Genomic DNA, 57,671 nt, shown 5'->3' with positions numbered 1-57,671 from the left:
GGTTGGCGGGCGTCGCCGGGGCCGGAACAGCATCCGCTCAGCAGCTTTCGCGCACATTCGGCTACACGTGCACGCCGTTCGCGGCCGGCACCCATTCCTTCACGGTGAAGATCACCACGGCCCTTCCGGACCAGGTGCTGGTCGGACGGCCGGGCAGGACCCTGACCGTCCAGGCGGTGGCGACGGCGGAGGCGAGCGTCACGAAGTGGCTGGCCGACCAAGGCATGTCGGCCGTCAGCGGCACAGTGGACGCATCAGCCCATGTGGACGCGCCGCAGCAGAAGTTGGACATCGCTGCCCCGTTCACCATGGCCAGGACCACCGCGCCGGCGTCCGGGTCCTTCAAGATCAAGGCAAGCGCGCAAGTGACCACGCCCACGTTCGACCACCCGGGCAGGGCGACGGTCACGACAGGCGACATCGCCCTCCGTATCCGCGCGGAGAACGCGACGGGCTCCGTGTGGCTCCAGGCAGACACGACGTGCGGCCTGAACCCGGGCCAGAGCAACATCGTGACGTCCTTCGACATCACGCAAGCGGGTTCGAAGCCCTCCCCCGCTCCGAAGCCCCCCGCCACCCCGAAGCCGCCGGCCGGACCGGTGGGCTCCACCACCCCGGTGCACACCGACGGACCGGCGGCGTCCACCGCCCCGAAGCACGACACCGGTACCGTCGCCCCCGCCGCTCCCGGCCGGGCGAAGGAGCCCGTGGCCGCCGGCGCCCCGAAACCGGCGGTGCCGAAAGGCGCCGGGCCCGCGACGGAACCCGTGACCGGGCCCGGGGCGCCGCGTGCCGAGTCGTCCGGCGCGGCCGAGGACAACCCGGCTCTCGCGAAGCCGGGTTCGGCCGAGCCGACGAGCGTCGGCGCCCCTCCGGCCGCCGGCCATGAGCGCAGGGACCTCCTCCTGCTGGGCGTGGGCGTACTCCTCGCGTGCGCAGCCGCCTTCCTCCTGGGTACGCGGCTGAAGAACCGCCGAGCCGACAGTGACGACGGAGGGAGGCAACAGCCCCTCGACCCGAAGCCGGGCCTGCCCGCCGAGGGCGTCCCGGGCGGAGGGCCCGGCATCGGCCACCGTATGAGGGCGAGTGTCGCCTCGCGTCGGCCTCGTGGGCATGTCCACGGGGAAACGCCACACGGCAGCGCGGGCAAGGGTGTCGCGGAGAACGGCAATCTCCTGCTGGGGCGCCATGCGGCGAAGCAGTCCGGCCACCGGGCGTCCGGCACACCGGCGGGCGACGTCGCGGAGCTGAGCAGCCGGCTCCCGGATCTGCTGGAGGCCGAGGAGGCAAACGTCACGGCCCCCGAGGAGTCCGGCGCCGCCCCCGCCCGACGGGCATAGCGAACGGGCACGGTCCGGACCGAGGGCTCGACAGGGAGGGCCCTGTTGTCCTCTCCACGGTCGGCGCAGGTCAGCCGGTGCCGGCCAGAACATGTCGATACAGACCGGCACAGACCGGAACAGGTGGCTGTCACACCCGAAGGGCGGTGTGGCAGCCGCTGTCGGTTCCGGGCACGCACATCCGTCCTGGCCCCGTTCGCCGCATGCCTCCCCGGGCGGGCATGCGCCCAGCCCGAGCGAGGTCCGACAGGGCCGAATGCCACAGAGAAACGTTTCTCCATCCCTCGTGCGGGCGACGCGTGGCCTACTCCGCAGAGGGCACGGGCAGCGTTGGCCCTGATCTCCGTACGCCGTGCACCCACGGATCTCCGTACGTCCACGAGAAGGTGAACACCCCCATGCGTCTCCGCTCCACCCTGGCCGCATCGGCCGGCGCCGCCGTACTGATCCTCGCCACGTCCGGCTCCGCCGTGGCCGCCAACGGCCAGTTCCGCTACACGTACCTGACCTCCGACGGCTACGAGGCCGTCGGCTTCATGAATGACCCCGAGAGCGGTCAGTGCATCAACATCCAGGGGCCGGGATCCGAGCCGGGTACCGCCGCCTACGCACCCAAGAACCGGACCGACGCGGCGGCGACGGTCTTCCTCGAAGCGGACTGCGAGGGCGGCGCCTACTACACCCTGCGTCCGGGAGGCGGCGCCTCGGACCGGCTGCTTGTGCGCTCGGTCGTCTTCTCCTGACCCGGCCACGGAACCACGTAACGCCCGGCATCGCAGCCGGCATCACACCCGACGGACGTAGCACCACCACTGGACGTATCCGCAGCTCAGGAGCCGTGGAGCGACCCACGTGAGGGAAAGCCCCCAGCCCCATGGCCGGGGGCTTTCCCTCTGCCTGGACCACGCCGGCGCGCAGCACCGCCACCGCACCGCTTCCGTACGTCGCCGGCCCGGAGTGAAACACTTCCCGGCGGTCACCGCATCTAGAAGGGTGTAAGTGAGAAGGAGTGGCGGTTGAAGCAGTCCAAGGAAGGTGCTTTCCGTGAGTTCGCGGAGGCCCGCATGGGCCATCTGTTCCGTTCGGCGTGTCTGCTGACCGGTGGGGACACGCATCTTGCCGAGGATCTCGTGCAGGAGACGCTCGGCAAGATGTACACGGTCTGGGGGCGCGTCTCACGGGTCGGAAACCCGGCGGCGTACGCGCAGACCGTGCTTGTCCGCTGCTATCTCGGGCACCGGCGGCGCAGATCGGCGGGAGAACGGCCGAGCGGCGAGCTGCCGGACCGGGCCGGGGAGTCGGCGGAGGACGCGTCGTTGAGGATGACGTTGCTCGACGCGTTGCGTGGCCTGCCGCCCAAGGACCGGGCGGTGATCGTGCTGCGTTACTGGGAGGACCGGTCGGTCACGGAGACCGCGGAAGCACTGCATGTCAGCTCGGCGGCGGTACGCACCCGGAGCACCCGGGCGCTCGCCCGGCTGCGTGAGCAACTCGGCGGCAGCATCGGCGAGCTGGCGGCGCACTGACCCCGGCCGCGCACTGAATTCTCTTCTTCTTTCTTCTCATTCTTTCCTCTTTCCACAGGTGTGGGGACGGTGGTGGTCGGCATGCACGAAAACGGTGCGCGGAAGGACCGGGAGTCCTTCGAGAGCGGGCTCGGCGCGGCGATGAAGCAGACGGGTGCGGAGTTCTCCGTCGTGGGACGGCCGCTCGTGGACGGCGGGATCGCGCGCGGCCGGCGCCGGACGGTGCTGCGCCGCAGTGCCGCGGTGAGCGGGAGCGTGGCGGCGCTGGCCGCGATAGGGCTCGGCGGGTCGTTCCTCACGGGGGGCTTCGCCAACTCGCAGCACGGCGGCAACGGGGCGGCGGTGGGCGCACAGTCCGCGGAGAAGACCCGCACCCCCGAACAGCAGGTGTTCAGGACCCTCTCGGACCTGCTGCCGGAGGGGCACATCAGTGAGCAGCAGGGCCATGGCTCCGGCGGCTCCGGGGCCGGTTCGCATCCGCCGGCTGCCTCCGTCGTGTACGACGACGGCCACGGCAAGGCCGCCGTCTCGGTGACCCTGAGCAGGCAGAACCCGGACTCGAAGCTGACGGAGGACGAGCTCTCCTGTCCGGACAGGGTTCTGAACGCGTACGAGGCCTGCTCCGCCAGGACGCTGAAGGACGGCTCGCGCCTCGTGCTCTTCAAGGGCTGGGAGTACGCGGACCGAAGAGAGGAAACCAAGTGGTGGTACGCGGATCTGCTCACGCCCGAGGGCTACCGGGTCTCGGTCTCCGAGTGGAACGCGCCCGAGGAGAAGGGCGCTCCGGTCAGCCGGCCGGCCCCGCCGCTGTCGCTGGACCGGATGGCGGCGCTGGCACGGGCCGAGGAGTGGCGCCCGATCGCCGCGTCCCTTCCCGAGCCTGCCGAGCAGACGCCCACGCAGCCGGCCCCGCAGACCCTGAGCGGTGACGTGATCCTGGCCGAGCTGACCAAGCAGCTCCCGGGCGGCCTGACGGTGAAGGCGTCCGGGAAGCAGGAGACGGAGTACGCGTACGTCGTCGTGGACGACGGCCGGGGCAGGAGTTTCGTACAGATCAACGTCCAGCCGGGCATGTCCGGTGTCGAGGGTGATCTCTTCGGCCTCGACGCGGAGGTCCTGCCGGACGGCACGAAGGTCGCCACCCGTCAGGGTCCGGGCGAGAAGGGTGGCAAGGGCGTGAAGATGTGGCAGGTGGACACGATCCGCCCCGACGGGCTGCGCGTGTTGATCTCTGCGTTCAACGCGGCGGGCCAGGGCGTGGCCGCCGGCCGCAAGGACCCCGCGCTCAGCCTCGACGAGCTGCGGAGGATCGCCACGAGCAAGGTGTGGCAGGGCTAAGGGCTGTCCGGCAGGCCAGGAACGGTCCGGCCGGGCCAGGATGTCCCGTTCGGGTCCGGCCGGACGGCTCCCGCCCGTCGGAAGAAGGGCGGCCCACCGGTCAGAAGCCGGTGGGCCGCCCTGCCCGCGTGCCCCGGTGCTGAGGCGCTCCCCCCATCAGGTGCTCAACCGCTCGGGCTCAAGCCGCTCAGGTGCTCACCCGCTCGGGTCAGCCCATCCAACGGTCGCAGCTGCTTCTTCTCGGTCTCCGCCGTGCAGCCTCCGAGCCGCTTGCTGATCTTTCCCGTGCCGCCCGGGGTGGAGATCTCGGCGGTGAGGACGGTGACGTCCCGGCCGCCGTCGAGCGCCTTGTCGTAGGCCTTGCGGCGTTGCGGGGAGAGGCCGGCGCGGTAGGTGCCGTTCGGATTCGCCCGCCTGGCTTCGTCGGCCTTCTGCTGGATACGGCTGCCGTAGCCGTGTTCAGCGGCCCATGAGACGTCGTCGTTGACGTAGCCGGGTGACCGGCTCTCCTCCAGGCTCAGCCGTAGACCGGTCCAGTACGAGAAGCCCGCCCGGTTCATGCACCGCTTGGTCAGCACTTCGGTGGCGTCGGAGATCCGCAGCCGCTCGGCCTGCGTCGATCCGGGCTCCTGACTGTTCCGGGCGGACGGGGTCGCATCCGCCGGCCCCCGCCCGGAGCTGTCCTGTGCGCACCCGGTCGCGGCGGCCGGGACGACCGCCGCGACCGCACACGCGGCCATGAAACTGCGCTTCATGCCACTGCCCCCCGTTGCTGTGCCACCCCCGGTGGCACAGCAACACCATCCCCCCGGTACCGGGGCGGGCGGTACCTCGTACGTCAGAGGGAGCAGGTCTTGGCCCAGGTGTGGGAGCGCACCAGGTCCGTCAGGGCGAGGTTGCGGTGCTGTCCACGTTCGACGCAGCCGAGGCGGTCGCTCAGCCCGGCCTTCGCGAAGTACGTGACGTGGTTGAAGCCCTTCGGATCGGCCACCCCGTTGTTGTAGACCGATTCCGCGCCGGTCGCGCCGGCCCAGGAGCAGTCGTTCTGGCCGTCGGACCAGTCGGCGTCGTCACCTTCCCAGGCGCACATATCGCCTCCGCCTTCGGTCTTCGAGAAGAAGCAGACGTTGCCCGGCCCGCAGCGGTCGTAGCCCGTCACGGTCGGCGTCGGCCCGGGGCTGCTGCCCGTACGCGTGTCCGCGACGGCATCGGCGGTCGTCCGGGCGGTCGGCTTCGTGGCCGGGTCGTCGTCCAGGAGGCCCCGTATCCCGAGAGCCGCCACCGCCAGGGCCAGCGCGCCGACCGCCGCCACGAGCAGGGGGCGGCGCACGCGTCTGCGGCGCGGCAGCAGGCCGGCCGCCGCCTCCGAGGTCCGCAGCAGCAGCGACGCCGCGTCGCACCGCGCCCGTTCCTCGTGCGTGCGGGCGAGGCAGTCCGTCACGATCTCCCGCCAGACCGACGGGAGTTCGGGAGCCAGCCGCAGGTCCTCCTCGCCCCGGGCGTAGCGCACCGCCGCGTCCCGCCGCGCCGTCGGTGTGCCGCCCGGCAAGGGGAAGGAGCCGGTCAGAACCAGGTGCGCCAGCACTCCGAACGCCCAGATGTCCGTGGTCGGCCGAATCTGCATGCCGCGCTCGCCGATCTCGGACCACAGCAGTTCGGGCGGGGTGTAGTCGGCCGTGGCGAAGGCGGGGGAGTACGCGTGCGTACCCTCCAGTTCGCCCGCCATGTTGAAGTCGCCGAGCCGGGCCGAACCATCCTTCATCAGCAGTACGTTGCCCGGCTTCAGGTCGCCGTGCACCCAGCCCGCGTCGTGCAGTTGCCGCAGCCCCTCGCAGACCTGCACGAGCAGGGCGGGTCCCTGGCGCGGCGGCCGGTCCCCGGACAGGAGGGCGTCGAGGGAGCCGTTTGCCTCCTCCAGCACGAGGACGGTGGCACCGTCGAGTTCCGGATGCGCCGGATCGTCCACCGTCAGCACGTCGTGCAGGCGGATCAGCCGGGGCGAACGGAGCCGGCTCAGCAGGTCCACCTCCCGCTCGGCCAGTTCCCGGAGATGGTGCAGCTGGCGCGGTGTCCGTGTGCCGGTCGGCAGGAACTTCAGGGCGGCACGGGCCGGTTCCGCACCGGCTTCCGCCTGCCGGGCCGCGTACACATGGCCGAACGCGCCCGCGCCGAGCGGCCGGTCGACGATCCACGCCCCCACGCGGTAGCCGGGCGGAACGGACGCGACGGCGTACGGCTGTCCGTCACTCACCGGGCAGCGCCGCTCGCGGTCAGGTCCTGCGCCGCCAGGTCGTCCTCACGCACCAGGTCGAAGCGGAGCGCGAGCGAGACGAGCATCTCCTTCTTGCCGTTGAGCCGGGGCCCGGACTCGCAGGACTCGGGACCGGGCTTGAGCCGCAGCTTCACGGCGAGATAGTCGATGTTCCACTGCACGGCCGCCCGGTTGGCAGCCGGCCACCGGGGGCGCAGCCGGTCGACGATCTGTTCCACGGTGGGCAGCGGGGCGTACGGCTCGCCGCGCAGGCGCGGCTCGCACAGGGCCGCCAGCACGGTGAAGTACCGCTTGGACCGGTCGAGAGGAAAGGCCAGCGCGGTGGACTCGCCGCCGCGGTGCTGAGCGGGCTCGCTCCGGTCCGCCGGGTCGGGCCCCTCCGCCGGGGCCGCGTAGTCGTGCCTCGGCGCCCATACGTCGAAGCTGAGCAGGTCGGTGCCGGCGGGCAGGACCACCCGGGAGAACTCGAACGCCACGGGTGCGCCCAGTCGCCGCGGCGCCACCTTGATGTGTTCCCCGGCGCCCTCCGGATTCTCGACGGCGTAGGTCGCCGTGCGGCTGAAGTTGCTGAGCGACCAGTACGTGTCGGTCGCGGTGATCTCGCCCGCGGAACGCGAGACGCCGTCGTGCGCGATGGTCAGCAGGGGTCGTGGGCCGGCGGACAACTCCCGGCCGAAGTGAAGCGTCTCTCCCGGCGCCAGCCGTAACTGCTCACAGGGGGCCATACCGGGCCCTGGAACCACGACAATGGTGTACATGGACTGATTCCCTCCCCCGAAGGTGTGCCGCGAGGGTAGGAAACGCCGATAAACATCTGAAAGACGCGCAGGCCGGAACGGCGTCACGCCCTCCTGCTCGCGCGGCGAGGACTGGGGCGGGGCCTGGCGCGGGGCCCTGCGCGAGGAACCGGGCCCTCGGAGCGTGCCGGGGCCGTTCAGGAACGGCCGAACGTGAAGCGCCGGGCCGCCTCGGAGGGCGTCACCCCCTGCCCCCGCCCGGGGACGTCGTACACGAGCGCCGCGCCCTCCGCACGCAGCCGGGCAGCGCCCGCCTCCCGCCGCATGACGGCGGCGTAGGCGCTGATGTCCTCGGCGGAGACGTCGTCCCTGAGCCGCTCCTCGTTCTGTCTGAGCAGATCCGCTTCGGCCTGGGGGAAACGGAGCACGGTCACGGGCACTCCGAAGCGTTCGGCGAGGGCCATGAGGCGGGCGCGCGCCCGCCGTGTCACGTTCGTCGATTCCGCCACCGCGATCAGTCCCCCGGCGAGCCTGCCGGTGATACGACGGTCACGCTCGTCGAAAACCTGCGCGTCGGCCGATTCGGAGGTGTCGTCCACCGCTCCTCCCCCGAAGAGCCGCGCACGGATCTCGTCACTGGAGACGACGGCCTCCGGGTCGAGCCTCCCCCGGGCGACCAGTTCCCGGACGAAGGCGGTCTTGCCCGAGGCCGGCGGCCCCACGAGGACGACGAGGCCGGCGGGGACCACCATCGGCTCGGCACTCACGACGACTGGCCTGACGTCGTCTCCAATGCAGTCCTTCCCCGGGGTGGGTGCTCCGGCGCCGGCCCTCGGGGCAGACCTTCAGGGCAGGTCCTTGCGCATCAGCGTGCACATGGTCTCGTACCGGCGCAGCGAACCGTCCGGCTCCTCCACGTCCCATGCGTCGGGCTCGCTGCCGTAGGCCACGTACCCCAGGCGTTCGTAGAGCGCGCGGGCACGCGGGTTGCTCTCCTCGACCCCGAGTTCCGCACGCCGCAGTCCGCGTGCCCGGATGCGGTCCTCCGCGGCGCGGATGAGCACGGTGCCCAGACCGCACGACTGGAGGGCCGGGAGCACGCCGAGCTGCCACAGATTGCCGGCTCCGGCCATGACCTGATAGTCGACGCCTCCGATCGCCACCGGAAGCCCCGCCGGGGTGCAGACAGCCAGGTAGTCCACCTCGCCCGCCGCCGCACGCTCCAGCTCATGGGCCACATGCACCAGATGCCGGGGCGAGCCGGACCAGCCGCAGGCCGGCAGATCGGCGGGCAGCAGGTCACGGACAAGGACGGGTACGGGGACGACGACCCCGTCCGCCCCGGCAGGAAGGAGACTCATGCCCCCATCCCATCAGTCCGGGCAAGATCGGCCCAGCGAATTACCCTTTCCGGGAAGGCACTTGATTGCTTCCCTGGACCAGGACCAGGACCCTGACCAGGACCAGGACCCTGACCAGAGCCCGGACCCGGATCCCTCGTTCCCGCCCGGCACTCCCGGCCGGGTGATGGGGCCCGAACCGTCCTACGTCCCGCTGGGGTTCGGCCGTCCGCCGGGCGACGGCCGTACCGTCGCCGCCGACGGCCCCTACGGCTTGCTCAACGGCCTGAGCGCCGAGTGCGCCCTGGCGGACGTGGTGTTGCTGCTGTCATCGGCGTTTCCGGACGTGTGCCGGGCGCGGGCTGCGCCGAGGCCGGGGCCGGCGGGCGAACCTCGAAGAACAGCGGGAAGAACCTTGGGAAGAACCTTGGGGCCAACCGCGGGAGGAAACGCGGAACCGTACCGTTCACCGCACGGGGAAACCGTAGGCGTACCCCTGCTCCCTCAGCCACGGCAGCACCTCGCGCAGAGCGGCCAGGGTCTGGGAGCGGTCGCCTCCCGCGTCGTGGAAGAGGACGGTCGGCCCGTTGGAGATCTCGCTCTTGACCGTGGCGACCATGGCGTCCACGCCGGGGCGTTCGAAGTCCTTGGTGTCGACGTTCCAGCCCAGCGGCCGCATCCCCCGCGATGCGGCGAGGTGTCGGCTGTACGGGGTGAAGGCACCGCCCGGAGCCCGGTAGTACTGCGGCCGGACGCCGCCGGACGCCTTGGTGATCATGCGCTCGGCGTCCAGGATCTCCTGGGCCTGGTAGGCCTCGGACTTGTGGTCCATGCCGGTGTCGTGCGAGACCGTGTGGTTGCAGAGCCGGTGTCCTTCGGCCACGACCCTCTTGACCAGGTTCGGGTAGGCCTGGGCCTGCGTGCCCACCATGCAGAACGTGGCCTTCACGCCACTGTCCTTGAGGAGTTGCAGCACCTGCGGTGTCCAGACCGGGTCCGGTCCGTCGTCGATGGTGATGTTGACACCCTTGGCACCCTTGTCCGAGGCGTGCGCGATGTCCACGGCAACCTTGGCAACCCGGTCCTTGGGCTTCGCCTCCGGCGTCGAGACGGCCGCCCGGGGGCCGCCCGCGGAGGTGCCGGCCTGTGCGGTCCACACCGAGGTGGCGGCGGCCAGCGCCGTCACCCCGAGCGCCGCCCCGAGAAGCCGGACATGCCATGCCCTTCCCTTGTGCTTAGCCATGTCCGACCCGCCCCTTTGTTGTCTCCGCCGATGCCGTGCACCCATGTAGACATACGAACGCCTGTGCAGGATCCCTCTGTTACCGATCGCGGACAAACCCGCAGGAGGGCGGCGACAAACGGCGGAGTTCCGCGACGGATGGGAGGTCCCCGCTGCTGGTGGGACCTCCCATCCGGACACGTTCACACGCGTCACGCGTCACGCGTCACGCGCGGGCGTCGGCCTTGCGGCGGCGGACGACGAACATCGCGCCCGCGCCGATCACCAGAGCCGCGCCGCTCGCGAGTGCGAGCCGCGACGGCTCGAACGAGGCGCCCGTGGCGGCGAGGCTGCCGTTCACGGGACCGGCCGGCGTGCCGCTCTGCGGCTTGGCGTCCGAGCCCTTCGGCTCGGTCCCGCCGGTCCCGCCGGTCCCGCCGGGCTTACCGGGCTCGCTGCCGGCGACGGCGATCACGAACCCGGGTCCTCGGGTGTCCGCGCTCTGGCCGCAGGCGCCGTCGCGGTTCCAGTAGTTGCCGGTGACGGTGGTGGTGCCGTTGGCCGCGGGTGCCGAGGCCTCGACGGTGAGGCGCATCCTGACGTCGACATGGGCGCCGGCCTTCAGCGAGCTGATCTTCTCCATGTGGTGCTCGGTGTCGACGGTCTTCCACTTCGAGGCCGAGGCGGACCACCGCCGCAGACTCATCAGGTGGTCGAGGTTCCTGTGCCCGCTCTGCGCGGTCGCACGGACGTAGACGGACGGAATCACCACCTCCATCGCTTTCTTGGTGCCATTGGTCAGCCGGAACCTGAACTCCGCCGGGCTGCCGGCGACGACCGTCGAAGGCAGGCCCGTGAGGACCGCGGTGAGCTCGGGCTCGGAGACGCAGGTGTCGTAGTAGTCGCCGCCGTCGAGTTCCTCCTTGGCCTTGGCCAGGGCCTCGTCGGCGGCGGCCTTGGCGTCGAGCGCCGCCTTGGTGGCCAGCCGCGTCATGGTCACGGCTCGGGCTGCGGCGACCCGGGCGACGTTGTAGGCGTCCTCGGCCTCCAGCAGCTTGGCATCGGCGGCGGCCTTGGCCTCGCCCGCGGCTACGGCGGCGGCCTCCGCCTTGGCGAGAGTCGTCGCCGCGGCAGCCCGCTCGGCGTCCGTCGCGGTCTCGGGGAGACCGTCGAGTGCCGCTTCGGCATCGACCGAGGCCTGATCGGCCTCGGTCTTCGCGGTGGCGGCGGCGACCGCCACCGCCTTGGCGGCCCTTTCGGCAATGGCCTGGGGCGCGGTCTCGGAGAAGGTCTTCAGCGCCGTGAAGGCGGCGTCCTCGGTCGCTACGGCGTCGTCGTACGCCTTCTTCGCCGCGGCGACGGCCTTTTCCAACTCCGCCACGGACGGCTTGTGCGGGGTCTGCGCCGCCGGCCTGTCATCGGCGAACGGCGAACGCGGGGGAGACCGAGAGCAGGAGAGCGGGCGTGGTCACTGCGGCAGCAACGGCTGTGGCAAGAATCCGACGAATCTTCACATGAGCCCTTCGGGGTCCGGAAGCGAGAAGAGAAGTCGCTGCGGAATGGCACACGCAGACGTGACTTGAGGCGATCGTAGAACCGGAACAGCGATTGGCCCGCACACCTTCTTCACCCACTCCGGGCCCGCGGCGGAGCACCAGGACGGACATAGAGGACCAAACATCTCAGTTGCTTTCACTACCGGAGCTTTCGGTGTGATGAATGCCACGCCTCATGCCCAAGTCCCGTCCCCCGCCGCCGCCGGATCAGCCGGACACCTTCCTACGGACGAAGTCGCATGGACGAGGAGCGCAAGGGCCTCGACCGGACACCGCACGCGGAGAGCGCCTGCGATCACGGCGCCCTGGGTCATGTGGACGCAGTCGGTCGAAACGGTGATGCGGGTCGGCACGGGCGGACGGGGGCCGGACGCGCCGCAGCCCGCGCGGCAGACACCCGTTCCCGGCCTTCAGCGCGGCAGACACCCGTTCCCGGCCTTCAGCGCAGCAGCGACAGCGGCACCGCCTCCGCCATCGCCTCGGCGCCCGCGTCGTTCGGGTGGAGGTGATCACCGCTGTCGTACCGGGCCAGAAGACGCCGCGGGTCGGACGGATCGCGCAGGGCCTTGTCGAAGTCGACGACTCCGTCGTATGTGCCGCTGGTCCTCAGCCAGTGGTTGAAGGTGGTGCGCGCGGCCTCGTTGGCCGGGGAGTAGAAGCCGAGCGTGTCTCCCTTGAACGGCAGGATCGTGCCGCCGTACGCCTTCAGGCCGCGGTCATGGGCGCGGGCCACGATCTGGCGGTGTGCGTCGATCAGGTCCGCGGCCGACACCCGTTCCGACTCCGGGGCCACCGTGCCCGGGTGGCCGAGGTCGTTCACACCCAGGAGCACGACGAGATGGGCCGCTCCCGGCTGGGCGGCCACGTCACGGTCGAAGCGGCGCAGCGCGCTCTGGCCGAAGTAGGCCGCGAAGTTCTCCGCGTCGGACCCGGCGGGCGGATTCGGGTCGTGCAGCAGCCTGTTGCCGCTGATCCCCTCGTTGAGCACGCCGCGCGCATACGGCCCGTAGGCGGTGCGGAGGCGCTGGGCCAGGAGGTCGGGCCAGCGGTGATCGGCACCCGGCTCGGTGTTCGCCCCGTCCGTGATCGAGTCGCCGAGGGTGACGACGGCCGACGGCCGGGCCGCTCCCGCCGCCCGGTCCGTGGTCACGCTCACACCGGTCAGGAAGTACCAGCGGTCGTTCGTGGACGTCGCCTCGATGTCGGTGTGCCCGGTGACGTTGCCGGACGCGACGTAGTTCTGCCGGAGGGCGAACGCGTGGAGCGTCGAGCCCGGTGTGCGCTCGGGCAGATGGATGCTCACCACGAGGTCGGATCCGGCGGGCACCCGCAGATCGACCGGATCGCTGAGCGCGGGCGCACCCGCCGGGACCGTCACCGAGGTGCGGCCGCCGAAGGTGAGCGAGCGGTCGGTGCGCGCGTCGACGCGTGAGTCCGGTCCGCCGTCGGCGGGGCGGGCGACCCGCGCCTCGTCGATGACCAGCGGCCGGTCGCCGAACTCGTTCGACAGCCGGATGCGCACCCGGTCGCCGCCGATGCTGACGCGCACCCTCTGCCGAAGTGTCTCGTCCCGGAACACGGTGGTGTCCGAAACCGGGGTCCCTGTGGGCGTCGTGGCCCATGTGCCGGTCCAGGCCGGGGAGTTCGTTCCGGCTCGGTCGGCGGCCCGGTACGCGGGCCGGCTCGCGGGAGCAGCGGTCGCGGGCCGGTTGCCGGCATCGGAGGCGGGCCTGACCGCGGCAGAGGCCGGCTGGACCGTGGCCAGCAGCAGGGCTCCGGCCAAGAGGGCCACGAACCGGGCGCCGGAGCGGTGCGCCCGAAGCCGTACGAGGTGCTTTCGCATGCGGGTCTCCTGAAGTGGGAGGGGAATGTGACTCCACAGCCCGCCGGACAGCGGCAGCGGCGCCATGCGACGGGCCGCACCCCGGGGGCGACGGCAGCGCCGCACGCCGCAGATGGCACCGCCGACTGCACCGGCACCGGTTGCGGTTGCGGTTGCGGAGGCGCTCTTCCTCGTGGTCAAAACCGATCCCCAATGGCCCATACCGACGGCCCGAGTTGACGGGCCACGGGCCCATACATCTCGTCCGTCGCGCCAAAACTTTCGGATGCGTGCGCGATCGGGCGGGGAGAACGTAGGGACAACCTCGGGCCCCCGTCAAGAGGGCCGGAACACCCGCCCCGGCCCCTGTTCGAGCAGGTCGGAGGCGGCTTTCACACGGTCGCCGAGCCCCGTACCGGCCGAAAAGGCGACGGAAAACGCCACCGTGTCGGAAATCGGTGCCGCTTCTCCCGACGTACGTCTGATGACCTGCGCGAACGCCTCGTGAGAGCGTCGCATCACCACCCCACCGGACTCGTCCGGCACCGGAGGAGAGACATGCGTTCACCGCACGCTTTCGATCCCGAACTCGCCGCCGCACTCGTGATGATGCCCGAGGTCGACCTCACCGACCTCGCCGCAGCCCGGACCTCCCAGGCCGGCCAGCTGGCGGCAGCTCTCGCCGCGTCGGACACCGCCGGAGTCGACGTGGGCGAACTCCTGGTCCACGGCCCGCACGGCGCCCCGGACGTGGCGCTGCGCGTCTACCGGCCGCAGCGCCCCGCCCGGAGGGCGGATCCGCTGCCGGTCGTCTACGGCATTCACGGCGGCGGCTTCGTCCTGGGGTCACCCGATGTCGACCACGACTGGAATCTGCGGCTCTGCCGGGAGCTGGAGGTGTTCGTGGCCTCCGTCGACTACCGGCTGGCTCCCGAACACCCCTTTCCCGCAGCCCTGGAGGACTGCTACGCGGGGCTGTGCGCGCTGGCCGAGAACGCCGATGCCCTCGGCATCCGGCCCGATCGCGTCGCCCTGTGGGGAGACAGCGCCGGCGCCGGTCTCGCCGCCGCGCTGACGCTGCTCAGCCGGGACCGGGGCGGACCCGCGATCTGTTTCCAGCACCTGTGCAGCCCCGCGCTCGACGACCGGCTGGAGACGCCGAGCGCCCGGCTGTTCACCGATACGCCGGTGTGGAACCGGCGCAACGCCCTCCTCAGCTGGGGCGCCTATCTGGGAGCGGGCGTACGGGCCACCCCTTCGGTCCCCGTGTACGCCGCCCCCGCACGCGCCGCGGCCGGCGCCCTGGCCGGGCTCCCGCCCGCGTATGTCTCGGTCATGGAGTTCGATCCGCTGCGGGACGAGGGCGTCGACTACGCGCACGCCCTGGCAGGCGCCTCCGTACCCACCCGGATCCGCATGCTTCCGGGGACCTTCCACGGAGCGTGGGCGGTGGAGCACGCGGCCGTCATACGGGACGCGGCGCACGAGGCGGTCGATGTGCTGGGCGCGGCGCTCGGGCGGCGGTGACGTGATGACGAGGAGCGCGTGGCCGACGGGGGACCGTCAGATCCCGGCGTTATCGGCCTCAGCCGGATTGCCGGCCAGCCGAAGTGCGTACAGAGCCAGTTGGGCACGGAACCGGTCCTGTGGATCGCGCAGGCTCCAGCCGGACTCCCGCTCCACACGTGCCAGCCGGGCGGCGACCGAGCTGTGGTGCAGATGGAGTTCGGCCGCCGCCTGCCGCAGGGTGCCGGTGCGGCAGAACGCGGCCAGGGCGGCCAGGAGGCCGCCGCTCTGCCCGGCCCGCTCGCCGCAGGCCAGCGCGGACAGCATCCGCACGTCCTCCTGGTCCCGCAGCCGCTGGGCCGGGATGTCCGCCAGAAGGGCGACGGGACCGAGTTCGCCGTGGTCGGCCACCGCGTCCTGCGGGGCGTCCGCCACCGCGAACCTCAGGGCGGCACGGGCCTGCGCCCAGGAAGTCCGCGCGTCCAGCGGGTCCGTACCGCCGCCGACGCCCACCCTGACCCCCTGCGCGGCCCGGCGCGACGCGCCCCGCTCCCGGTCCCGCGCCCTCAGCGCCTCCCGCAGCTCCCCCGCCACACCGCCCCCGCTCCAGCCCTCGCCGTCGCCGTCGCCGTCACGCTGCACCAGCACCGCCCCCAGCGCGCCGACCCGCGCCACCCGGACCGTTCCCCGCAGCGCCCCCCGCCCCAGCAACGCCACCGCCTCCACCCCGGCGTCCGCCCCGGGCCGCCCGGCCACCGCGGCCACCCGCAGCTCCGCCTCCGGAGCCAGGCCCAGCAGCCGCAGGGCGCGGATCCGGTCCGGGGTGTCCTCCCGCCCGGACAGCACCAGTTCGACCAGGGCGGGATCGGCGGCACGGAGCGCCCGGGGCTGCCACGGGCGGCCGGCCAGCACCCGGGCGGTGATGGCCATCCACTCCAGGACGAGTTCGTCGAACGGGCCCGACGTGCCCGGCCGCTCCAGCCAGACCGAACCGGACGGCTCCAGGGCCACCCGCCCCGACACCTGGACCGGCGCTCCGGCCGGCGCCGTCCCGTCGGGCCCGAACCGTGCCGTACGTCCGTCGGGGAGTTCGAGCCCCGCCGCGCACCCGGCAAGTCCCGCGGTGGACCGCGCCAGGGACACCGGGTCAGGACCGCTGCCGAGCAGCGCCTCGAAGTGGGCGATCACGCGCACGGCGGTGGCGGCGTCCGCGTCCAGCGCCGACAGCCGCAGCAGCAATCCCTTCACAGCAGGCAGTCTAGGAAGGACAGGGACATGACCAATAGATCCGGGACCGGATCCACCACCCCGCGCCCCACGCCCGCCCCCGCCGGCACGAAGCGCTCCCCCCGAGCCCCGCTGACCACCGCCCCGGCCGCCAGGAGCCGGTCACCACGAGCGCTGCTGACCGCTCTTCTGGGTTGTGTCCTGCCACTCGTCTCGGCGCTCCTCCTCGCCGTGGCACCTCCCGCGTCAGCCGCCGCGCTCACGGAGGTGACGGACTTCGGGTCCAACCCGAGCGGCCTCCGCATGCACCTGTACGTACCGGACAGTGTCGGGGCGCGCCCGGCGGTCCTGGTGGCGGTGCACTACTGCACGGGTTCGGGTCCGGCCTTCTACTCCGGTACGGAGTTCGCCTCGCTCGCCGACCGGTACGGCTTCATCGTCGTCTACCCCTCCGCGACCAGGAGCGGCAACTGCTTCGACGTGTCGTCCCCGCAGGCCCTCAGACGTGACGGCGGCAGCGACCCGGTGGGCATCAGGTCCATGGTGGGCTACGTCCAGCAGCGCTACGGCTCCGATCCCGGCCGGGTCTTCGTGACCGGCGCGTCGTCCGGCGCGATGATGACCAACGTCCTGCTGGGCAACTACCCGGATGTGTTCAAGGCGGGCGCCGCCTTCATGGGCGTACCGCACTCCTGCTTCGCCACCACCGACGGCTCGGGCTGGAACAGCGCCTGCGCCAACGGGACCATCGACCGTACGCCCCAGCAGTGGGGCGATCTGGTCCGTGCCGCCCACCCCGGCTACAGCGGTGCCAGGCCCCGGATGCAGGTCTGGCACGGCACCGAGGACGCGACGCTGCGCTACCCGAACCTCAACGAGGAGATCGACCAGTGGACCGACGTACTGGGCGTGAGCCGGACACCCGCGTCGACCGACAGCCCGCAGTCCGGCTGGACCCGTACCCGCTACGGAAGCAGCGGCGACCAGGCACCGGTGGAGGCGGTCAGCGTCCAGGGCGTCGGCCACAGCCTGCCGACCGCCGGGATGGCGGCCCGTGCCCTCACCTTCTTCGGCCTTGACTCCACGACACCGACGGACCCGGACCCCGGCACCGACCCCACGCCGGGAAGCTGCCGGGTCGGCTACACCACCAGCACCTGGAACACCGGGCTGACCGCGACGATCACCCTCACCAACACCGGCAGCACGCCCCTGACCGGCTGGTCGCTCGCCTTCACCCTGCCCGCCGGCCAGACCATCACCTCGGGCTGGGGCGCGGACTACAGCCCGGCCAGTGGCGCGGTGACCGCCACCGGTCTCGCCTACAACTCGACGCTCGCACCCGGTGCCGCCGTCCAGATCGGCTTCCAGGCGACACACACGGGGAACACGGGACAGCCCGCCGCGTTCACCGTCGCCGGGACCGCCTGCGGTACCGGCTGACCCGGGGACCTGTCCGAGGGGACGGACCGGGGCCGGCCGGTCCGTCCCAGCAGTCCGGGGCCCGCCGGTGTTCGGCCGGGGTCCGCCGGGGGCCGTCCCAGCAGTCCGGGTCCGCCGGTGGCTTCCGGTGTTCGGCCGGGGCAGGAACGACTCCCTAACTCCTCTTCAGCAGGCCCGCGTTCATCGCGACCACCACGGCGCGCGTGCGGTCGTTGACGTCGAGCTTCGCGAAGATGCGCAGCAGATGGGTCTTCACCGTGGCCTCCCCGATGAACAGCCGCCGGCCGATCTCCCCGTTCGACAGGCCGTCCGCGACCGCCCGCAGCACCTCCGACTCGCGGGCGGTCAGCGTGACGGGCACGGGCCGCCGCATCCTGGCCACCAGGCGCTGCGCCACCCTCGGGGCCAGGACCGTCTCGCCCCGAGACGCCGAGTGGATGGCGTCCACCAGCTGCTCGCGGGTGGCGTCCTTGAGCAGATAGCCGGTGGCACCCGCCTCGACGCCCCGCTCGATGTCCGAGTCGGTGTCGTACGTGGTCAGGATCAGCACCCGGGTCCCCGTCCCGCCCGCGACGATCTCCAGGGTGGCCCCCACTCCGTCCAGTACCGGCATCCGCAGGTCCAGGAGGGCGACATCGGGGCGGAGTTGCCCGACGAGGCGTACCGCCTCGCGGCCGTCGCCCGCCTCCCCCACGATCCGGACGGTGGGTTCCGAGGACAGCAGCGCGACAAGTCCGGCGCGCATCACCGTGTGGTCGTCGGCCAGGATGATCCGCAGCGGCGGGGGCGGGGTGGTGGTCGTGGTCGTCGTATCGGCTGTCATGTCACACCTGACCGTCAAGGGCGAGCGGGGTGGTGGCCGGGGCACCGTCGAGCGGGGTGGTGGCGGGGACCGGGGTGTCGTCGAGCGGGATGGTGGCGAGGATCCGGGTGCCGTCGCCGAGCGAGCTGGTGACGGTGAGACCGCCGCCGAACTCCGCGAGCCGTTTGCGCATGCCGTCCAGACCGAAGCCGCGGGAGTCCTCGACGGAGAACCCCCGGCCGTCGTCGGTGATCTCCAGCTCCACCGTGCCGGACCCATGCGTCAGGACCACGCCGACCGTCGTCGCCCCCGCGTGCTTACGGATGTTGGCCAGGGACTCCTGGGTGCAACGCAGCAGGGCGATCCGGGTCGGCTGGTCGCACACGATGTCGCTGAGGTCCGCCGTCACTTCCGGACCGGTGTCCTCGGTGAAGCGGTCCAGGGTGCGGCGCAGCGTCGCGGCGACCGATCCGGGGGCCACGCCGCTGCTGGGGGCCACGCCGCTGCTGGGGGCGGCGCCGACCAGGACCCGGGCCTCGGCGAGGTTCTCCCGGGCCGTCTGCTCGATGGACCGCAGCTGCTGGGCGCTGCGGTCGACGTCGACGTCGAGCTGGGACCTGGCCGCCTCGGCGAGCACGATGATGGAGGCGAAGCCCTGGGCGAGGGTGTCGTGGATCTCGCGGGCGAGGCGTTCGCGTTCCTCGGCCGCGCCCTGACGCTGGTAGACCTCCGCCAGTTCCCGCCGGGTGCTCTTCAACTCCGCGCGCAGAACGGCCCGTTCGTCGCGCTGGGCCAGCGCGCGGGGCGTGAGCAGCGCCATCAGGACGGCCACCGACCAGACACCGAGGGAGGAGAGGGTGTTGGTGAGGAACACCTCCCCCTGCCCGCCCTCGCGCACGCTGCCGCCGATCGTGATCGCGAGGGCGCCGAGGCCACTGGACAGGATCGCTCCCCGAGGGCTGTCCGCGCAGACGACGAACTGCGTGAGCGTCACGGCGTAGAAGACCCCTAACCCGTCGGCGAGGCCCGAGAGGAGCCCCAGCGCGACGACGAGGACGCAGAGATAGGCGTACCCCTCCCACGCCCCCGCACCGGGCCGCCTGCGCACCCACACGCGGCACAGGGCGAGAACGGCCGTCAGCGCGAGGATCCCGCTCTTGCGGTCCGCCGGGGTACCGCCCAGCATCGTGATCAGCGTGACCAGGGCGATCAGCCCCCGGGAGAGGGCCTCCCATCCGTGGAGCGCCCAGATCCAGACGGGATCGCCGCGCCTCGGACGTTGCAGCATGCCCGTCAGCCTACGTGGGGGACGGACGGGACGGACGGGGCGGCGGCGTACGGCGGGGCTCCGGCGTCCCCGCGGCGCCAGGCGCGCTCGCCGAGCAGGAGCAGCGCGGCGGGAAGGATCATCATCCGGATGACGACGGCGTCCAGCAGGACCGCGACCGCCAGACAGAAGCCCATCTGCTTCATCTCGGTGAGGTGCAGGAAGACGAAGGCCGCGAAGATCGTGACCATGACCAGCGCCGCGCTCGTCACCACCTTGGCCGAGCGGGCGATGCCGTCGACCACCGCCTCACGGGCCGTCATCCCGTGCTCCATGGCCTCCTTGATCCGGCTGACGACGAAGACCTGGTAGTCCATCGACAGGCCGAACAGCAGCACGAAGAGGAAGAGCGGGACCCTGGACGCGATGGCGCCGAGCGAGTCGAAGTCCAGCAGCCCCTCGGCCCAGGTGCCCTGGAAGACCAGGACGAGTGCGCCGAGCGCGGCGGCGGCGGAGAGCAGGTTCAGTACGACGCCGAGCAGGCCGATGACCACCGAGCGGAACACCACAGCGGTCGTCAGGAAGGTGAGCAGCAGCAGGAAGCCGATCACCAGCGGCAGCTTGCTCCGCTCGTGGTGCACATAGTCCTGACCGCGCGCCACATCACCGCTGACGCCGGTGTCCGTCCCCTTCAGCCCGCCGACCGTCGCGGGGACGTAGCGGTCCCGCAGGTGGTCGAGCGAGGCGATCGCCTCGTCGGAGGGGGCCGGGTGCGGAACGGCCAGTTCCAGCACGCTGATCCGGCCGTCGGCGGACGTCCGCACCACGGGGCCGGTGTTCCGGGCGAAGAGCGGGTCGGTCCGTGCCAGCCGGCCGAGCTCCGTGAGCGCCTGCCTGACCTCGGGGGCGCGGTCCGGGGTGGAGCGGGTGACGACCTCGTGCTTGACCAGGAGTTCGGGGAAGGCGGCGGTCAGCCGGTCGTGGACACGCATGGCCGGGATGGAGCGGGAGAAGGTGTCCTTGCCCGGGTCGATGAGCTTCAGCCCGAGGGCGGGGGCGGCGACGGCGAGCATGACCAGGACGGAGACGCACAGGGTGATCGCCGGGTGTCGCCGCGCGGGGCGCATGAGGGCGCCGAAGATCCGGCCGTTCTCGGGCTTCGCGCTCTTCGCGCGGGCCGGCGCACCGCGCCGGGCCCGGCGGGCGGCCTTCTTCGCGGCCCGCCGGTCGGCGCGGTGGCCGAGCTTCACGAGCAGCGCGGGCAGCACGGTGAGCGAGCTGAGCACGGCCACGGCGACGACGAGGATGGTGCCGGTCGCCAGTGAGGAGAAGATGACGTCGGTGGCCAGGTAGAGGGTGGCGGTGCAGACGATCACCGCGAGGCCCGAGACCACGACGGCGCGTCCCGCCGTCGCCGCGGCGAGCTCCACCAGCGCCTCGGGGCCGAGCCGACCGGCCGCCCGTGCGCGTTCCTCTCGTTCGCGCTTGAGGTAGAAGAGCGTGTAGTCGACGCCGACCGCGAGTCCCATGAGCAGGATCATGTTGGTGCCGACGCCCGGGTCGGGCATCAGGTGCGAGGCAAGCATGGCCAGGCCCATGGTCGCGGCGATCGAGGAGAGCGCCAGCAGCAGCGGAACTCCGGCCATGACCACCGAGCCGAACACGACGAGCAGGATGACGAGGGTCACCGGCAGCGACAGCCGCTCGGAGAGGGCGAGGTCGTCGCCGCGCTGGTCGTTGACTCCCTTGCTGATGGCGGGAGATCCGGTCTCCTCCACGACCAGGTCCGGGTGGGCCGCGGCGACCTGTGCGGTGCGGGCCAGGAGCGGGACGACGTTCTTCCTGCCGTCGAGTTCGGCGTCCTTCATGACCACGGTGACCCGCAGGGCCGTGCCGTCCTTCGAGCGGACGGGCGGTGCCACGTCGGCGACCTCGGGCAGCGCTTCCATCCGGGCGGTGAGGTCGCGGGCGGCGGAGGTGGCCCGCTCCGGGTCCAGGGGGCCGGACTCGGCGCGGATCAGGATGTGTTCGGTGGGCCGGCGCTGGAGGCCGCCCTCGGTGGCCATCGACTCGGCGTGCCCGGCCTCGCCGACCCAGAAGTCCTTGGTGGTGGCCGGGTTGTTGCCGGCGGCGATGCCCGCGCCGAGGCACAGGAGCACGAAGACGAACCATCCGATGATCGCGCGCCACGGATGCCGGGCGCTCCAACGGGCCATGTGTACGGGTCGCATTCTCATGCGTCCATGCTGTTTCGCGGGGCCCTTCGCCCGGCAGGCCCGGCCGGTGGAACCCGGTGTCCACCGACCGGTGGACACGGCCCCGGGGGCCTGCCCCCGTACCCACGCCGAAGGCGGGTACCGAACGGGTCAGGGGCGGGTCCGGGACGGGTCAGGGGGTTCGGAGTCAGGCTTCGACTCGGGCCTCCAAGCGGTCTCCCGTACCGGCTTCCACACGGGTCTCCACACGGGTCTCCAGACGGGCTTCCAGACGGGCCTTCGCCTCGGGCCATTCGTCGGCGAGCAGCGAGAAGTAGACCGTGTCGCGCCAGGTCCCGTCGGGACGCCGGCGGTGGCGGCGCAGCACCCCTTCGCGGCGGGCTCCGAGCCGGGCTATCGCCTCCTGTGAACGGAAGTTGAGGTGATCTGTCTTCAACTGCACCCGCCCCATGCCCAGTTCCTCGAAGGCATGGCCGATCAGGAGCAGCTTCGTGCTGGTGTTGACCGCTGAGCGCCAGTGGGCGCGGCCGTACCACGTCGAGCCGATCTCCAGGCGTTCGTGGGCCGCGTCGATGTCCATGTACGCGGTCCAGCCGATCGCCCGGCCGCTCGCGCGATGGATGACGGCGAAGGGGACGTACTCCCCGCGTCGCGCGGCGGCGAGCAGGTTCGCGAGCTTCTCGCCGAGCCCCTCCGGGGTGCGCGGGGTCGGGCCGCCCTGCCAGCGCCAGACCTCGTCGTCACCGCCACCGGCGGCGAAGAGGTCGTCGAGGTGGTCCGGGGACAGCGGCTCGACACGGACATGGCGCCCGGTCAGGGTCACGGGAAGCGGAGTCGTAGCAGACATGCCGGAATGCTATCCCACTTCGAACTATGCAAAACCAATCTATGCACTAATACATAACTCACGGAGAGTTCTCCGCGTCCGATGCGTCCGATGCGTCTGATGCGTCTGATGCGTCGGACGCGGCGGACGCGTCCGCCGTGCCCGTCCGTGCCTGACGCAGGGCCGCCGCCTCGGCCCGGATCGCGGGGAGTTCCGCGTACAGCGCCTCGCCGGGACAGTTGGTCTGATAGGCGTCGCGGTGGCCCGAGATCACGTGCAGTACGGCCGCCTTGCCCTTCGGGTACCTGCTGGCGTCGTTCGTCGAGACCAGCCGCACCGTGCCGCGCGGATCGGAACCGGGCCGCAGCTTCCACGCGGCGACCTGGGCGAGAGCCCGGACGATCGCCTTCGGCACCTCGGCCCCGCGTCCGTAGTTGCCCAGCACGGCTATGCCCACGCTGTCGGCGTTGAAGCCCGTGGTGTGGGCCCCCCGGACCTGCCGCGTGATTCCGCCGGCCCGGCCCTCGTAGATCGTCCCGCACCGGTCGACGAGGAAGTTGTAGCCGATGTCGTCCCAGCCGTTGCCCTTGATGTGGGACTCCTCGACCGCCCGCAGCATGCGGGGTACGTCCGCGCAGTCGTAGGTGTTCGACTCCCCCGTGTGATGGATGAAGACCGCCCGCACGGCGCCTGTATAGACCGCGTGCTCCCGCACCGCGCGCTCGTCCGCGTGCCAGCCCGCCCGGGTGACGATCCTCGGCTGCGGCACCCCGCGCGCCCGCTCGTGCGCCGGGGCGGCCGGCGGGGGCATCGCGAGACGCACCGGGGCGTCCCGCAGCATCAGAAGGGCGAGCGGGAGCACCGCGGCGGCCGGCCAGAATCGGTGACGGAGCCACATGGGACCACCCTGCGGCCTCTCCGCCCGGCGCGCAGGTACGGTGGCCGATCGGGTGAAAGCCCAGGTCCGCACCGCGCGCCGCGCAGGGCGGACCGACGTCGCCGCGCAGGGCGGACCAGCATCGCCACGGCGCCCGGAACCCCGGCCCGGCAACCGCCCCCCGGCAACCGCCGGAAACGCCCCCTCAGCAGCCCCCGGACACCCCACTCACACCGGAACCGCCCCCCTCAGCAGCCCCCGCCGCGCGACAGCCGGTACGCCGAGTCCAGCCGGTACGTCCCGCCCTTGGGCACGGTCAGCCGCGTCCACTCCCCGTCCTGCCGCAGACAGCCCCCCGTACCGCCGTCCACGCCGCGCACCCGGAGCCAGGGCGAATGGGCGAGCCGGACGGTCACCGACCCCGCCTCGGGCATCCGCACCACCAGCTCGGCGTCGTCGCCGCTCACGACCTGGGCGGGAGCCTCCACCAGCGGCCGCGCGCCCCGCACCCGGTAGATCGTCCACCCGGCGTCCTGCCACACCTGCTTCAGCCAGGGCTGCCCCGCCCTGATCAGCGCGGCCTCGGCCTCGGCGGGGCCGTCGGGCTGTCCGTGGTGCAGCACCACGTAGCCCACCGCCCACCGGTCCAGCCAGGCCCGGTACACGGCGGGGGACAGCGTCCCGTCGTAGAAGAGCCGCCCGCGTTCGACGTCGAGCTGACGGTTCCAGCCACGCGCCATGTTCACATGCGGGGCGAGTGCGGCCGCCTCACGGTGGTTCCGGGCCGGAACGACCTCCACGCGGCCGAGATCGGCGCCGAGCCGGTGGAGTTCACCGGCCACGCCCTCGGTACGGGACGCCCAGGACGGCACCTCGGTGGAGACCCGGAGGTCGTCCGCGGTCTTGTCGGCCAGCCAGTTGGCGGAGAGCACCAGAGCCACCGCCACCACGGCCGTCCGCACCCACGCCTTCTCCCGGAGCAGGGCGAGGACCGTCATGAACAGCACGGGCACGGCGACGAGACCGAGCAGCCGCTCCACGTTCGTCCCGATCGGGGAGGCGACGAGATAGGTGAGGAGCACGCCGACGGCGTACACCAGGGCGCCGTACCGCAGCAGCCGCCACTCCCGCCCCACCGGCGCCGCGACCGCGAGGACGGCGCAGACGACGACCGGCATCCACAGCCGGTTGGCGGCCATGGGCTGTTCGCCCTCGAACGGGAACAGCACCGTGGTCGCGCCCACGACGGCGAAGAACGGCACCATCAGCACCGCGCCCTTCCGCCACTGCCGGTCCAGCAGGTAGGCCGCCCCCGCCACCACGAGGAACAGTCCGGCGACCGGACTGGCCATCGTCGCCAGGGCCCCGGCCACGAGGGCCGTCACCGAGCGGTGGACGTACAGACAGGCGACCAGCCCGATGGCGACACCGAGCGCGAAGGTCGTACGCCCGGACGCGACGTTGCACCACAGGGCGAGCGCGGCGAGAAGGGCGGGAACGAGGGGGTGCGACGGGCCCCCGCGGACGAAGAGGAGGGCCATCAGCCAGGTGCCCGCGATCCCGGCGGCCACGGACACCGCCCGGACACCGAAGAAGGCCATCAAGTACGAGGAGAAGACGCTGTAGTTGGCGGTGTGCATCCCCCCGTACCAGGAGAGGTTGTAGGCCGCGCCCGGGTGGCGGGCGGAGAATCCCGACCAGGCGAACTGCGCGGCGAGATCACCGCCGCCGGTGGCCAGGAAGGCCGCCCACACCGCGTAGAGCGGCACGACGGCGCCCACGGCGACCAGCGGCACCAGGTGACGCCGCCACCACGGCTCGCGCGCTTCCGGCTCCCGGCTCCGCTGCCTGGGGACACGCGCCCGCTCGATGTCCCCGACCGCTGTCCGCAACTCCCCGTTCGCATACACCCGGGCAACCCTAGGACAACGTTCACCCGCCGCACACGGGCGATATCCTGAGAGGAGCGGGGACCGGTGACGGCCGCCGCGCGGCGGTGGGGCCCGCCGTACCCGAACCGCGGAAAGCCGCCAACGGTCCCTACTTGCTCACGTGTGAGCCCGCGTCCTGCGGGCGCCCCGGCAGGTAGGAGAAGTGTGTCCGCGAAGACCCCCCACCCGCAGACCGCCGTCGTCGCGGTGGTCGCGCTCGGCGGCGCGGTGGGCGCGTGCGCCCGCTACGGTGCCGCGCTCCTGTGGCCCTCCGCGCCGGGCGGATTCCCCTGGACGACCCTTGTGGTGAACATGGTCGGCTGCGCGGTGATCGGTGTGTTCATGGTGGTGATCAGCGAGGCGTGGACGGCCCACCGCCTGGTGCGCCCGTTCTTCGGCACCGGGGTGCTGGGCGGGTTCACCACCTTTTCGACGTACGCCGTGGACATCGAGCGCCTCGTCGACGCCGGCCGGGCCCGTGCCGGTCTGGTCTATCTGGCACTGACCCTGGTCGCGGCCCTCGTGGCGGTGTGCAGCGCGGTGTGGACGACCCGCCGCGTACTGGCCTGGAGGCAGACATGACGACTTCGCACACGACACCGGGCCTGCGGCTGACCGTGCTGGCCGGTGAGTCCGACACCTGGCACCACCGCCCGCTCTGCACGGAGATCGTCCACCGGGCGCACGCGGCGGGACTGGCGGGCGCCAGCGTGTTCCGCGGCATCGAGGGCTTCGGCGCCTCCTCGATGATCCACACCCAGCGGCTGCTGTCGCTCAGTGAGGACCTGCCGGTCGCGGTGGTGATCGTGGACACGGAGGAGCGGATCCGCGCCTTCCTGCCGCTGATCGCCGAACTGACCGAAGGCGGCCGGGTCACGCTGGACGCCTGCGAGATCGTCCGGCCGGAACGGGAGCAGGGGGAGCGCCGGTGAACTGGCTGCTGGTGATCATCGGCGCGGCGGTCGGTGCCCCGCTGCGGTATCTGACCGACCGGGCGGTGCAGGCCAGGCACGACACCGTCTTCCCGTGGGGGACCTTCACGGTGAACGTGAGCGGCTGTCTGGTGCTGGGCCTGCTGACCGGCGCGGTGGCGGCGGGCGCCGCCTCCTCGCCTCTCCAACTGCTGCTGGGGACCGGGCTCTGCGGGGCGCTGACCACGTACTCGACGTTCAGTTACGAGACGCTGCGGCTGGCCGAGGGCGGGGCCCGGTTCTACGCGGCGGCCAACGTGGTGGCGAGTGTCGTCGCGGGTCTGGGCGCGGCCTTCGCCGGTGTCGCGCTCGCCGAGGCGCTCTGGAGCTGACACCGCGCACACGCCCGAGGCCGGGCCTCCCCCGGTGGGGAGGCCCGGCCTCGGCGTCGAACGGGAACGCGGGGCGCCGGTCAGGCGGCGCGGTCACCGGGGGAGCGTCGCGGTGCCCCGCCGCCGCGCGAAGCGGAGGAGGACGAGGAGGACGACGACGAACGGCGGGCCTGGGCCGGGCGGATGCGCCGGCCCCGGGAGGACAAGCCGCCCCTGGGACGCTCGGACGGCGGCGAGGTGATGGTGACGGGCACGCCCGAGGGCGCCTGCGCACCGGTGATCCGGCTCAGCTCGGCCTCGCCTGAGCGGACCTCGGCGATCTGCGGGGTGATCCCGGCGTCGGACATCAGGCGCGTCATCTCGCGGCGCTGGTTGGGCAGCACCAGCGTGACGACGCTGCCGGACTCGCCGGCGCGGGCGGTACGGCCGCCGCGGTGCAGGTAGTCCTTGTGGTCACTCGGCGGGTCGACGTTCACGACCAGGTCGAGGTTGTCGATGTGGATGCCCCGGGCCGCGACGTTCGTGGCGACCAGCACCGTGACGTGCCCGGTCTTGAAGCGCGTCAGGGTCTTGGTGCGCTGCGGCTGGGACTTCCCGCCGTGCAGCGCCGCCGCCCGTACGCCGCTGCTGAGCAGGTGGTCGGTGAGCTTGTCCACGGCGTGCTTGGTGTCCAGGAACATGATCACCCGGCCGTCGCGGGCGGCGATCTCCGTCGTGGTGGCGTACTTGTCGGCGCCCCGGACGTAGAGCACATGGTGCTCCATCGTCGTCACCGCACCGGCGGCCGGGTCGACCGAGTGGACGACCGGGTCGTGCAGATAGCGGCGGACCAGCAGGTCGACGTTGCGGTCCAGGGTGGCCGAGAACAGCATCCGCTGGCCGTCCGGCCGCACCTGGTCGAGCAGCTCGGTGACCTGCGGCATGAAGCCCATGTCGGCCATCTGGTCGGCCTCGTCCAGGACGGTGATGGATACCTGGTCCAGGGCGCAGTCGCCGCGCTCGATCAGGTCCTTGAGCCGGCCCGGAGTCGCGACGACGACCTCGGAGCCGCCGCGCAGCGCCGCGGCCTGCCGGCCGATCGACATGCCGCCGACGACGGTGGCCAGCCGCAGCCTGAGCGAGCGGGCGTACGGGGTGAGCGCGTCGGTGACCTGCTGGGCCAGTTCCCGGGTGGGGACGAGGACCAGGGCCAGCGGGTGACGGGGCTCGGCGCGCTGTCCCGCGATACGGGCCAGCAGGGCCAGCCCGAAGGCGAGGGTCTTGCCCGATCCGGTGCGGCCCCGGCCGAGCACGTCACGGCCCGCGAGCGAGTTCGGCAGCGTGGCCGCCTGGATCGGGAACGGCACGGTGACGCCCTGGGCGGCGAGCGCCGACAGCAGCGGCGCGGGCATGTCGAGGTCCGCGAAGGCCTCGACGGCGGGCAGTCCCGGGGTGATGGTCTTCGGCAGGGCGAACTCGCCCTGCTTGGCGGCGGGGCGGCGGCCGTAGCCGCCACCGGAGCGCTGCCCCTGGGCGCCGAAACGTCCCTGTCCGCCGCCCTGCCGGCCCGGAGCCTGCGAGCGGAAACCGCCACCACCCGAACGGGAGCCGCCGGAACCGGTGGCTCCACCGCCGCGGGTGGTGCGGGAATAACGGTCATGGGAACGCGGGGTGCGATCGCGGTTCATACGGAACCTTTCCTCGATATGGCGCGTATCGAGGAATTCATTGCGGCGACGAGCGGCACAAGAATCGCAAGAACGGGCCGTTGGCAAACGTGAAACGAAGCCCGGCGGCCGGTCTTGAGCCGATACGGACCTGGCGGAACCGGGTCCGGCGCTTCGCGAATGACGGACGAGCGGGCCCGGTAAAGGGGCCTGCGGGTCCTGTCACGGGGCTCCGGCGGACCGGTGGTCCGGGAGCCATGGCGGATGGTCCGCCACTGGGTGAAGAGCATGGGTCCCGCGTTTGTTCCCCAGCGGCTCGTGACGGTGGTACCGGCACGGCGTGCACCAGGGGCAGGACCCGGGAAAAGCAACGAGCTGGGGCCCGCACCCAAGGTGCGGGCCCCAGCTCTGGATGCTCACTCAGCGCTTGAGCGCCGGTGTCATCGGGTTCACGCGGGGGTGATGTTCTCCGCCTGCGGGCCCTTCTGGCCCTGCGTGACGTCGAAGTTCACCTTCTGGCCTTCCTGCAGCTCACGGAAGCCGCTGGCGGCGATGTTCGAGTAGTGGGCGAAGACGTCAGCGCCGCCACCGTCCTGCTCGATGAAGCCGAAGCCCTTTTCCGCGTTGAACCACTTGACGGTGCCAGTAGCCATGTTTGTCTCCTTCTGGGGCAGAGCCCGGGGACTCGCACTGTGCCAGTCCCACGTCGCCGCGATGATTACCCCATCCGGATAATGAACCGGAAAATACAAAAGCGCACCCACCGGCCCATTTAGCCGAGGAGAGCACTTGGAGTCTTTGGGAACCACAACTGCAACTGCATCCACAGTAGCACAATGAATGCGGGCGGGCGCGGCAAGTAATTACACTCCACCCGGCACGCCATAAACCTTCACCGCGCATTGCATAAAATTCTGTGCTTGCGGCTATAGATATTCGCCACTCCGCGCCACAGCGCTTCACCCGGCCGGCACACCGCTCCCAGGCCCGGGAGGAGGGCGGACCGGCCGGACGCGCGCGAACCTCGGCACGCCCGGTTTCGGAGGCTGCCGGGCGGAGCCTGCGCGCCCGGATTCGGAGGGTGCGGGGCGGGCTGTCGCACGGAGCCGTCGCCGGCTCAGTCCGTGTCGCCGCCCGGCGCGGGCCGGCGCAGTTCCTCGTTGAGCCGGAGCGCCTCTTCGAGCTGGTCCTCAAGGATCACGATGCGGCAGGCGGCCTCGATCGGCGTTCCGCCGTCGACGAGCTCACGGGCGCGGGCCGCGATACGCAGCTGGTAGCGGGAGTAGCGGCGGTGGCCGCCCTCCGACCGCAAGGGGGTGATCAGCCGGGCCTCACCGATCGCACGGAGGAATCCGGGCGTCGCGCCGATCATCTCGGCGGCGCGGCCCATCGTGTAGGCGGGGTAGTCGTCGTCATCGAGGCGGTCAGTGGCATGCGGAGGGGTCTCAGGGGGCATGTGCACCTGCCGCGTATCGCTGACTTCGTTGACCGAAAGAGAAACTCTCATTGTGCGAGCCATCGTGTCTAGCATAGTCACGACAGATTTCCCTGGCCGGACGGGGGAAATAATCTGGCCCGGCCCTCGCCCCGCCGCCCGCCGCCGGACCCACCGCCCGGACCGCTCCGGGCACAACCTCGATGCGTCTGCCGCACGCCTCCGGAGCATCTTGCGCCGCCGCTGCCGCACGCTCCCGGAGGGCCGGCCGGGGGCTCGTCAAGAACACTGACCGGCGGGTCAGTTGATGACTGCCTGGCCAGGGGCCATAATGCATACGTAGCCCTTCACGCATCCCCCGTCGTGAAGGGCTACACCCATGTGCGTCCCGGCCTCTCGCACGCGAGACGGACGGGCGCTGACGTCTTCACGGGCAAGGGACTCCCCTCGTGGCCCCCTGCCCATGTTTTTTCGAGTTAACAGTGACGGAAAGTGTGAGCGCAAGCCCGTTCCGGACACCGGAGCAAGATGCTCCACTTCATCCCCTTACGGCGTCCCCCCAAGGGCTCCCGGGCGGTGGACGACCCGTCGGGGTTGGTTACAGTACGAGCCCGTTGACCGAATCGAGCACCGTGCGGAGCCGGACAGGAGCCCGCGCGGTGGACGTGAACGTGGGGGACGGATGGACGACGGCGAAGAACGCGCGCCGGAGCTGCGCACGCTGCGGCAGAAGGTCGAGTACATGGTCGAGAAGACCTTCCCCGGCCGCAAGATCTCGGGACGGGTCTTCGCGGACCTGGTCAAGGAGCGCGGCGGGTCCCTCTCCCACAGTTACTTCTCCAACATCCTCGCGGGCAAGGTGACCCAGCCGTCCGAGGACATCCTCAAGGCGCTCGGTCTCGGGTTCGGCGTGGACTGGCGCTTCTTCAAGGAGGAGTCCGAGGTCGTCGACGACGTCGTCGCGGGGCTGCAGTTCCTGGCGAAGCGCCGGACCGGCGAGATCAGCGGGCTGGCCGGACGGGGACTGGACGAGGACGGACTGCCGCCGGAGCTGCTGCGGTTCGCGCTCGCCCTGCTGAAGGACGCGAAGGACCGGCAGCCACCGGCCGACGGCGGACCACAGGGTTAGCGCGGTGTCCATGCGCGAACTGCGGAAGGAGTGCGAGGACGGCCTGGCCGGCCTCCCCATCCCCTCGCCCTTCACGGTCGAGGGGCTGGTGGCGAACATGGAGGCGGCCCGGGGCCGCACCATCGTGCTGCACGAGATGCCCGACCGGCTGGCCCGCGTCAACGCCGCCTGCGGGCTGCGGCTGAAGGCCGGCGGGACCAGCCTCGTGCTCTACCGCCGGCGCCCCACCGCCTACCAGACCCAGCACGTCATCCTGCACGAGCTGTGCCACGAATGGTTCGACCACGGCACCTCGCTGGACGCGGAGCAGCTGCGCCGGCTGCTGCCCGTCTTCGACACCTCGCTGATCGCCCGGGTCGTCGGCCCGGACGCTCTGGTCAGCCCGGACGCCGTGCAGGCCCGCGCCCAGTACGACACCCATGACGAGCGCATGGCCGAACTGGGCGCCTCGATCATCCCCCGCATGGCGAGGGACGTGACGAGCGATGACATGGTGGGGCGGCTCGCCAACTCGCTCTCGCGCCCGGTGGCCAACCGCCGCCGGGGCCTGTTCCGCCGTACGTAGCACCGCTCCCCCGACCCCGTTCCCCCACCACGAGGACTTCCGCCGTGACCCCGCTCGACGTCGCCGGCTATCTGATAGCCGGCCTGATGACAGCCGTCGCCCTGTGGCGCATGCCGGCCGCCCTGTGGGGCGACGAGGAGGACCGGCGCCGCCGGGCCCTGTGGGGCTGTTACGCGGGGTTCGCCGCCGCGCTCTGGACCAAGACCCGCGCGGTGCGCATCGGGCTCAACGACAGCCCGGTCACCGACCTTTCGGTGCTGATCAAGCACTACACGGCGACCATCGCGATTCTGGCCATCCTCAGCTACATCGTGGCGATCTACGGGCAGTACGCCGATGCCGGGGCCGTTCCGCGCCACGTACGGTTCGCGCGGATCGTCCAGCAGGTCGCGACGAAGGCCTCCGTCGCCACGCTGGTACTGCTGACGGTGCTGTTCTTCACCGTCGTCGACCGGTCCGCGCCGTCCGACCGCTTCGTCGCCGATCACGCCGGACAGTGGGGGGCGACGCTCTACATGAGCGTGTTCTACCTCTACCTCGGCGCCGCGTCCGCCGTCTGCGCGTACCAGTGGGCGCTCGCCACCGCGGGCGCCGCCCAGCGCCATCTGCGGGCCGGCCTGGGGATGATGACGCTCGCCATGGTCATCGGCGTCGGCTACACCGTCAGCCGGACGCTGTTCCTCTGGATCAGCGTCATCGACCGGCCCGGCGAGGCCTTCGCCCTCAAGTTCGACCAGGTCACCGAGGCCTCCCAGGTGGCGCTGTTCGCCTTCTTCGCGATCGGCGCCTCCATCCCCGCGTTCGGCAACGTCCGCCGCCGGGCGAAGCTCTGGCGGGCCCAGGTGAAGCTGCACGCGCTCTGGTACGAGCTGATGGCCGCCTTCCCCGACCAGCCCTTCGACCCCCCGGCCCCGCTGCTGCGCGAGCTGACCCGCTTCGGCACCCCGGCCGATCTGCGGGTCGACCGGTGGGCGGCGGACATCGCCGACGCGGTGGAGAAGCTGCGCCACTACGTCCCCGACGCGCTGCTGCCGGCCGCCGAGGCCGCCGCCGAGGACGCGCGCACCGGCCGGGAGCGGGCCGGGCCGCTGGCCGACGCCTACTGGATCAAGGCGGCGCTCTCGGCCATGAACGCCGGGGCAACGGCGGGCGATGCGGCGGCCGTCGGCACCCAGCACGCCACCGACCAGGACGGCGAGGTCGCCCGGCTGGTCCGGGTGGCGGCGGCGTACCGCACCGTCGCCCCGGAACGGGCCCGGCAGATCCTCGATTCCGCCGAGGCGGACCGGAAACAGGAGCAGCAGGCATGAACACGGCCACCACCGACGGCACCACCACCAACGCCACCGCGCGCACCGTGACCGACGTCTTCCAGCCGCGCAACCTCCTGCTGGCCGGCATGCTCGCGATCGGTCTCGCGGCGGCCGGCCACTGGACCGGGCTGCTCTGGGGACTCCTCGGCGCCCTGTGCGCGGGGCTCGTGCCCGCCGGCTACATCGAGTGGGAGCGCGGGCGCGGCACCTGGGGCGACCGCCATGTCGTCGACCGCACCAAGCGGGCCCCGATCTTCTTCGTCATCCTGGGCTCCATCGGCATCGGTTCGGCGGTCATGGTGCTGGGCGGTGCGCCCTCCGGCATCCTGACCGCGATGCTCGGGCTCTGGGTGATGACCGTCGTCCTGCTGGCCGTCAACACGGTGTGGAAGATCTCGGTGGACGCCTCCGTCGCCTCGGCCGTGATCGCGCTGCTCGCCGCGGTGCATTCGCCGTGGTGGCTGTTCGGGTACGTGATGACGGCGGCCGTGTGCTGGTCACGGGTGGCGCTCGGCTACCACACGGTGGGCCAGGTGACGGCCGGTACGGCGCTGGGCGCGGCGACGGCGGGCGCGTTCCTGCTGGGGTGAGGAAGGGCCGTGCGTCGTTGAACGGACCGCGCCCGGGGTCCATGGTGGGACCGTGCCGACATTCGAGATCACCACAGCAAGCGCGGACGACGTCAGGATGATGGCGGACTGGGCCCACGCCGAGGGCTGGAACCCGGGATTGACGGACGGTCAGGCCTTCTTCGCCGCCGATCCGTGCGGCTTTCTGATCGGCCGCCTGGACGGGACGCCCGCGTCCTGCGTCTCCGTGATCCGCTACGGCGCCGGCTTCGGCTTCCTGGGCTTCTACCTGACCCGCCCGGAACTGCGCGGACAGGGGTACGGGAGCCGGCTCTGGGCAGCCGGGACGGCGCGGCTGGCCGGACGGAACACCGGTCTCGACGGAGTGGTCGAGCAACAGGCCAACTACCGGAAGTCCGGCTTCGGTCCGGTCTGGACGAACCACCGGTACGAGGGGCTCGTCCCGGTCGACATCGCCCCGCCGCCCGGCGTCACCCTGGTGGACGCGCGCACCCTGCCCTTCGACCGGGTCACCGCGTACGACCGGCTGTTCTTCCCGGCGGAGCGGGACAGTTTCCTCGCCGCCTGGACGACCGCGCCCGGCCGCACCTCGCTGGTCGCGCTGTCCGGGGGCGAGGTGTGCGGGCTCGCCGTGATGCGCGCCTGCCGTACGTCCTCGCGCATCGGCCCGCTGTACGCGGCCACCCCGGAGATCGCCCGCGCCCTGGTGAGCGCGCTCGCGGCCACCGACCCGTCCGCGCCCGTCGCCGTGGACGTACCCGACGTGAATCCGGCGGCGGTGCGGCTGGCTGAACAGCTGCGGCTCACCCCGTCGTTCGAGACGGTCCGGATGTACACCGGTCCGGCACCGGACGTCGATCACACCGGGCTTTTCGGCATCACCAGCTTCGAACTGGGGTGAGCCCCGGGCCGGGCAGGGGGGCTCAGCCCGCCGTGCCGTCACCCGGGGCCCTCCGGGCGCGGGAGGCCATCACCGCGATGTCGTCCTCGGCGCCCGGACCGAACCGGTCGAGCACCGCGTCCAGCAGCTCCTCCAGGTCGCCGCTCTCCGGCAGGACCAGCTCCCTGAGCCGCCCGACGGAGACGTCGATGTCCTCGCCGCGCCGCTCCACGAGTCCGTCGGTGTACATGAACAGCACCGTTCCCGGGCCGCAGTTGACCCTCGTCGTCCGGTAGCCGCCGAACCCGGTGCCGAGCGGCGGGCCGACCGGTACGTCGGCCAGCCGGGTCCCGGCCGGACCGGGGTCGATGAAGACCGGCGGCAGATGTCCGGCGCTCGACACCTCGCACACCCCGCCGGTCCGGTCGACCACGGCGAGCAGACAGGTCGCCGCCCGGTCGAGCCCGGACCGTTCGACCATCCGGTCGAGCTGTTCCAGGACGCGGTGCGGCGGCAGTTCCTCGTCGGCCAGCATCCGCAGCAGGGAGCGGTAGTGGCTCATGGCGACGGCCGCCTCGACGCCGTGCCCCATCACATCGCCCATCGCCTTGAGGTGGCGTCCGTCGGGCAGCGGGATGACGTCGAACCAGTCGCCGCCGACCAGCACGCTCCGGTCGGCCGGCAGATAGCGGGTGGCGATCTCGATGTGCGGGTGCGGCTGACGCGGCTCGGAGAGCAGGGAGCGCTGGAGTTCCAGGGCGATGGTGTGCTCGTGGGTGAAGCGGCGCGCGTGGTCGAGGTCGACGGCGGCCCGCCCGGCGAGCTCCCGGGCGACCACCACGTCCTCGTCCGTGAAGACGGGCGAGTCCCCGGCCCTGACCAGGCCCAGGATGCCGATCGGGCCGCTGCGCACGGCGACCGGCACGATGAGCGCGGAGTGCATGCCGAGGGCCCGGTAGGCGGCGACCCGGTCGGGGGACGGGGCGAAGCGGCGCAGCTGCTCGTCGCTGGTGAGGTTCTCGACGACGGGCTGGTTGGTGGCCAGGCAGCGCTGTACGGCCGCGTCCTCCTGGTAGTCGATGTAGTCGCCGTTCACCCCGAAGCGCGCCGCCTGCTCACGCAGTCCCGGCACTCCGGTGACGGCGGCCCGCCGCAGCCGGATCACACCGGGCGGCGCGGGGCGCACGGGCGGCGCGACGTCCGGCGGGAACACCTCGACGGTCGCGAGGTCCGCGAGGGCCGGGACGACGAGGCCGACCAGCTCGGCACATGTGGTGTCCATGTCGAGGGTGGTGCCGATCCGGGTGGGTCCCGCGTCCAGGAGTTCCAGATGACGCCGGGCCTGGGCGAGCCGGCGCTGCTCCTCCTCGGACGCCGCCACCTCCAGGACGATCCCGGCGACTCCCACGATCCGGCCGTCCACCTCCAGCCGGTGGTAGACGCCGTGCCAGTAGCGCCGGGCGGTGCCGGAGGAGGCGGGGGTCCGGCCGCTGGAGGTGATCTCGCGCGCCCGGCCGTCGGCGAGGACCGCCCGCATCAGGTCCTCGCGGGCGTCGACCCCGGGAAGCACCTCGGAGACCGTACGGCCCAGATGCGCGGCGGCCGGGACACCGTTGAGCCGTTCGAGGGCCGGGTTCACGTACAGATAGCGCAGCCGTGTGTCGAGGACCCCCACCCCGGCCGTGGTGCCGTCGATCAGGGCCGCGAGCGCCACGATGTCCAGGGGCGACGGAATGTCGGCGTGCGCATCGGCCAGCAAGGCAACCTCCAGAGGCAGGGGCGCGGGCCGCCGGACTGCCCGGCCCTTCATGGTCGGCCGCCCGTGCTCCTCCCGCATCCGCAGACCGCCGGCCGCGCGCCCGTTTCCGTACGCGGGCGCCCCGCCCCGCGCGGGGGAACAGGCGCCCGGGGACGAGGGGCATCCGGCCGCACGCGCCGCCGGTCCACCCGCACCCGGTACCCGGCCGCTACGCCCCGCCCGTGCCGCCCGACGGCCGGGGGCTCTCCCGGAGCAGCCGGTCCAGGTCCACCGTGCCCTCGTCGGCCGCGGCCCCCGGCGGCAGCCGCAGCGCCTCGGCCACGGGTCCGGGGAGCGGTGCCAGGTCCAGCAGCCCGGTGACCAGAGCGGTCGTCAGGCGGTGCCAGGCGGGGGCGCGTCGGAGCATCGCGTGGTCGCCGCCCTCCACGGTGACCAGACAGGTCCGGGCGCCGTCCTTCCTGGCCCGTTCGGTGAGCGCGCGGGAGTGCGCCGGATCGGTGACACGGTCGCGGGTGCCGTGCACCAGGACGGCGTCCCGCCCGGCCAGCTGGGCGACCGGGTCGCCCGGCGGGCACCACGGGGCGAGGCCGACCACGCCCCGTACCAGCGGATGGCCGGCGGCGGCCAGGGCGGCGCGGCCGCCCATCGAGTGCCCGAGCAGCACGACCGGGACCTCCCCCGCCGTACTCCGCAGCTCGTCCAGGGCGTGTACGGCGTCGCGCAGCGGATCCGCCCGGTCACCGTTCCACCCCCGGCAGCCGTACCGGACGGCGCGCACCCGTACGTCCCCGGGCAGCGCACCCCGCAGGCCGTGGTGGTGTCATGCGTACCTCCGGATGCGTTGATCGAAGCCGTACCGAGCATGCTGTACGGGAGTACGCGCAGCACCCTCACGCAGCGCCGGACAGCGAAGGACATCGCATGGGATCGTCACCTGAAATCGGCTCGCAGGTCCAGGACTTCACACTCGCGGGAGGCGCTCTCGACGGGGACGTCTTCGAGCGCCGCGACTACACCCTCTCCGCCGCCCGCGGCCGGGCCGTCGTCCTCGCCTTCTATCCGGGCGACAACACGGCCGTGTGCACCAGGCAGCTCTGCTCGTACTCCTCGGGCATGGAGACCTTCGAAGGGCTCGACGCGGAGGTCTGGGGAATCAGTCCACAGGGCGTGGACAGCCATGAGTCGTTCGCCCGCGCCCGAGGGCTGCGCATGCCGCTCCTGGCGGACCCGGGCCGTGAGACCGCCCGCGCCTTCGGGGTGGCGGCGCCCGGGATCGGGGTGCGGCGCTCGGTGTTCCTGATCGATGCCGGAGGGGTGCTGCGCTGGAAGCACGTGGCGCTGATCGGGGCCACGTACCAGTCGATGGACACACTGGCGGCCCAACTCTCCGGCATCAAGAACGCGTAAAAGTCTGCCGGATCCCGGCAGTTTCGCGGATCCGTCATGTATGGGATCATCCAGCCAGTTCGACGGAATGTTCGGGGGCTTCGCAGCCGGGAGGGGTGATCAGGTGACCTTGTTCGTCGGTCTCGGCATCGCGGGAGTCGTCCTGCTCGCCCTTTCCCTGATCTTCGACGGCATCCTCGAAGGGCTCTTCGGCGGTGTGCTGGACGGCCTCTTCGACGGGCTGCTCTCGCTTCCGGTGATCGCCGGTTTCGTCTCGATGCTCGGCTTCGGCGGCGCCATCGTGCTCGGCACGACCGGCGTCGGCGCGCTCGCGGCCACCGCGGCCGGGGTGCTCGCGGGGCTGGTCGCGGCCTGGCTGACCTGGAAGTTCAGCCGGGCCCTGATGCGGGACCAGACCGATGCCACGCCACGGGACGAGGATCTCGTCGGCACGTCGGGGTCCGTGGTCACGGCCATTCCGGCCGAGGGCTACGGGGAGGTGCTGCTGCGATTCGGGGGGCAGCCCGTGAAACTCTCGGCGAAGAGCCCGGTACCGGTCGCGCGCGGCACCGAGGTCTGGGTCGAGGCCACGCTCTCGACCACCTCGGTCTCGGTCCGCCCCGTCGAACGCTGAGCCGGTCCGCCGGCCACACGCCACCGCTCGTCACAGAACTGCCGTTCCCGTCGGGAGGCAGAGGGGGACACCCTTATGAGTCCAGTCCTGATCGCCGTCGTCGGAGTCGTCGTACTTCTTGTACTTCTCGCCCTCGTCGTCATCACCCGCTACAAGGTCGCCGGGCCCAGCGAGGCCTTCATCATCACCGGCCGCCGCGGCAAGAAGTCCGTGGACCCGGTGACCGGCCGGGCCAGCATCGACAACAGCGGCCAGAAGGTCGTCGTCGGCGGCGGCGTCTTCGTCGTGCCGTTCGTCCAGCAGAAGTTCACCCTGGACCTGTCCAGCCGGCACATCCCCATCGCCGTGCGCGGGGCCGTCACCCTGCGCGGAGTGAAGTCCAACCTCGAAGGCGTCGCGATCGTCAAGGTCGGCGGCGGCGAGGACGCCATCCGGGCCGCCGCCCAGCGCTTCCTCCAGCAGCAGGACGGCATCGTCGGCTTCACCCAGGAAGTGCTCTCGGGTGCGCTGCGCGCCATCGTCGGCCGGATGTCGGTCGAGGACATCATCCGCGACCGGGCCGCGTTCGCCGGCCAGGTGGCGGAGGAGGCCGAGGCCAGCCTGTCCGGCCAGGGCCTGATCCTGGACGCCTTCCAGATCCAGGACATCACCACCGAGGGCTCCTACCTGGAGGACCTCGGCCGCCCGGAGGCCGCCCGCGCCAAGCAGGAGGCCGACATCGCCGAGGCGATCGCCCGGCGCGCCTCGGAGCAGGCCCGGCTGAAGGCTGCCGAGGAGATCGCCATCGCCGAGCGGACCTTCTACCTCAAGCAGGCCGAGATCAAGGCCGAGACGGAAGCGGCCGCCGCCAAGGCGAACGCCGCCGGCCCGCTCGCCGAGGCCGCCCGTCAGCAGGAGGTCCTGACCGAGCAGGAGAAGGTCGCCGAGCGCCAGGCCGCGCTGACCGACCGCGAGCTCGACACCAAGGTCCGCAAGCCCGCCGACGCCGCCCGCTACCAGGCCGAGCAGGAGGCCGAGGCCCGCCGTATCGCCCAGGTCAAGGAGGCCGAGGCGGACGCCGAGCGGTCCAGGCTGACCGGTCAGGGCGAGAAGCTGCACCGCTCCGCGCTCGCCGACGCCGTGCGCATCGAGGGTGAGTCCGAGGCGGCCGCCATCGCCGCGAAGGGTGCCGCCGAGGCCGAGGCCATGCAGAAGAAGGCCGACGCGTTCAAGCAGTACGGCGACGCGGCCGTCCTCCAGATGCTCGTCGAGGTGCTTCCGCAGGTCGTCGCCAAGGCGGCCGAGCCGCTGGGCGCGATCGACAAGATGACCGTCATCTCGACCGACGGCGCCAGCCGGCTGTCGCGCACGGTCACCGACAACGTCGCCCAGGGCATGGAACTCCTCAGCTCCACCACGGGGGTCGACCTGGGCGCGCTGCTGAGCAGCCTCAAGGGAGCGGGCCCGAAGACGGAGGCCGTCCCCGCCCAGCGGAACACCGCCACCGCACAGGACGCCGCCGCCGCACAGAACGGCAGGATCGAGATCAGCGACTGATACCGGACTGCCCGCCCCGCCTGCCCGGCCGGTTCCGCGTCACCGGCCGGGCAGGCGCGTGTGCGGGCCGGAACCGCACGGAAGACGGCGGAACCCTCCGGATAAGGTAATGGGCGGCTAAAGAGATCGCCAAGAACGTCAGAACACACCGCGCTCCTCGGGAGGAAGCCATGGGAACCCACCGCACCACGCTGCCCGGAGTCGGCGTGCAGTACGACTACACGACCGAGTCGGGACAGCACATCTCCGTCGTCGTCCACCACGACGGGCGTCGGTTCATCGGCTTCTACGACCAGGACGATCCCGACTCCTGCAAACTCTCCGTACCCCTGACCCCACAGGAGGCCACCGGCCTCGCCCACCTCATCGACGCGGCGCCGATCGACGCCGTGCGGACCGAGGGCATCGACCTCGTCACCGAGCACATCCCGCTCGGGACGCGTTCCCCGTACGGCGGCCGGCTCCTCGGTGAGACCCGGGCGCGGACCCGGACGGGAGCCTCGATCGTGGCGGTGCTGCGCACCCACAGCGCGCATCCGTCGCCCGGACCGGACTTCCGGTTCGCCATCGGGGACACGCTCGTCGCCGTCGGTACGAGGGAGGGCGTCGACACGCTCTCCGAGATCATTGCGGAGGGCTGACCGTGCATGACACGACCGCACTGCTGGTGGAGCTCGGCTCCGTCATCCTGGGGCTGGGCATCATCGGGCGGTTCGCCGGCCGGATAGGGCTCTCCCCGATCCCGCTCTACCTGCTGGCCGGCCTCGCCTTCGGCGAGGGCGGGCTGCTGCCCCTCGGGGCCAGCGAGGAGTTCACCGCCGTGGGCGCCGAGATCGGCGTCATCCTGCTGCTTCTGCTGCTCGGGCTCGAATACAGCGCGTCCGAGCTCGTGACCAGCCTCAAGACCCAGTACCCGTCCGGCGCCGTGGACTTCGTGCTCAACGCGACTCCCGGCGCCGTCGCCGCCCTGCTGCTGGGCTGGGGCCCCGTGGGCGCGGTCGCGCTCGCCGGGGTCACCTGGATCTCCTCGTCCGGGGTGATCGCCAAGGTCCTCGCGGACCTGGGCCGCCTCGGCAACCGCGAGACACCGGTCATCCTCGGAGTGCTGGTCATCGAGGACCTGTCGATGGCCGTCTATCTCCCGCTGCTCACCGCGATGCTCGCGGGCGTCGGCTTCGCCGGGGGCAGCATCGCGCTGCTCGTCGCGCTCGGCACCGTCGGATTCGTGCTCTACCTCGCGCTGCGTCACGGCCGGCTGATCAGCCGGGCCGTGTCCTCCGACAATCCGGAGATGCTGCTGCTCGTCGTGCTCGGGCTGACCGTCCTGGTCGCCGGGGTGGCCCAGCAGTTGCAGGTGTCGGCGGCCGTCGGCGCGTTCCTCGTCGGCATCGCGCTCTCCGGTGAGGTCGCGGAGGGGGCGCGCAAGCTGCTGACCCCGCTGCGGGACCTCTTCGCCGCGGTCTTCTTCGTGTTCTTCGGGCTCTCCACCAACCCCGCGGAGATCCCGCCGGTGCTCCTGCCGGCCGCGCTGCTGGCCGTCGTCACCGTCTTCACCAAGATCGCCACCGGCTGGTACGCGGCCCGGCGGGCCGGTATCGGATCGCGCGGACGCTGGCGCGCGGGCGGCACTCTCGTGGCCCGCGGCGAGTTCTCCATCGTCATCGCCGGCCTCGCCGTGGCGACCGAGCCCCGGATCGGGCCGATCGCCACCGCGTACGTCCTGATCCTCGTCATCGTCGGCCCGCTCACCGCGCGCTGGACCCAGCCGGTGGTCGAGCTGGTCCAGAAGTGGCGCGGCAAGGACGGCGGACCGGCCGCCACCCCCGGTGAGCCCGGCGGGGTCCCCGCCGCGCGGGCGACGGCGGCCCCCCAGGAGGAGCTGGCCAGGTCCGTGGACTGACCCGCGCCCGTGCCGCCGGCAGCCGTCAGCTGTCGTGGGGGGCGGGGAGCTCGGGCACCCAGCCCAGGGGGTAGGCGTCCGCTCCGCCCCCGGGCACGGCCGGCTCACCGCCCGCCGCGGTGAACGCCGTCAGCGCGTCGACCAGCGCGGTGCACTGCTCCGGCGCGAGGCGTTCGACGATGGCGGCGATCTCCCGGCGGCGGGCGGACGTGACGTCCTCCACCAGCCGGCACCCCTCGGGTGTCACCCGCAGCGAGGTCTCCCGGCGGTTGGCCGGGTTCACCTGCCGCTCCGCCAGACCGGCGGCGATCAGCCGGTCCACCATCCGCATCGCCGTCGACGGGTTCACGCCCAGCCGCTCCGCGAGCGAGACCAGCTTGGCGTCCCCGTGCGTGGCCAGCACCACGAGCAGCCGGAACTGGGGCAGCGTCACCCGTTCCTCGACCGTCGCCAGCGAACGGGCGGACACCGCCACCAGCAGCCGGGACGCCGTGAGCACCGCGCGCGTCACCGCGTCGACGTCGTCCCTGCCCGGGACAAACGGTCGTTCTTGAGATGACTGTTCGTGCGCGGTCATGCCTCTTTGTACCGTGCCGAACGACCCTGCCCGAATCCGGGCGCCGTACCGAGGCCCGAACGGAGTCGGACCGGGACCGAGGCCGAAACGGTGTCCAACCGGTACCGAATCCGCAGCTCAACGCCATGACACCACCATTGGACTGTGCAAAATTTGCACCGTGACGTCTGAAACCGCATCTTCGCCCGGCCCGCAGCGACCGCCGCTGCCGACCGGTCCGCGGCGCACCGCCGCCCGGCTGCCCGTTCATATGTTCCGCGCGGGCCTCGGGCCCCTGTTCCGGGGCCGCCTGCTGCTCCTCGTGCATACCGGGCGCATCACGGGACTCTCCCGGCGGACGGTGATCGAGGTCATCGAGTCCGCGACCGTGGACGGCCGGCGGAGCTGGACGGTCGTCTCCGGCTTCGGCCCCAGCGCCGACTGGTTCCGCAACCTGCTCCGTACACCGCACGCCACCGTGCAGGCCGGGCGCAGGTTCCACGCCGTGACGGCGTACGTCCTGCCCGCCGAGGAGGGCGGCTCCCTGATGTCGCGGTACGCGCCCCGCCATCCCCGGACCGCCCGACGGCTCACCGCGTTCATGGGGTTCACGCTCGACGGCAGCGCCGAGGGCTACCGGCTGGCCGGCGAGTCCATCCCGTTCGTCACGCTGGTGGAGAGCGCCGGACGCGCGGGCGGCAGCCGCTGAAACCGCGTGGCCCGGTTGTTTCAGGCCCGCGCCGCCTCGGGTTCCGCGAGGTGGGGGCGGGGTGCGCCCCGGCGGTAGAGGATCACCGTGACCAGCAGCCCGAGGGCGAAGAAGCCGGCCGACCACCAGTAGGCGGTCGAGTAGCTCTCCAGCTGGGCCTGGGCAACCGCGGCCGGGGTGGGCCTGCGGCCCACCAGATAGTCGGTGGCGGCGCTGGTGGCCAGGGTGTTCAGCAGCGCCGTACCGATGGAGCCGCCGACCTGCTGGCTGGTGTTGACCATCGCGGAGGCCACCCCGGCGTCGCGCGGCGCGACCCCGGCCGTGGCCAGGTTCATCGCCGTCGCGAAGATCATGCCGAGGCCCAGGCCCAGGCAGATCAGCGGGGGCAGCACATGGGTGAGGTAGCCGCTGCTCAGGTCCAGGGTGGTCATCCACGCCATGGCGGCTGCCGCGATACCCATGCCGAGGGGCACGATCGGCTTGGCCCCGAACCTCGGCACCAGCGTGTTCGTCGTCGTCACGGACGTCACGATCATGACGGCGACCATGGGCAGGAAGGCCGCGCCGGTGGAGACCGGCGAGTACAGCAGGCTCTTCTGGAGGTAGTACGTAAGGAACAGGAACACGCCGAACATTCCGGCGCCGGAGATGAACATCGCGAGGAACGAGGCCGCCCGGTCCCGGTCCAGCACCACGCGCAGCGGCAGCAGCGGATGTACGGCCCTGGTCTGCCACCACGCGAACGCGGACACGAGCACCGCACCGGCCAGCAGGAACCCCCAGGTCTGGGGCGAACTCCAGGGGTTCGTCTCGGCCTTGGAGAAGCCGAACACGATGCAGAAGAGCCCGGCGGAGACCAGCAGGGTGCCCGGGATGTCGAGCCTGGGGCGGTCGGCGGGCGCGCCGGCGGTGAGCAGGCGTGAGCCGCCGATGAAGGCGACGGCCGCGAACAGCAGGTTCACGTACAGGCACCAGCGCCAGTCCAGGTACTCGGTGAGCACCCCGCCGAGCAGCAGCCCCACCGCACCGCCCGCACCCGCGATGGCGCCGTAGATACCGAAGGCCTTCGCCCGTTCCCTGGGCACGGTGAACGTCGTGGTGAGGAGCGAGAGCGCGGCCGGGGCGAGGAGCGCGCCGAACATGCCCTGCAGGGCGCGGGCCAGCACCAGGATCTCGAAGCTCGGTGCGGCGCCGCCGATGGCCGAGGCGACCGCGAAGCCGACCAGCCCGGTCAGGAACACCACCCGGCGGCCGACCAGGTCGGCGATGCGCCCGCCGAGCAGCAGCAGCGAGCCGAAGGCGAGGGCGTACGCCGTCACGATCCACTGACGGTTTCCGTCGCTGAAGCCGAGGTCCTGCTGGGCGGAGGGCAGCGCGATGTTCACGATGGTCGCGTCGAGGACCACCATCAGCTGGGCCAGCCCGATCACCCCCAGCACCCACCACCGGTGGGAGGGCCCCCGGTCGCGCTCCTGGCCGGGTGCCGTCCCGGACGCCTGCTGGGTGACCACTCGTCCCCGTGGCCCTTCCCCGGACGGTTCCCCTGACTGACGTGCGTGTCGGGCCATGGTGCGGTTCTCCCTCGCTGCACCGGAATCCCCCGACTGATCACGCTAGGCGGAGGTCGGCATCCCCGCACGTGGGGAGCCCGGCCGAGGAACAACGCTGCCGGAATCCGGCAGCGAGGAGGACGGCCGGACAGCCCCCGGGGTCTGAGCCCTCCGCCCCCGGTCCGGAGCCCGGAGCGCTCAGATCTCCTTGGCCGGCCAGTCCAGCAGCCGGGCCCCGATCACCGCGGTCTGGAGGGAGTAGCGGTGCATCGGGTCGGACGGGTCGGAGCCGGTGAGCTGGTGGATCCGCTCCAGCCGGTAGGTCAGCGCCCGCACGCTCAGTGCCAGCCGCCGGGCCGTCTCGGCCGCGACACAGCCCGAGTCGAAGTACACGGAGAGCGTCTTCAGCAGCGGCTCCGCGCCGCCCCGCGCCTGCTGGAGCGGGCCGAGCTCGCTGCGCACCAGATCGGCCATCGCCTGCCGGTCCCGGGTCAGCACGGGGTAGACGAGCAGATCCGCCGCGTACAGCACGGGGTCGTCCAGACCCATCCGGTCCGCCAGGTCGAGCGCGTCGAGCGCCTCGTCGTACGACTGGACCACACCGCCGGGCCCCCGGTGGGCACGGCCGATGGCCACCCGGCCGCCGTCCGTCGCCGCGTGCGCCTGCTTGGCGAAGAACCGCAGGACATCGGGCTGGCTGCCGGGCGCGATACAGATCAGCCGGCCGTCCTTCGTCGTGAGGAGGATCTTGCGGCCGCTGAACCGGGCCAGCAGGGCCGATTCCACCTGCCTCGGCACGGCATCGGTCTCGGTGTACGCCTCCGGGCCCGCCGCCACCGCGACGGCGTGGGCACGGGAGAGCCGCAGCCCGAACCGGGTGGCGCGCTCGGCGAGCCGGCCGAGATCGCTGCGCCCGTACAGCAGGTCGTCGATGAACTCCCGGCGGGCCGCCTCCTCCCGCCGGACGGTGAGGCGCTGGGCGCGCTCGAAACCCTCGGCGAACGCGTCGACCGTCTGCTCCACCACGACCAGCACGCTCTCCGTGGACGCCGCGGTGGTGGCAGCGGTCGCTCCGGGGGCGGCGGCGGGCCAGTTCGTCCGTGTCTCGGCCAGGTGCATACGGACCAGCGCGCGCAGCTGGTGTCCGGCCTCCGCGGCCTGCCTGCCGAGGGTGCGGCGGGTGTCCAGCTCCTCCCTGGTGAGCCGTCGGCCGGAGACGGCGACCTCGCCCAGGATCTGGGCGTAGCCCTCCAGGAAACTGTCGGGAATCACCGGTTCCGCCACGCGCCCGCCCCCTCTGCTGATACGGCACTGATATTTACACAACGCATACACGCCCATGCCGGTGCCCGGCATCGAGCACAGAGAAAGACTGCCGGAGTCCGGCAATGCGGCCGACCACCTGTAGATGACACGATCCCGTCAGCACCAGCCCGGGGGACCACGGGGGAAACACGGGGGTGCAGGGGGACGGGGGAAGACCCGGCTGTCGCAGTGTCGTTGGGACGGCACTGCGGCTCCGGGGTCACCGCCGGACCCTGCGACACGCTCCGGCGGAAGCCGCCGGATACAGCGGGCAGGGGGTGGACCTATGCGGGAGTTTCTGACTGCGGCGCAGTCCTTCCCGGCCGTTCTCTTCTCCGCGGCGCTCGTGGTCGTCATCGCCTTCTGGCTTCTCGTACTGGCCGGTGCGGCCGACCACCACTCGTTCGACGCGGACCTCGACACCGATCTCGCCGGCATCGGCGGCGTGCCCGTCACCGTCTCGGTCTCCGTGATGGTGGCCGTCGGCTGGTTCACCGCCCTGACCGGGACGGTCCTGCTGCACCGCGGCGACACCACCGGCACCACCCGGGCCGCGCTCGCCTTCGGCGTCCTCGCCGGCGCGCTGCTGGTCGCCTGGGTCGTGGTGCGGTTGCTGGTGCGCCACTTCCGCCGCTTCTTCGCCGACGAGCCTCCTCCATCGCGCCAGGACTTCCTGGGTCGGGTCTGCACGATCCGTACCGGCACGGTCGGTACGGACTTCGGCCAGGCCGAGGTCGCCGCGGCCGACGGGTCCACCGCGATCGTCCAGGTGCGCCAACTGGCACCGGCCGAGACCGCGTTCACGGCGGGGAGTGCGGGGCTGCTGTACGCGTACGACGAGGCCGGCGAGTTCTTCTGGGTCTCCCCGTACGACCGGGCGCTCGACCCGGGACCGCCGCCGGCCCCGGAACGTCGGCGCCGCCGCACCGCCTGATCCGGGCGTCGCACCGCCCGGCCGGGGCAGTGCCCGGCCGGAGTGCCGCACTGCCCGGAGCCGCACCGCCCGTCCGTCGTGCCGCCCCGCACCGCCCCGAGCCGCCCTGTGCCGCCCGGCCGGTGTGCCGCGCGCACCCACGTCACTCCGCTCTTTTCCCTTTCCGTACCACCAGCCGCCAAGGACTGTCATGGAAGCCATCTCCTTGGGCCTCGGCCTGCTCATCGCCGTGGTCCTGCTCATCGCGATCGCCCTGCTGCTGATCGTCACCCGGCTCTTCCGCAAGGTGGAACAGGGCAAGGCCCTGATCATCTCCAAGACCAAGAAGGTCGACGTGACCTTCACCGGCGCCGTCGTCCTGCCGGTGCTGCACAAGGCCGAGTCCATGGACATCTCGGTCAAGACGATCGAGATCCGCCGCACCGGGCGCGAGGGCCTGATCTGCCAGGACAACATCCGCGCCGACATCCACATCACGTTCTTCGTCCGGGTCAACAAGACCGTCGAGGACGTCATCAAGGTCGCCCAGGCCATCGGTACGGAACGGGCCAGCGACAAGGTGGCGATCCAGGAGTTCTTCGCGGCGAAGTTCTCCGAGGCGCTGAAGACCGTCGGCAAGCAGCTGGACTTCGTCGACCTCTACACCAAGCGCGAGGAGTTCCGGGACCGGATCATCCGGGTCATCGGCACCGATCTGAACGGCTACCACCTCGACGACGCGGCGATCGACTTCCTTGAGCAGACGCCCATGGCACAGCTCGACGGCGCCAACATCCTCGATGCCCAGGGCATTCGCAAGATCACCGAGCTCACCGCGATCGAGCACGTGAGGACCAACGAGTTCCAGCGCACCGAGCAGAAGGAGATCACCCGGCAGGACGTGGACGCCCGGGAGACCATCCTGGAGCTGGAGCGCCGGCAGGCCGAGGCCGAGATCAAGCAGCGCCGCGAGGTCGAGACGCTGCGCGCCCGCGAGGAGGCCGCAACCGCCCGGGTCCAGGAGGAGGAACGCCTGGGCGCGCAGGCCGCGTTCATCCGGACCGAGGAGCAGCTCGGCATCCAGCGGGAGAACCAGGCACGGGAGATCGCCGTCGCGCAGAAGAACCGCGAGCGGGTCATCGCCGTGGAGAACGAGCGCATCGAGAAGGACCGGCTGATCGAAGTCATCGGACGCGAGCGGCAGACCGAGCTCGACCGCATCGCCGCGACGAAGGAGGTCGAGGCGGAGCGCCGTGAGGTCGCCGACGTGATCCGCGAGCGCATCGCGGTGGACCGTACGGTCGCCGAGCAGGAGGAGTCCATCAGGACCCTGCGGTCCGTCGAGGAGTCCGAGCGCACCCGCAAGTCCGTCATCATCGCCGCGGAGGCGGAGGCGCAGGAGCAGCTGGTCAAGGACATCAAGGCGGCGGAGGCCGCCGAGGCCGCGGCCACGCACCGGGCCGCCGAGCAGCTGACGCTCGCCGAGGCCCGGCTGAAGACCGCGGATCTGGACGCGCGGGCCAAGCTGCGGCTGGCCGAGGGGATCCAGGCCGAGTCGGCGGCCCCCGGACTCGCGGACGTGCAGGTGCGGGACGCGGCGGCCGAGGTCCTGGAGAAGACCGGTCTGGCCGAGGCCGGGGCGGCGTCGGCCCGGCTGCGGGCCGAGGCGGAGGGAGCCAGGCTCAAGGCGCTCGCGCTGGCCGAGGGCACCCAGGCCCAGGCGGCCGCGGAGGCGGCGATGATCGGCGAGAAGCTGAAGGCCGAGGCGGCGGGGCTGACGGAGAAGGCGGCCGCGATGGCGGCACTCGACGACGCCTCGCGCGGACACGAGGAGTACCGGCTGCGGCTGGCCGCGGAGAAGGAGATCCGGCTCGCCGGGATGGAGGTCCAGCGGCAGGTCGCCGAGGCGCAGGCGACGGTGCTGGCCACCGGCCTGGAGAACGCCGACATCGACATCGTCGGCGGGGAGTCGGTCTTCTTCGACCGGCTGGTCTCGTCCATCTCGATGGGCAAGAGCCTCGACGGGTTCGTCGAGAACTCCGACACGGCGAAGGCGCTGGGCGGAGCGTGGCTGAACGGCACGTCGTCGTTCACGGACGACCTGACCCGGGTGCTGGGCTCGGTGTCGTCGGGTGATGTGCAGAACCTGACGGTGTCGGCGCTGCTGATGCGGATGATGGCCGCGCCGGGCGGTGGCGCGGGCGCGGACCAGGTACGTCAGCTCCTCGACCACGCCCGGTCGCTGGGACTGGCCGACGTACCGGTCGGCGCGGCGGCGAACCCGTCCCGCAACGGTACGCCGGTGACGTAGCGGGTCCGTCCGTCCCCGGTCGCCGGACGGGCCGGAAGTGGCCGCACTCCGGGCCCGCCCGGCAACGGGGAACACCACCGGCCGCACACCCGGCCCGCCCGGCGACCGGGGACACCGACGCCGCAGCCCACCCACCCGCCCCGTAAGGAGCCGCACCGCATGGACACCGCCATCACATCGCCCCCGGACGGCCCCGAGGACGGCGTCTACGACGTGCTGCGGCGGCGGCTGCGCACCCAGGCCGCCGAGCTCGCCCGCCGTGCCGAGGCACTCAACGCACGCCGGACCGAGGAGTTCGGCTCCACCGGCCTGCGCCTGCTCGGCAGCGAGCGGATCCGTACCGAGCGGCCCTCCGTCCCCCGTGACCTCGTCGCGATCGGCGGACAGCTGCTGTTCGGCTTCGAGCGCGGCCCCGGCCGGAGCGACGAGCCCGCCGTCGAGGAGGTACTCGCGCTGTACGGCCCCGACCTCGGGCCCGGCAGCCACCCGCTCCTCACCGACGAAGCACTCGTGCGCGAGTTCACCGGCCTGCACCGCTACTACCGCGACACCCGGCTGCTCCGGCTCCGCCGTACCGAGGGCCGGCTCCTGGCCGTGTTCCGGACCGGCGACACCGCCGAGGACATCCGCGTCCTGCGCTGGGCGCTCGACGCCGACGGCTCGCCCGGTGACTTCCTCGACGCGCGCGGCGAGCGCGACCACGTGTTCCCGCCGTCGCACGACTTCACCTGGACCGTCGCGGGCCGCGAGGCGCACATCGCCGGGCGGCACCCGCACATCGCCATCGGCACGGACGACACGGGCAGCACCGGGGAGGGGGACCCGGCGCCGCTCTTCGTCTCCACGCTCGGCGGGTATCTCACGCTCAAGACCGAGGACGACACGGAGACCCCCGACGGGATCTACCGGGAGCCGGTCGCCGAACCCCTCCAGTCGCTCGCCGACGCCGAGGTCGAGTACGCGCGGAGCGGCCCGCTCGTGCTGCTGCGCATCCGCCCGTACAAGGAGGAGGCCTGGCGCCATCTCGTCTTCAACCGGCTGCTCGGCACCGTCCAGCGGCTGGACGGGATCGGCCCCGCCTGCCACCGGCTCCCCGAGGACCAGGGGATCATCTTCCCCGGCGGCTACTACCTGACCGCCGGCACCGCCAAGACCTTCGACATCGCCCGGCCGCTCACCGGCCCGGTCTTCGAAGGGGCCGTCCGCTCCCCCAACGGCGAGGACGTCCTGTACGTGTTCCGCTCGCGGGAGGACGGGCGGAGCCTGCTGCTCCCGTACAACGTGATCCGGCAGGAGGTCGCCACCCCGCTCCAGGGCCGGGGCCACGCGCTGCTCGACGACGGCACGCTCGTGCTGCTGCGGGACCCCGTGGAGGGAGGGGACGAGGGTCCGGCCCGCGTCCATCCGGTGCGGCGCTGGCGGACGCCGTACGTCTCCGACACCTACGCGGCCTCCCGCCCCGTCGGGACGGGCCCGCTCGCCCGGGTCGGCAACGCCGACCTCGTGCGTGGCATCTCCGACTGCCTCGCGCTCGCGCACAGCGCCGAAACAACCACCTCGACCACTGCCGTGTACGCCCGTCTGGTCGCCGACTGCTCGCGCGCCACCGATCGGTACCACTGGCTGGAGGAGAGCGAACTCGGCTCCCTCGCTGAGCCGTTGGCCGCACTGCGCGATACCGCCCAGCAGGTGCTGGCCGAGTTCGGCGCCGTACAGGAGCAGACCCGGCAGGCCGCCGAGGCGCTTGCCGAGACGGCGGACCGGATCACCGCACTCGTGCGCCGGGTCCGGGGAGAGGCACCCCGCACGGCCGCCGACTGGGTCGACCGGCTGACCGGGCTGCGGGCGGCACACGGCCATCTGGCGTCGCTCGCGGAGATGCGGTACGCCGACACCGGGCGGATCGCCGAACTCACCGCCGCCACCGCCGAGGACCTCACCGCGGCGGGCCGGCGCGCGGTCGCGTTCCTGTCCGGGGACGACGCGTTCACCGGCTACCACGAGGACGTCGCCCGTTACACCGAGGAGGCCGCCGCCCTCGCCACCGTCACCGACGCGACCGCGCTCGGCGAGCGGCTGGCGGGGATGACGGACGGGCTGAGCACGGTGACGGAGGTCGTCGCCGGGCTCGACATCGGCGACGGCGTGGTCCGCACCTCCATCCTGGAGCGGATCGCGGAGGTGCTCGGCGGGGTGAACCGGGCCCGCGCCACACTCGAAGCCCGCCGCCGCGCGCTGCTCGACCAGGAGGGCCGGGCCGAGTTCGCCGCCGAGTTCGCGCTGCTCGGGCAGGCCGTCACGGCCGGGCTGGCCGCCGCGGACACCCCGGACACCTGTGACGACCAGCTTGCGCGGCTCCTGCTCCAACTGGAGAACCTGGAGGCCCGGTTCGCCGAGTTCGACGACTTCCTGGCCGAGCTGGGTGAGCGGCGGACGGAGGTGTACGAGGCGTTCTCGGCCCGCCGGCAGGCCCTCCAGGACGCCCTCGCCCGCCGGACCGAGCGCCTCGCGGCCTCCGCCGCCCGGGTGCTGGAGACCATCGCGCGCCGGGGTTCCACCCTGTCCGACACGGACGCCGTGCACACCTACTTCGCCTCCGACCCGATGGTCGCCAAGATCCGCCGCACCGCCGACGAGCTGCGCGGACTCGGTGACACGGTCAGGGCCGAGGAGCTGGAGGGGCAGCTGCTGGCCGCCCGCCAGGAGGCGGGGCGTGCGCTGCGCGACCGCGGCGAGCTCTACGCGGACGGCGGGGCGACGATCCGGCTGGGCCGGCACCGCTTCGCGGTGAACACCCAGCCGTTCGAGCTGACTCTGGTGCCGCAGGGGGACGGGCTCGCGTTCGCCGTCACCGGAACCGACTACCGGGCCCCCGTCACCGACCCGGACTTCACCGCCACCCGCCCGTACTGGGACCAGCTGCTGCCCTCCGAGTCCCCGTCCGTCTACCGGGGCGAACACCTGGCCGCCCGGCTCCTCGACGAGCACGGCGCGGACGCGCTGCGCTCCCTGGGCGACGCCGAACTCGCTTCTCTGGTGCGGGAGTCGGCCGCCGCCGCGTACGACGAGGGGTATCAGCGCGGCGTCCACGACGAGGACGCCACGGCGATCCTGGCCGCCCTGCTGCGGCTGCACGCGGCCGCGGGGCTGCTGCGCTTCACCCCCGCCGTGCGGGCCGCCGCCCAGCTCTTCTGGGCGTACGGGACGGACGAAGTCCGCCGGACGTCCTGGACCCGCCGGGCCCGCTCACTGGCGCGCGCCCGCGCGACGTTCGGCCTCACCCCGGCCGTCACCGAACTCCAGGAGGAGTGGGCGGCGGCCGTACGGGGGGACCATGGCCGCGCCGTGGCCGGCTACCTCTTCGAGGAGCTGACGAGCGGGCCCGAGGGCTTCGTCACCGCCGCGTCCGTCCGTACCTTCCTGGACAAGTTCCGCCGGACCACTGGCACTTCCGCCTACGACGAGGATCTCGCCGCCCTCGGGGACGATCTGCCGGCCCGCCGCCAGCTCGTCGAGGGCTGGCTCACCTCGTACGCGCGGGCGAGCGGCACGGACCTGGACGCGGACGATCTCGCGGAGGCCGTCGCCGTCGAGCTCTGCCCCGAGCCGGTCCTGGCCCGCTACGAGGGCGACGCCCCGCTCACCGAGACCGTGGAAGGCCTGCTGGGCGTCCACCCGCGCGCCGAGCGGGGCCGGATGACCGTGCGCATCGATGAACTCCTGTTCCGTACCGAGAAGTTCCGTACGGCAGTCGTCCCGGGTTTCCGTGCCTACCAGCGGCGGCGCACCGCCCTGGTCGCCACCGAACGCGCCCGGCTGCGGCTGGACGACCACCGGCCGCGCGTGATGTCGGCGTTCGTCCGCAACCAGCTGCTCGACGAGGTGTACCTGCCGCTGATCGGCGACAGCCTCGCCAAGCAGCTCGGCACCGCCGACGCCGGACGGCGCACCGACTCGCAGGGCCTGCTGCTGCTCGTATCGCCGCCCGGCTACGGCAAGACGACGCTCATGGAGTACGTCGCCGACCGGCTCGGCCTGGTCATCGTCAAGGTCAGCGGCCCCAGCCTCGGCCACGACGTCACCTCGCTGGACCCCGCGCAGGCGCGCAGCGCGACCGCCCGCCAGGAGATCGAGAAGATCAACTTCGCCCTGGAGGCGGGCAACAACACCCTGCTCCACATCGACGACATCCAGCACACCTCGCCGGAACTGCTCCAGAAGTTCATCCCGCTCTGCGACGCCACCCGCCGGATCGAGGGCGTACGGGACGGCGAGCCGCGCAGCCACGACCTGCGGGGCAAGCGGTTCGCCGTGTGCATGACGGGCAACCCGTACACCGAGTCCGGGGAACGGTTCAGGGTCCCCGACATGCTCGCCAACCGGGCCGACGTCTGGAACCTGGGCGAGGTGCTGAGCGGGCGCGAGGACGTCTTCGCCCTGAGCTTCGTCGAGAACGCGCTGACCTCGAACCCGGTGCTGGCCCCGCTCGCGGGCCGCTCGCGCGAGGACCTCGCACTGCTGCTGCGGCTCGCCTCCGGCACCGATGCCACCGCCCGCGCGGACCGGCTCCAGCACCCCTGCACACCGGCCGAGGTGGACCGGATCACCGCCGTGCTCCGCCATCTGCTGCACGCCCGCGACACCGTCCTCGCGGTCAACGCCGCGTACATGGCGTCGGCCGCTCAGACGGACGCGGCGCGCACCGAGCCGCCGTTCCGTCTCCAGGGCTCGTACCGCAACATGAACCGGATCGCCGAGCGCATCGTGCCCGTGATGAACGACGCCGAACTGTCCGCCGTCATCGAGGACCACTACGCGGGCGAGGCGCAGACGCTGACCTCGGGCGCCGAAGGGGCCCTGCTGAAACTCGGGGCCCTGCGCGGCACGCTGACCCCGGGGCAGGCCGAGCGGTGGTCCGCCGTCACCGCCTCGTACGTCCGCGAACAGGCGCTCGGCGGGGCCGAAGGCGATCCGCTGACCCGTGCGGTGGCCGCGCTCGGGCTGCTCGCGGACCGGATCGCGGCGGTCGAGACCGCGATCGGCCGGGCCGCCGACCCGCGCCGGCCGCTCGCCCGCCCGGCGTCCGGAACACACGAGGACCACTGAACCGTACCGACCAGGAGAAGAGGGCAAGGCATGCTGGGTCATGTGACGTCTCTTCCTCAGCAACCCCAACGCTCGCCGTTCTCCGGTCACATGGTCGTCTGCGGTGACGACGCGCTCGCCCAGCGGCTCGCGGTGGAGCTGCGGTACGTCTACGGGGAGCGGGTCACCCTGGTCCTGCCGCCGGACCCCGGCGCGTCCAGACCCGAACTGCCGCTGACCGGGCGGGGCCGGGCGGCCGCGCTGTTCGGCCGGATGTCGTCGGCGATGAACCGCAACGGCGGTTTCGGGAACGGCGGTTTCGGCAACGGCCCTTCCGGGACCGGGGACAGCGACACGAACGCCGGTGTGGAGGCGGTGCGCATTCTCCAGGCGGCCGAACCGTCCGACGAGGCGTTCGAGGAGGCCGGCGTCGGATCCGCGGCGGCCCTGGCCCTCGTCTACGACGACGACGAGCGCAACATCCGCGCCGCGCTGACCGCGCGCAGGCTCAACCCCCGTCTGCGGCTGGTGATCCGGCTCTACAACCGCAAGCTCGGCCAGCATCTGGAGGCGCTGCTCGACCAGACGGCCGCCGTCGCGTCGCCCGGCATCGACCCGTCCGCGCTGGACGCCTCCACCACCGTCCTGTCGGACGCAGACACCGCGGCCCCCGCCCTCGCGGCGACGGCGCTCGCCGGTTCCAGCAAGGTGATCCAGGCGGAGGGCCTGCTCCTGCGGGCGGCCGAGCGCACCCCGCCCGGCGACGGCCGGGTCGCCGACCCGGGCCTGTGCACGCTGGCCCTGCTCTCCTCCACCACCCATGACCCGGCGGGCACCGAGGGCTCCGACAGCAGCGGCGACGAGGGGCCCCGGCTGCTGCCCGACCAGGCGCAGGTGGCCGCCGCGACGGGACGCGGGACGATCGTCCTGGAAGCGGTCAGCCAGGTCGGCCAGGCCGGGCCCCGGCGCCGGATGCGCGGCCGGGGAGCACCGCTGAGCCAGGTCTTCTCGCGTCGGCTGCGCTGGTCCGCGCTGGGCGTCGGCCTGGCCGTGGTGGCCCTCGCGGTGGCGTCCTCGTTCACCACCGGGGACGATCCGCTGCACGCCGCCTACCTCACCCTGCTCGACCTGTTCGCGATGGGCGACCCGGCCATCGGGGACGAGACCGCCCGCCAGATCATCCAGCTCCTGTCGGGCGTCGCCGGGCTGATGCTGCTGCCGCTGCTGGTGGCCGGGGTGCTGGAGGCCTTCGGCTCACTCCGGACGGCCTCCTCGCTGCGCCGCCCGCCGCGCGGACTCTCCGGGCACGTGGTGCTGCTGGGACTCGGCAAGATCGGCACCCGGGTCCTGGTCCAGCTGCGCGAACTCGGCATCCCCGTGGTGTGCGTGGAGGACGACCCGGACGCCCGGGGCATCCCGGTGGCCCGCCGGCTGCACGTACCGGTGGTCATCGGGGACGTCACGCAGGAAGGCGTCCTGGAGGCGGCGAAGATCCGCCGCTCCCGTGCCCTGCTTGCCCTGACCAGCATCGACACCACCAATCTGGAGGCCGCGCTGTACGCCCGCTCGGTCAAGCCGGATCTGCGGGTGACGCTGCGGCTGTTCGAAGACGAGTTCGCGACCGCCGTCTACCGCACCCTGCGCACCGCCCACCCGCAGGCGCTGACCCGCTCCCGCTCGGTCTCCCATCTGGCGGCGCCCTCGTTCGCCGTCGCCATGATGGGCCGCCAGATCCTGGGCGCGGTGCCGGTCGAACGGAAGGTGATGCTGTTCGCGGCGGTGGAGGTGGCGGGGCACTCGCAGCTGGAGGGCCGCACCGTGGAGCAGGCGTTCCGGGCCGGGGCGTGGCGGGTCCTCGCCCTGGACGTGGCCGCGCCCGCCGACCGCCGGCCGGACCTGACCGCCCCCGCCCCGCCCCCGCAGACCCCCGGTGCCGCCCAGGACCGGCCGGGCGGCCTCGTCTGGAACCTGCACCCCGGCTACGTCCTTCAGCCCACCGACCGGGTGGTGATCGCCGCGACCCGCCGAGGCCTGGCGGAACTGCTGCGCAGGCGCGGCTCGTTGACCCGGAACTGACGGACCGGCCCGCCCGGGTGCCCCGGAAATCGGAGTGCTTGGGCGGGCCGGTCCGCCTACCGTGGCGTTCATGGACCAGGAACCGGCGGAGTACCTGCTCAATGTCGTCGACATCGAGGCGACCTGCTGGGACGGGCAGCCGCCGCCGGGCGCGGTGAGCGAGATCATCGAGATCGGGCTGACCGTCGTCGATCTGCGGGCGCGCGAACGCCTGGCCCGCCACCGCATCCTGGTCCGGCCGGCCCGCTCCTCGGTCAGCGCCTTCTGCACCGGGCTGACGGGCCTCACCCAGGCCGAGGTGGCCACCGGACTCCCCTTCGCCGACGCCTGCCGGCTGCTGGCGTCCGAGCACCGGGCGGGGTCCCGGCCCTGGGCGAGCTGGGGCGACTACGACCGCAACCAGTTCCTCCGGCAGTGCCGGGCGACCGGCACCCCGTACCCGTTCGGCCGCCGCCACGCCAACGCCAAGATCCCCTTCACCTCGGTCCACGGCCTGCGCAAACGCCCCGGCATGGACACGGCCCTGAAGATCGCGGGCCTTCCCCTGGAGGGCCGCCACCACAGCGGCGCCGACGACGCGTGGAACATCGCGGCGCTGATCCTGGACATCGAGGCCCGGGGCGGCCGGCCGGCGGACGAGCCCGGCCAGGAGGAGCACGGCGACTCCTGGGAGGCGTACTCGCCCTGGCATCACGGCCCCACCCGCTGAGCACCGTTCCGCGCCCCGGCCCCCGGACACCCGCACCTCAGCTCCCGCGCCCCGCCCGCCGGGCAGTGGCCCGCGCCCTGGTCCCGGGCACCGTCCCGCGCCCCCTCAGAACAGGCCGCCCATCGCCTTCCGCACCTCCGCGAGCGTCACGTCGGCGACGGCGTTGGCGCGTTCGTTGCCGGCCCGCAGTACGGATCTCACGTACCCCATGTCCCGTGCCAGTTCCGCCCGTCGGGCCCGCATCGGTGCCATCCGGGTGTTGACCGCGTCGGTCACGGTCCGCTTCAGCGCGGCCGCGCCCCGGCCCCCGATCTCCTCGGCCACGTCGTGCGGATCGCGGTCGAGGCAGAGCGCGGCGAGCCGCACGAGACCGGACACCCCGGGCCGCCCCTCGGGGTCGTAGGTGATGTGCCGCTCGGCGTCCGTCGTCGCGCCCTTGATCAGGCGGGCCGTCTCGTCCGCGTCGGCGCTCAGCGCGACGGAGTTGGCGCGGCTCTTGCTCATCTTCGTGCCGTCGGTGCCGAGCAGCAGGGGCGCGGCGGAGAGCAGCGCCTCGGGTTCCGGGAAGAGCTGTCCGTAGCGCTCGTTGAAGCGCCGGGCGACGGTCCTGGTCACTTCGAGATGGGGCACCTGGTCCTGGCCGACCGGCACCAGATTGCCCTTGCAGAAGAGGATGTCGGCCGCCTGATGGACGGGGTAGGTGAACATCAGCCCGCTGACGGCCGCCTGCCGGGAGTGCGCGATCTCGTCCTTGACCGTGGGATTGCGCCCCAGTTCGGCGACGGAGACCAGGCTCAGGAACGGCAGCAGCAGCTGGTTGAGCGCGGGTACGGCGCTGTGGTTGAAGATCACCGAACGTTCCGGGTCGATGCCGACGGCCAGGTAGTCCAGCAGCAGCCCCTCCATGACCGGGGTGAGCCGTTCCGCCACGTCCCGGTCGGTGAGCACCTGGTAGTCGGCGACGAGGACGAACACCTCCACCCCGAGATTCTGGAGCCGCACCCGGTTGTGGAGGGTGCCGAAGTAGTGCCCGAGGTGCAGCGCCCCGGTGGGACGGTCGCCGGTCAGGACCCGGAAGGCGGCGGGGTCCCGCTCGATCCGCTCGTCGAGTGCGGCGGTGGGGCCCGGGTGGG

The 57,671-nt window shown here is 72.3% G+C and carries 49 protein-coding genes (2 of these 49 only partly in view); 25 read left to right on the top strand and 24 right to left on the bottom strand.

All coding sequences use genetic code 11. The features are described from left to right. The 4 genes from ACZ4LX_RS07970 to ACZ4LX_RS07955 form a co-directional block, all read left to right on the top strand. Window positions 1-1,340, top strand: partial view of a DUF6801 domain-containing protein gene (locus ACZ4LX_RS07970; RefSeq protein WP_467640035.1) — the 3' portion only. It extends 19 nt beyond the left edge of the window; the window shows 1,340 of its 1,359 coding nt (coding positions 20-1,359); its start codon lies beyond the left edge, outside the window; the stop codon is at window positions 1,338-1,340. Window positions 1,341-1,738: 398 nt separating this feature from the next. Beyond that, window positions 1,739-2,083, top strand: a complete 345-nt coding sequence (locus tag ACZ4LX_RS07965) for a hypothetical protein (RefSeq protein WP_467640036.1) — start codon at window positions 1,739-1,741, stop codon at window positions 2,081-2,083. 273 nt (window positions 2,084-2,356) lie between these two features. After that, a complete protein-coding gene (locus tag ACZ4LX_RS07960; protein ID WP_467640039.1) occupies window positions 2,357-2,866 on the top strand; it encodes a SigE family RNA polymerase sigma factor in 510 nt (169 codons plus the stop codon). Between the two features lie 81 nt (window positions 2,867-2,947). Beyond that, the gene (locus ACZ4LX_RS07955; RefSeq protein WP_467640041.1) at window positions 2,948-4,204 is read left to right on the top strand and encodes a hypothetical protein; all 1,257 of its coding nucleotides are present in this window, start codon (window positions 2,948-2,950) and stop codon (window positions 4,202-4,204) included. Between the two features lie 164 nt (window positions 4,205-4,368). Here the strand turns inward: ACZ4LX_RS07955 and ACZ4LX_RS07950 are convergent, their stop codons facing one another. The 8 genes from ACZ4LX_RS07950 to ACZ4LX_RS07915 form a co-directional block, all read right to left on the bottom strand. Beyond that, a complete protein-coding gene (locus tag ACZ4LX_RS07950) occupies window positions 4,369-4,959 on the bottom strand; it encodes a hypothetical protein (RefSeq protein WP_467640043.1) in 591 nt (196 codons plus the stop codon). 83 nt (window positions 4,960-5,042) lie between these two features. Next, entirely contained in the window at window positions 5,043-6,455 is a 1,413-nt protein-coding gene (locus ACZ4LX_RS07945) for a protein kinase domain-containing protein (RefSeq protein ID WP_467640046.1), read from the bottom strand. After that, complete coding sequence (locus ACZ4LX_RS07940) at window positions 6,452-7,234, bottom strand: FHA domain-containing protein (RefSeq protein ID WP_467640049.1); 783 nt, start codon at window positions 7,232-7,234, stop codon at window positions 6,452-6,454. The genes ACZ4LX_RS07945 and ACZ4LX_RS07940 overlap by 4 nt, the downstream gene beginning before the upstream one ends. A gap of 176 nt (window positions 7,235-7,410) precedes the next feature. Next, entirely contained in the window at window positions 7,411-7,980 is a 570-nt protein-coding gene (locus tag ACZ4LX_RS07935; RefSeq protein ID WP_467640052.1) for an AAA family ATPase, read from the bottom strand. Between the two features lie 78 nt (window positions 7,981-8,058). Next, the gene (locus ACZ4LX_RS07930; RefSeq protein WP_467640055.1) at window positions 8,059-8,574 is read right to left on the bottom strand and encodes a GNAT family N-acetyltransferase; all 516 of its coding nucleotides are present in this window, start codon (window positions 8,572-8,574) and stop codon (window positions 8,059-8,061) included. Between the two features lie 445 nt (window positions 8,575-9,019). After that, on the bottom strand, window positions 9,020-9,796 hold the full coding sequence (locus tag ACZ4LX_RS07925) for a polysaccharide deacetylase family protein (RefSeq protein WP_467640057.1): 777 nt from the start codon (window positions 9,794-9,796) through the stop codon (window positions 9,020-9,022). 205 nt (window positions 9,797-10,001) lie between these two features. After that, entirely contained in the window at window positions 10,002-11,156 is a 1,155-nt protein-coding gene (locus tag ACZ4LX_RS07920) for a peptidase (protein ID WP_467640060.1), read from the bottom strand. 614 nt (window positions 11,157-11,770) lie between these two features. After that, window positions 11,771-13,174 carry an SGNH/GDSL hydrolase family protein gene (locus ACZ4LX_RS07915; RefSeq protein ID WP_467640063.1) on the bottom strand — a complete coding sequence of 468 codons (1,404 nt, stop codon included), beginning with the start codon at window positions 13,172-13,174 and terminating at the stop codon, window positions 11,771-11,773. Between the two features lie 537 nt (window positions 13,175-13,711). Between ACZ4LX_RS07915 and ACZ4LX_RS07910 the strand changes: the two genes are divergently transcribed. Then, the gene (locus tag ACZ4LX_RS07910) at window positions 13,712-14,680 is read left to right on the top strand and encodes an alpha/beta hydrolase (RefSeq protein WP_467640065.1); all 969 of its coding nucleotides are present in this window, start codon (window positions 13,712-13,714) and stop codon (window positions 14,678-14,680) included. Between the two features lie 36 nt (window positions 14,681-14,716). Here ACZ4LX_RS07910 and ACZ4LX_RS07905 read toward each other — a convergent pair whose 3' ends face one another. Continuing rightward, a complete protein-coding gene (locus ACZ4LX_RS07905; protein ID WP_467640068.1) occupies window positions 14,717-15,907 on the bottom strand; it encodes a PucR family transcriptional regulator in 1,191 nt (396 codons plus the stop codon). Window positions 15,908-15,934: 27 nt separating this feature from the next. Here ACZ4LX_RS07905 and ACZ4LX_RS07900 point away from each other — a divergent pair, with 27 nt between their 5' ends. Then, a complete protein-coding gene (locus ACZ4LX_RS07900) occupies window positions 15,935-17,329 on the top strand; it encodes an extracellular catalytic domain type 1 short-chain-length polyhydroxyalkanoate depolymerase (protein WP_467640070.1) in 1,395 nt (464 codons plus the stop codon). Between the two features lie 154 nt (window positions 17,330-17,483). Here ACZ4LX_RS07900 and ACZ4LX_RS07895 read toward each other — a convergent pair whose 3' ends face one another. The 6 genes from ACZ4LX_RS07895 to ACZ4LX_RS07870 all read right to left on the bottom strand — a co-directional run bounded on the left by ACZ4LX_RS07895 (window position 17,484) and on the right by ACZ4LX_RS07870 (window position 25,113). Then, window positions 17,484-18,152, bottom strand: a complete 669-nt coding sequence (locus ACZ4LX_RS07895; RefSeq protein WP_467640073.1) for a response regulator — start codon at window positions 18,150-18,152, stop codon at window positions 17,484-17,486. A gap of 1 nt (window position 18,153) precedes the next feature. Continuing rightward, window positions 18,154-19,419, bottom strand: coding sequence for a sensor histidine kinase (locus ACZ4LX_RS07890; RefSeq protein WP_467640076.1), 1,266 nt, complete (start codon window positions 19,417-19,419; stop codon window positions 18,154-18,156). Between the two features lie 5 nt (window positions 19,420-19,424). Beyond that, the gene (locus tag ACZ4LX_RS07885) at window positions 19,425-21,635 is read right to left on the bottom strand and encodes an MMPL family transporter (RefSeq protein WP_467640079.1); all 2,211 of its coding nucleotides are present in this window, start codon (window positions 21,633-21,635) and stop codon (window positions 19,425-19,427) included. A 166-nt stretch (window positions 21,636-21,801) separates the two neighbouring features. After that, window positions 21,802-22,461 carry a GNAT family N-acetyltransferase gene (locus ACZ4LX_RS07880; RefSeq protein WP_467640081.1) on the bottom strand — a complete coding sequence of 220 codons (660 nt, stop codon included), beginning with the start codon at window positions 22,459-22,461 and terminating at the stop codon, window positions 21,802-21,804. 58 nt (window positions 22,462-22,519) lie between these two features. Then, window positions 22,520-23,338, bottom strand: coding sequence for a peptidoglycan recognition protein family protein (locus ACZ4LX_RS07875; RefSeq protein ID WP_467640084.1), 819 nt, complete (start codon window positions 23,336-23,338; stop codon window positions 22,520-22,522). Window positions 23,339-23,565: 227 nt separating this feature from the next. Further along, window positions 23,566-25,113, bottom strand: coding sequence for a hypothetical protein (locus tag ACZ4LX_RS07870; RefSeq protein WP_467640551.1), 1,548 nt, complete (start codon window positions 25,111-25,113; stop codon window positions 23,566-23,568). 300 nt (window positions 25,114-25,413) lie between these two features. Between ACZ4LX_RS07870 and crcB (ACZ4LX_RS07865) the strand changes: the two genes are divergently transcribed. From crcB (ACZ4LX_RS07865) to crcB (ACZ4LX_RS07855), 3 genes are read left to right on the top strand one after another with little or no spacing between them, the layout of a single operon-like run. Continuing rightward, on the top strand, window positions 25,414-25,830 hold the full coding sequence (crcB, locus tag ACZ4LX_RS07865; protein ID WP_467640087.1) for a fluoride efflux transporter CrcB: 417 nt from the start codon (window positions 25,414-25,416) through the stop codon (window positions 25,828-25,830). Next, window positions 25,827-26,180 carry a DUF190 domain-containing protein gene (locus tag ACZ4LX_RS07860; protein WP_467640090.1) on the top strand — a complete coding sequence of 118 codons (354 nt, stop codon included), beginning with the start codon at window positions 25,827-25,829 and terminating at the stop codon, window positions 26,178-26,180. The genes crcB (ACZ4LX_RS07865) and ACZ4LX_RS07860 overlap by 4 nt, the downstream gene beginning before the upstream one ends. Further along, window positions 26,177-26,551 carry a fluoride efflux transporter CrcB gene (gene crcB / locus ACZ4LX_RS07855; RefSeq protein ID WP_467640093.1) on the top strand — a complete coding sequence of 125 codons (375 nt, stop codon included), beginning with the start codon at window positions 26,177-26,179 and terminating at the stop codon, window positions 26,549-26,551. The genes ACZ4LX_RS07860 and crcB (ACZ4LX_RS07855) overlap by 4 nt, the downstream gene beginning before the upstream one ends. A gap of 80 nt (window positions 26,552-26,631) precedes the next feature. Here crcB (ACZ4LX_RS07855) and ACZ4LX_RS07850 read toward each other — a convergent pair whose 3' ends face one another. The 3 genes from ACZ4LX_RS07850 to ACZ4LX_RS07840 all read right to left on the bottom strand — a co-directional run bounded on the left by ACZ4LX_RS07850 (window position 26,632) and on the right by ACZ4LX_RS07840 (window position 29,653). Continuing rightward, complete coding sequence (locus ACZ4LX_RS07850; RefSeq protein WP_467640095.1) at window positions 26,632-28,218, bottom strand: DEAD/DEAH box helicase; 1,587 nt, start codon at window positions 28,216-28,218, stop codon at window positions 26,632-26,634. A 428-nt stretch (window positions 28,219-28,646) separates the two neighbouring features. Continuing rightward, the gene (locus ACZ4LX_RS07845) at window positions 28,647-28,850 is read right to left on the bottom strand and encodes a cold-shock protein (RefSeq protein ID WP_015609674.1); all 204 of its coding nucleotides are present in this window, start codon (window positions 28,848-28,850) and stop codon (window positions 28,647-28,649) included. Window positions 28,851-29,314: 464 nt separating this feature from the next. Next, window positions 29,315-29,653 (bottom strand): MerR family transcriptional regulator, encoded by a 339-nt coding sequence (locus ACZ4LX_RS07840; protein WP_467640098.1) that lies wholly within the window; start codon window positions 29,651-29,653, stop codon window positions 29,315-29,317. 661 nt (window positions 29,654-30,314) lie between these two features. On the opposite strand from ACZ4LX_RS07840, the gene ACZ4LX_RS07835 reads away from it, so the two are divergent. From ACZ4LX_RS07835 to ACZ4LX_RS07815, 5 genes are read left to right on the top strand one after another with little or no spacing between them, the layout of a single operon-like run. Then, entirely contained in the window at window positions 30,315-30,761 is a 447-nt protein-coding gene (locus tag ACZ4LX_RS07835) for a hypothetical protein (RefSeq protein ID WP_467640101.1), read from the top strand. A gap of 4 nt (window positions 30,762-30,765) precedes the next feature. Next, a complete protein-coding gene (locus tag ACZ4LX_RS07830; protein ID WP_467640103.1) occupies window positions 30,766-31,326 on the top strand; it encodes a toxin in 561 nt (186 codons plus the stop codon). A 44-nt stretch (window positions 31,327-31,370) separates the two neighbouring features. Next, window positions 31,371-32,636, top strand: coding sequence for an MAB_1171c family putative transporter (locus tag ACZ4LX_RS07825; protein ID WP_467640106.1), 1,266 nt, complete (start codon window positions 31,371-31,373; stop codon window positions 32,634-32,636). Beyond that, complete coding sequence (locus ACZ4LX_RS07820) at window positions 32,633-33,229, top strand: hypothetical protein (protein WP_467640109.1); 597 nt, start codon at window positions 32,633-32,635, stop codon at window positions 33,227-33,229. Before ACZ4LX_RS07825 ends, ACZ4LX_RS07820 begins: the two co-directional genes overlap by 4 nt. A gap of 52 nt (window positions 33,230-33,281) precedes the next feature. Next, window positions 33,282-34,130 (top strand): GNAT family N-acetyltransferase, encoded by an 849-nt coding sequence (locus ACZ4LX_RS07815; protein ID WP_467640112.1) that lies wholly within the window; start codon window positions 33,282-33,284, stop codon window positions 34,128-34,130. A gap of 22 nt (window positions 34,131-34,152) precedes the next feature. Here the strand turns inward: ACZ4LX_RS07815 and ACZ4LX_RS07810 are convergent, their stop codons facing one another. Beyond that, window positions 34,153-35,919, bottom strand: coding sequence for a SpoIIE family protein phosphatase (locus ACZ4LX_RS07810; RefSeq protein WP_467640115.1), 1,767 nt, complete (start codon window positions 35,917-35,919; stop codon window positions 34,153-34,155). A 157-nt stretch (window positions 35,920-36,076) separates the two neighbouring features. Beyond that, on the bottom strand, window positions 36,077-36,676 hold the full coding sequence (locus ACZ4LX_RS07805) for an alpha/beta fold hydrolase (RefSeq protein ID WP_467640554.1): 600 nt from the start codon (window positions 36,674-36,676) through the stop codon (window positions 36,077-36,079). 113 nt (window positions 36,677-36,789) lie between these two features. Here ACZ4LX_RS07805 and ACZ4LX_RS07800 point away from each other — a divergent pair, with 113 nt between their 5' ends. From ACZ4LX_RS07800 to ACZ4LX_RS07780, 5 genes are all read left to right on the top strand, one after another. Further along, window positions 36,790-37,275 carry a peroxiredoxin family protein gene (locus ACZ4LX_RS07800; RefSeq protein ID WP_467640117.1) on the top strand — a complete coding sequence of 162 codons (486 nt, stop codon included), beginning with the start codon at window positions 36,790-36,792 and terminating at the stop codon, window positions 37,273-37,275. Window positions 37,276-37,378: 103 nt separating this feature from the next. Continuing rightward, a complete protein-coding gene (locus ACZ4LX_RS07795; RefSeq protein WP_467640120.1) occupies window positions 37,379-37,888 on the top strand; it encodes a hypothetical protein in 510 nt (169 codons plus the stop codon). Window positions 37,889-37,963: 75 nt separating this feature from the next. After that, window positions 37,964-39,424 (top strand): flotillin family protein, encoded by a 1,461-nt coding sequence (locus ACZ4LX_RS07790; RefSeq protein WP_467640123.1) that lies wholly within the window; start codon window positions 37,964-37,966, stop codon window positions 39,422-39,424. A 170-nt stretch (window positions 39,425-39,594) separates the two neighbouring features. Next, window positions 39,595-40,065: a cation:proton antiporter regulatory subunit gene (locus ACZ4LX_RS07785; RefSeq protein WP_467640125.1), complete on the top strand. Its 471-nt coding sequence runs from the start codon at window positions 39,595-39,597 to the stop codon at window positions 40,063-40,065. A 2-nt stretch (window positions 40,066-40,067) separates the two neighbouring features. After that, window positions 40,068-41,324: a cation:proton antiporter gene (locus ACZ4LX_RS07780; protein WP_467640128.1), complete on the top strand. Its 1,257-nt coding sequence runs from the start codon at window positions 40,068-40,070 to the stop codon at window positions 41,322-41,324. A gap of 25 nt (window positions 41,325-41,349) precedes the next feature. On the opposite strand, the gene ACZ4LX_RS07775 is transcribed toward ACZ4LX_RS07780, so the two are convergent. Next, complete coding sequence (locus ACZ4LX_RS07775) at window positions 41,350-41,901, bottom strand: MarR family winged helix-turn-helix transcriptional regulator (protein ID WP_467640131.1); 552 nt, start codon at window positions 41,899-41,901, stop codon at window positions 41,350-41,352. Between the two features lie 160 nt (window positions 41,902-42,061). Between ACZ4LX_RS07775 and ACZ4LX_RS07770 the strand changes: the two genes are divergently transcribed. Beyond that, entirely contained in the window at window positions 42,062-42,589 is a 528-nt protein-coding gene (locus ACZ4LX_RS07770; protein ID WP_467640134.1) for a nitroreductase family deazaflavin-dependent oxidoreductase, read from the top strand. A gap of 20 nt (window positions 42,590-42,609) precedes the next feature. On the opposite strand, the gene ACZ4LX_RS07765 is transcribed toward ACZ4LX_RS07770, so the two are convergent. After that, entirely contained in the window at window positions 42,610-44,157 is a 1,548-nt protein-coding gene (locus ACZ4LX_RS07765) for an MFS transporter (RefSeq protein WP_467640136.1), read from the bottom strand. A gap of 180 nt (window positions 44,158-44,337) precedes the next feature. Continuing rightward, window positions 44,338-45,423: a PucR family transcriptional regulator gene (locus tag ACZ4LX_RS07760; RefSeq protein ID WP_467640139.1), complete on the bottom strand. Its 1,086-nt coding sequence runs from the start codon at window positions 45,421-45,423 to the stop codon at window positions 44,338-44,340. A gap of 307 nt (window positions 45,424-45,730) precedes the next feature. On the opposite strand from ACZ4LX_RS07760, the gene ACZ4LX_RS07755 reads away from it, so the two are divergent. From ACZ4LX_RS07755 to ACZ4LX_RS07735, 5 genes are all read left to right on the top strand, one after another. Beyond that, the gene (locus tag ACZ4LX_RS07755; RefSeq protein ID WP_467640142.1) at window positions 45,731-46,378 is read left to right on the top strand and encodes a hypothetical protein; all 648 of its coding nucleotides are present in this window, start codon (window positions 45,731-45,733) and stop codon (window positions 46,376-46,378) included. Between the two features lie 190 nt (window positions 46,379-46,568). Further along, window positions 46,569-48,668: a flotillin family protein gene (locus ACZ4LX_RS07750; RefSeq protein ID WP_467640145.1), complete on the top strand. Its 2,100-nt coding sequence runs from the start codon at window positions 46,569-46,571 to the stop codon at window positions 48,666-48,668. A gap of 159 nt (window positions 48,669-48,827) precedes the next feature. After that, entirely contained in the window at window positions 48,828-53,774 is a 4,947-nt protein-coding gene (locus ACZ4LX_RS07745) for a DNA repair ATPase (RefSeq protein WP_467640148.1), read from the top strand. Window positions 53,775-53,804: 30 nt separating this feature from the next. Further along, the gene (locus ACZ4LX_RS07740) at window positions 53,805-55,829 is read left to right on the top strand and encodes an NAD-binding protein (protein WP_467640150.1); all 2,025 of its coding nucleotides are present in this window, start codon (window positions 53,805-53,807) and stop codon (window positions 55,827-55,829) included. Window positions 55,830-55,899: 70 nt separating this feature from the next. Continuing rightward, a complete protein-coding gene (locus ACZ4LX_RS07735) occupies window positions 55,900-56,538 on the top strand; it encodes a 3'-5' exonuclease (RefSeq protein WP_467640153.1) in 639 nt (212 codons plus the stop codon). 105 nt (window positions 56,539-56,643) lie between these two features. On the opposite strand, the gene trpS is transcribed toward ACZ4LX_RS07735, so the two are convergent. After that, window positions 56,644-57,671 carry the 3' portion of a tryptophan--tRNA ligase gene (trpS, locus tag ACZ4LX_RS07730; protein WP_467640156.1) on the bottom strand. Its footprint extends 10 nt past the window's final position, so 1,028 of the gene's 1,038 nt are visible here — the last part of the coding sequence; its start codon lies beyond the right edge, outside the window; its stop codon occupies window positions 56,644-56,646.

It is taken from the genome of Streptomyces sp. NPDC026062 (assembly GCF_055568375.1).
Note: the sequence above shows the minus strand (reverse complement) of the source record. Positions and strands in the feature narration are given on the sequence as shown.

Coding starts and splice junctions, on each gene's coding strand:
- ACZ4LX_RS07740 (WP_467640150.1), top strand. CDS start 53,805: ATGCTGGGTCATGTGACGTCTCTTCCTCAGCAACCCCAACGCTCGCCG.
- ACZ4LX_RS07910 (WP_467640065.1), top strand. CDS start 13,712: ATGCGTTCACCGCACGCTTTCGATCCCGAACTCGCCGCCGCACTCGTG.
- ACZ4LX_RS07800 (WP_467640117.1), top strand. CDS start 36,790: ATGGGATCGTCACCTGAAATCGGCTCGCAGGTCCAGGACTTCACACTC.
- ACZ4LX_RS07750 (WP_467640145.1), top strand. CDS start 46,569: ATGGAAGCCATCTCCTTGGGCCTCGGCCTGCTCATCGCCGTGGTCCTG.
- ACZ4LX_RS07735 (WP_467640153.1), top strand. CDS start 55,900: ATGGACCAGGAACCGGCGGAGTACCTGCTCAATGTCGTCGACATCGAG.
- ACZ4LX_RS07790 (WP_467640123.1), top strand. CDS start 37,964: ATGAGTCCAGTCCTGATCGCCGTCGTCGGAGTCGTCGTACTTCTTGTA.
- ACZ4LX_RS07835 (WP_467640101.1), top strand. CDS start 30,315: ATGGACGACGGCGAAGAACGCGCGCCGGAGCTGCGCACGCTGCGGCAG.
- ACZ4LX_RS07950 (WP_467640043.1), bottom strand. CDS start 4,959: ATGAAGCGCAGTTTCATGGCCGCGTGTGCGGTCGCGGCGGTCGTCCCG.
- ACZ4LX_RS07940 (WP_467640049.1), bottom strand. CDS start 7,234: ATGTACACCATTGTCGTGGTTCCAGGGCCCGGTATGGCCCCCTGTGAG.
- ACZ4LX_RS07860 (WP_467640090.1), top strand. CDS start 25,827: ATGACGACTTCGCACACGACACCGGGCCTGCGGCTGACCGTGCTGGCC.
- ACZ4LX_RS07965 (WP_467640036.1), top strand. CDS start 1,739: ATGCGTCTCCGCTCCACCCTGGCCGCATCGGCCGGCGCCGCCGTACTG.
- ACZ4LX_RS07925 (WP_467640057.1), bottom strand. CDS start 9,796: ATGGCTAAGCACAAGGGAAGGGCATGGCATGTCCGGCTTCTCGGGGCG.
- ACZ4LX_RS07850 (WP_467640095.1), bottom strand. CDS start 28,218: ATGAACCGCGATCGCACCCCGCGTTCCCATGACCGTTATTCCCGCACC.
- ACZ4LX_RS07775 (WP_467640131.1), bottom strand. CDS start 41,901: ATGACCGCGCACGAACAGTCATCTCAAGAACGACCGTTTGTCCCGGGC.
- ACZ4LX_RS07900 (WP_467640070.1), top strand. CDS start 15,935: ATGACCAATAGATCCGGGACCGGATCCACCACCCCGCGCCCCACGCCC.
- ACZ4LX_RS07810 (WP_467640115.1), bottom strand. CDS start 35,919: ATGAAGGGCCGGGCAGTCCGGCGGCCCGCGCCCCTGCCTCTGGAGGTT.
- ACZ4LX_RS07820 (WP_467640109.1), top strand. CDS start 32,633: ATGAACACGGCCACCACCGACGGCACCACCACCAACGCCACCGCGCGC.
- ACZ4LX_RS07955 (WP_467640041.1), top strand. CDS start 2,948: ATGCACGAAAACGGTGCGCGGAAGGACCGGGAGTCCTTCGAGAGCGGG.
- ACZ4LX_RS07765 (WP_467640136.1), bottom strand. CDS start 44,157: ATGGCCCGACACGCACGTCAGTCAGGGGAACCGTCCGGGGAAGGGCCA.
- ACZ4LX_RS07755 (WP_467640142.1), top strand. CDS start 45,731: ATGCGGGAGTTTCTGACTGCGGCGCAGTCCTTCCCGGCCGTTCTCTTC.
- ACZ4LX_RS07845 (WP_015609674.1), bottom strand. CDS start 28,850: ATGGCTACTGGCACCGTCAAGTGGTTCAACGCGGAAAAGGGCTTCGGC.
- ACZ4LX_RS07930 (WP_467640055.1), bottom strand. CDS start 8,574: ATGAGTCTCCTTCCTGCCGGGGCGGACGGGGTCGTCGTCCCCGTACCC.
- ACZ4LX_RS07875 (WP_467640084.1), bottom strand. CDS start 23,338: ATGTGGCTCCGTCACCGATTCTGGCCGGCCGCCGCGGTGCTCCCGCTC.
- ACZ4LX_RS07785 (WP_467640125.1), top strand. CDS start 39,595: ATGGGAACCCACCGCACCACGCTGCCCGGAGTCGGCGTGCAGTACGAC.
- ACZ4LX_RS07745 (WP_467640148.1), top strand. CDS start 48,828: ATGGACACCGCCATCACATCGCCCCCGGACGGCCCCGAGGACGGCGTC.
- ACZ4LX_RS07840 (WP_467640098.1), bottom strand. CDS start 29,653: ATGCCCCCTGAGACCCCTCCGCATGCCACTGACCGCCTCGATGACGAC.
- ACZ4LX_RS07880 (WP_467640081.1), bottom strand. CDS start 22,461: ATGTCTGCTACGACTCCGCTTCCCGTGACCCTGACCGGGCGCCATGTC.
- ACZ4LX_RS07895 (WP_467640073.1), bottom strand. CDS start 18,152: ATGACAGCCGATACGACGACCACGACCACCACCCCGCCCCCGCCGCTG.
- ACZ4LX_RS07885 (WP_467640079.1), bottom strand. CDS start 21,635: ATGAGAATGCGACCCGTACACATGGCCCGTTGGAGCGCCCGGCATCCG.
- ACZ4LX_RS07890 (WP_467640076.1), bottom strand. CDS start 19,419: ATGCTGCAACGTCCGAGGCGCGGCGATCCCGTCTGGATCTGGGCGCTC.
- ACZ4LX_RS07915 (WP_467640063.1), bottom strand. CDS start 13,174: ATGCGAAAGCACCTCGTACGGCTTCGGGCGCACCGCTCCGGCGCCCGG.